General features: G+C 66.6%; 50 protein-coding genes and 2 pseudogenes (2 of these 52 only partly in view). 19 read left to right on the forward strand and 33 right to left on the reverse strand.

The genetic code is table 11. The features are described from left to right. From ACZYRS_RS25300 to accD, 6 genes are all read left to right on the forward strand, one after another. Positions 1-1,117, forward strand: partial view of a FimV/HubP family polar landmark protein gene (locus ACZYRS_RS25300; protein ID WP_463421436.1) — the end only. It extends 1,670 nt beyond the left edge of the window; 1,117 of the gene's 2,787 nt are visible here — the last part of the coding sequence; its start codon lies beyond the left edge, outside the window; it ends in the stop codon at positions 1,115-1,117. Positions 1,118-1,144: 27 nt separating this feature from the next. Beyond that, on the forward strand, positions 1,145-1,966 hold the full coding sequence (truA, locus tag ACZYRS_RS25305; RefSeq protein WP_463421437.1) for a tRNA pseudouridine(38-40) synthase TruA: 822 nt from the start codon (positions 1,145-1,147) through the stop codon (positions 1,964-1,966). Further along, positions 1,963-2,664, forward strand: coding sequence for a phosphoribosylanthranilate isomerase (locus ACZYRS_RS25310; protein WP_463421438.1), 702 nt, complete (start codon positions 1,963-1,965; stop codon positions 2,662-2,664). The genes truA and ACZYRS_RS25310 overlap by 4 nt, the downstream gene beginning before the upstream one ends. A 48-nt stretch (positions 2,665-2,712) precedes the next feature. Further along, positions 2,713-3,999 (forward strand): tryptophan synthase subunit beta, encoded by a 1,287-nt coding sequence (gene trpB, locus ACZYRS_RS25315; RefSeq protein WP_463421439.1) that lies wholly within the window; start codon positions 2,713-2,715, stop codon positions 3,997-3,999. After that, positions 3,999-4,844 carry a tryptophan synthase subunit alpha gene (gene trpA / locus ACZYRS_RS25320; protein ID WP_463421440.1) on the forward strand — a complete coding sequence of 282 codons (846 nt, stop codon included), beginning with the start codon at positions 3,999-4,001 and terminating at the stop codon, positions 4,842-4,844. The genes trpB and trpA overlap by 1 nt, the downstream gene beginning before the upstream one ends. 64 nt (positions 4,845-4,908) lie before the next feature. After that, positions 4,909-5,781, forward strand: coding sequence for an acetyl-CoA carboxylase, carboxyltransferase subunit beta (gene accD, locus ACZYRS_RS25325; protein ID WP_013540010.1), 873 nt, complete (start codon positions 4,909-4,911; stop codon positions 5,779-5,781). A gap of 79 nt (positions 5,782-5,860) precedes the next feature. Here accD and ACZYRS_RS25330 read toward each other — a convergent pair whose 3' ends face one another. After that, positions 5,861-6,421, reverse strand: a complete 561-nt coding sequence (locus ACZYRS_RS25330) for a YggT family protein (RefSeq protein WP_463421441.1) — start codon at positions 6,419-6,421, stop codon at positions 5,861-5,863. 97 nt (positions 6,422-6,518) lie between these two features. Here ACZYRS_RS25330 and ACZYRS_RS25335 point away from each other — a divergent pair, with 97 nt between their 5' ends. The 6 genes from ACZYRS_RS25335 (at position 6,519) to ACZYRS_RS25360 (ending at position 12,358) form a co-directional block, all read left to right on the forward strand. Beyond that, positions 6,519-7,484, forward strand: a complete 966-nt coding sequence (locus ACZYRS_RS25335) for a glycosyltransferase family 2 protein (RefSeq protein ID WP_198785664.1) — start codon at positions 6,519-6,521, stop codon at positions 7,482-7,484. 30 nt (positions 7,485-7,514) lie between these two features. Beyond that, positions 7,515-8,159 carry an LON peptidase substrate-binding domain-containing protein gene (locus tag ACZYRS_RS25340; protein WP_463421442.1) on the forward strand — a complete coding sequence of 215 codons (645 nt, stop codon included), beginning with the start codon at positions 7,515-7,517 and terminating at the stop codon, positions 8,157-8,159. 121 nt (positions 8,160-8,280) lie between these two features. Beyond that, positions 8,281-9,843, forward strand: a complete 1,563-nt coding sequence (gene lysS / locus ACZYRS_RS25345; protein ID WP_463421443.1) for a lysine--tRNA ligase — start codon at positions 8,281-8,283, stop codon at positions 9,841-9,843. Next, a complete protein-coding gene (locus ACZYRS_RS25350) occupies positions 9,840-11,117 on the forward strand; it encodes an Hsp70 family protein (protein ID WP_463421444.1) in 1,278 nt (425 codons plus the stop codon). Before lysS ends, ACZYRS_RS25350 begins: the two co-directional genes overlap by 4 nt. Then, positions 11,114-11,653, forward strand: coding sequence for a M48 family metallopeptidase (locus tag ACZYRS_RS25355; RefSeq protein ID WP_198785668.1), 540 nt, complete (start codon positions 11,114-11,116; stop codon positions 11,651-11,653). Before ACZYRS_RS25350 ends, ACZYRS_RS25355 begins: the two co-directional genes overlap by 4 nt. A 111-nt stretch (positions 11,654-11,764) precedes the next feature. Then, the gene (locus ACZYRS_RS25360) at positions 11,765-12,358 is read left to right on the forward strand and encodes a class I SAM-dependent methyltransferase (RefSeq protein WP_463421445.1); all 594 of its coding nucleotides are present in this window, start codon (positions 11,765-11,767) and stop codon (positions 12,356-12,358) included. 5 nt (positions 12,359-12,363) lie between these two features. On the opposite strand, the gene ACZYRS_RS25365 is transcribed toward ACZYRS_RS25360, so the two are convergent. The 24 genes from ACZYRS_RS25365 to ACZYRS_RS25480 all read right to left on the reverse strand — a co-directional run bounded on the left by ACZYRS_RS25365 (position 12,364) and on the right by ACZYRS_RS25480 (position 34,118). Continuing rightward, positions 12,364-13,233, reverse strand: coding sequence for a DUF7164 domain-containing protein (locus tag ACZYRS_RS25365; protein ID WP_198785670.1), 870 nt, complete (start codon positions 13,231-13,233; stop codon positions 12,364-12,366). A gap of 22 nt (positions 13,234-13,255) precedes the next feature. Further along, the gene (locus ACZYRS_RS25370) at positions 13,256-14,605 is read right to left on the reverse strand and encodes a galactosyl transferase GMA12/MNN10 family protein (RefSeq protein ID WP_463421446.1); all 1,350 of its coding nucleotides are present in this window, start codon (positions 14,603-14,605) and stop codon (positions 13,256-13,258) included. An 11-nt stretch (positions 14,606-14,616) separates the two neighbouring features. Beyond that, the gene (nagZ, locus tag ACZYRS_RS25375; protein WP_463421447.1) at positions 14,617-15,723 is read right to left on the reverse strand and encodes a beta-N-acetylhexosaminidase; all 1,107 of its coding nucleotides are present in this window, start codon (positions 15,721-15,723) and stop codon (positions 14,617-14,619) included. Beyond that, positions 15,720-16,130, reverse strand: a complete 411-nt coding sequence (acpS, locus tag ACZYRS_RS25380; protein ID WP_198785673.1) for a holo-ACP synthase — start codon at positions 16,128-16,130, stop codon at positions 15,720-15,722. The genes nagZ and acpS overlap by 4 nt, the downstream gene beginning before the upstream one ends. Continuing rightward, positions 16,127-16,909: a pyridoxine 5'-phosphate synthase gene (locus tag ACZYRS_RS25385; RefSeq protein ID WP_198785674.1), complete on the reverse strand. Its 783-nt coding sequence runs from the start codon at positions 16,907-16,909 to the stop codon at positions 16,127-16,129. The genes acpS and ACZYRS_RS25385 overlap by 4 nt, the downstream gene beginning before the upstream one ends. Further along, positions 16,906-17,679 carry a DNA repair protein RecO gene (recO, locus tag ACZYRS_RS25390; RefSeq protein WP_463421448.1) on the reverse strand — a complete coding sequence of 258 codons (774 nt, stop codon included), beginning with the start codon at positions 17,677-17,679 and terminating at the stop codon, positions 16,906-16,908. The genes ACZYRS_RS25385 and recO overlap by 4 nt, the downstream gene beginning before the upstream one ends. Before the next feature lies 1 nt (position 17,680). Then, positions 17,681-18,649, reverse strand: coding sequence for a GTPase Era (gene era, locus ACZYRS_RS25395; RefSeq protein ID WP_463421449.1), 969 nt, complete (start codon positions 18,647-18,649; stop codon positions 17,681-17,683). A 7-nt stretch (positions 18,650-18,656) separates the two neighbouring features. Next, on the reverse strand, positions 18,657-19,343 hold the full coding sequence (gene rnc / locus ACZYRS_RS25400; protein ID WP_198785677.1) for a ribonuclease III: 687 nt from the start codon (positions 19,341-19,343) through the stop codon (positions 18,657-18,659). 17 nt (positions 19,344-19,360) lie between these two features. After that, on the reverse strand, positions 19,361-19,729 hold the full coding sequence (locus ACZYRS_RS25405) for a DUF4845 domain-containing protein (RefSeq protein WP_198785678.1): 369 nt from the start codon (positions 19,727-19,729) through the stop codon (positions 19,361-19,363). Between the two features lie 31 nt (positions 19,730-19,760). Next, positions 19,761-20,726 (reverse strand): signal peptidase I, encoded by a 966-nt coding sequence (gene lepB, locus ACZYRS_RS25410; RefSeq protein WP_463421450.1) that lies wholly within the window; start codon positions 20,724-20,726, stop codon positions 19,761-19,763. A gap of 8 nt (positions 20,727-20,734) precedes the next feature. Further along, the gene (gene lepA / locus ACZYRS_RS25415; RefSeq protein ID WP_198785680.1) at positions 20,735-22,546 is read right to left on the reverse strand and encodes a translation elongation factor 4; all 1,812 of its coding nucleotides are present in this window, start codon (positions 22,544-22,546) and stop codon (positions 20,735-20,737) included. A gap of 522 nt (positions 22,547-23,068) precedes the next feature. Beyond that, entirely contained in the window at positions 23,069-24,553 is a 1,485-nt protein-coding gene (locus ACZYRS_RS25420; protein WP_463421451.1) for a DegQ family serine endoprotease, read from the reverse strand. A 99-nt stretch (positions 24,554-24,652) separates the two neighbouring features. Further along, positions 24,653-25,723: a MucB/RseB C-terminal domain-containing protein gene (locus ACZYRS_RS25425; protein WP_463421452.1), complete on the reverse strand. Its 1,071-nt coding sequence runs from the start codon at positions 25,721-25,723 to the stop codon at positions 24,653-24,655. A gap of 23 nt (positions 25,724-25,746) precedes the next feature. Continuing rightward, positions 25,747-26,412 (reverse strand): sigma-E factor negative regulatory protein, encoded by a 666-nt coding sequence (locus ACZYRS_RS25430; RefSeq protein ID WP_463421453.1) that lies wholly within the window; start codon positions 26,410-26,412, stop codon positions 25,747-25,749. Between the two features lie 17 nt (positions 26,413-26,429). After that, on the reverse strand, positions 26,430-27,128 hold the full coding sequence (rpoE, locus tag ACZYRS_RS25435; RefSeq protein ID WP_198785684.1) for an RNA polymerase sigma factor RpoE: 699 nt from the start codon (positions 27,126-27,128) through the stop codon (positions 26,430-26,432). A 10-nt stretch (positions 27,129-27,138) separates the two neighbouring features. Further along, a complete protein-coding gene (locus ACZYRS_RS25440) occupies positions 27,139-27,621 on the reverse strand; it encodes a hypothetical protein (RefSeq protein ID WP_198785685.1) in 483 nt (160 codons plus the stop codon). A gap of 13 nt (positions 27,622-27,634) precedes the next feature. Continuing rightward, positions 27,635-28,879 carry a beta-ketoacyl-ACP synthase II gene (fabF, locus tag ACZYRS_RS25445; RefSeq protein WP_198785686.1) on the reverse strand — a complete coding sequence of 415 codons (1,245 nt, stop codon included), beginning with the start codon at positions 28,877-28,879 and terminating at the stop codon, positions 27,635-27,637. Positions 28,880-28,975: 96 nt separating this feature from the next. Beyond that, complete coding sequence (acpP, locus tag ACZYRS_RS25450) at positions 28,976-29,215, reverse strand: acyl carrier protein (RefSeq protein WP_007830471.1); 240 nt, start codon at positions 29,213-29,215, stop codon at positions 28,976-28,978. Between the two features lie 98 nt (positions 29,216-29,313). Then, the gene (gene fabG, locus ACZYRS_RS25455) at positions 29,314-30,057 is read right to left on the reverse strand and encodes a 3-oxoacyl-ACP reductase FabG (protein WP_042578113.1); all 744 of its coding nucleotides are present in this window, start codon (positions 30,055-30,057) and stop codon (positions 29,314-29,316) included. Positions 30,058-30,084: 27 nt separating this feature from the next. After that, a complete protein-coding gene (fabD, locus tag ACZYRS_RS25460; RefSeq protein WP_463421454.1) occupies positions 30,085-31,038 on the reverse strand; it encodes an ACP S-malonyltransferase in 954 nt (317 codons plus the stop codon). A gap of 48 nt (positions 31,039-31,086) precedes the next feature. After that, entirely contained in the window at positions 31,087-32,064 is a 978-nt protein-coding gene (locus ACZYRS_RS25465) for a beta-ketoacyl-ACP synthase III (protein ID WP_198785689.1), read from the reverse strand. Continuing rightward, the gene (gene plsX, locus ACZYRS_RS25470) at positions 32,064-33,161 is read right to left on the reverse strand and encodes a phosphate acyltransferase PlsX (protein WP_198785690.1); all 1,098 of its coding nucleotides are present in this window, start codon (positions 33,159-33,161) and stop codon (positions 32,064-32,066) included. The genes ACZYRS_RS25465 and plsX overlap by 1 nt, the downstream gene beginning before the upstream one ends. Before the next feature lie 61 nt (positions 33,162-33,222). Beyond that, a complete protein-coding gene (gene rpmF, locus ACZYRS_RS25475; protein WP_007830466.1) occupies positions 33,223-33,405 on the reverse strand; it encodes a 50S ribosomal protein L32 in 183 nt (60 codons plus the stop codon). A 155-nt stretch (positions 33,406-33,560) separates the two neighbouring features. Further along, positions 33,561-34,118 (reverse strand): YceD family protein, encoded by a 558-nt coding sequence (locus ACZYRS_RS25480; RefSeq protein ID WP_463421455.1) that lies wholly within the window; start codon positions 34,116-34,118, stop codon positions 33,561-33,563. Between the two features lie 83 nt (positions 34,119-34,201). Here ACZYRS_RS25480 and ACZYRS_RS25485 point away from each other — a divergent pair, with 83 nt between their 5' ends. From ACZYRS_RS25485 to ACZYRS_RS25495, 3 genes are read left to right on the forward strand one after another with little or no spacing between them, the layout of a single operon-like run. Further along, positions 34,202-34,783 (forward strand): Maf family protein, encoded by a 582-nt coding sequence (locus tag ACZYRS_RS25485; protein ID WP_463421456.1) that lies wholly within the window; start codon positions 34,202-34,204, stop codon positions 34,781-34,783. Then, a complete protein-coding gene (locus ACZYRS_RS25490) occupies positions 34,780-35,541 on the forward strand; it encodes an SAM-dependent methyltransferase (protein ID WP_463421457.1) in 762 nt (253 codons plus the stop codon). Before ACZYRS_RS25485 ends, ACZYRS_RS25490 begins: the two co-directional genes overlap by 4 nt. A gap of 2 nt (positions 35,542-35,543) precedes the next feature. Further along, positions 35,544-36,695, forward strand: coding sequence for an MFS transporter (locus tag ACZYRS_RS25495; RefSeq protein WP_463421458.1), 1,152 nt, complete (start codon positions 35,544-35,546; stop codon positions 36,693-36,695). A gap of 12 nt (positions 36,696-36,707) precedes the next feature. Here the strand turns inward: ACZYRS_RS25495 and ACZYRS_RS25500 are convergent, their stop codons facing one another. From ACZYRS_RS25500 to ACZYRS_RS25515, 4 genes are read right to left on the reverse strand one after another with little or no spacing between them, the layout of a single operon-like run. Continuing rightward, positions 36,708-37,751, reverse strand: coding sequence for a S49 family peptidase (locus ACZYRS_RS25500; protein ID WP_198785695.1), 1,044 nt, complete (start codon positions 37,749-37,751; stop codon positions 36,708-36,710). A 3-nt stretch (positions 37,752-37,754) separates the two neighbouring features. Continuing rightward, complete coding sequence (locus tag ACZYRS_RS25505; RefSeq protein WP_198785696.1) at positions 37,755-38,123, reverse strand: Rieske (2Fe-2S) protein; 369 nt, start codon at positions 38,121-38,123, stop codon at positions 37,755-37,757. Positions 38,124-38,133: 10 nt separating this feature from the next. Next, on the reverse strand, positions 38,134-38,808 hold the full coding sequence (locus ACZYRS_RS25510; RefSeq protein WP_463421459.1) for an HAD family hydrolase: 675 nt from the start codon (positions 38,806-38,808) through the stop codon (positions 38,134-38,136). After that, positions 38,801-39,898 carry an RluA family pseudouridine synthase gene (locus ACZYRS_RS25515; RefSeq protein WP_463421460.1) on the reverse strand — a complete coding sequence of 366 codons (1,098 nt, stop codon included), beginning with the start codon at positions 39,896-39,898 and terminating at the stop codon, positions 38,801-38,803. The genes ACZYRS_RS25510 and ACZYRS_RS25515 overlap by 8 nt, the downstream gene beginning before the upstream one ends. Positions 39,899-40,445: 547 nt before the next feature. On the opposite strand from ACZYRS_RS25515, the gene ACZYRS_RS25520 reads away from it, so the two are divergent. Beyond that, positions 40,446-43,724 carry an Rne/Rng family ribonuclease gene (locus ACZYRS_RS25520; protein WP_463421461.1) on the forward strand — a complete coding sequence of 1,093 codons (3,279 nt, stop codon included), beginning with the start codon at positions 40,446-40,448 and terminating at the stop codon, positions 43,722-43,724. A gap of 289 nt (positions 43,725-44,013) precedes the next feature. On the opposite strand, the gene ACZYRS_RS25525 is transcribed toward ACZYRS_RS25520, so the two are convergent. Genes ACZYRS_RS25525 through hemC form a run of 4 tightly spaced genes read right to left on the reverse strand, consistent with a single transcriptional unit; the run spans position 44,014 to position 48,127 of the window. Continuing rightward, positions 44,014-45,297 (reverse strand): heme biosynthesis protein HemY, encoded by a 1,284-nt coding sequence (locus ACZYRS_RS25525; protein ID WP_198785700.1) that lies wholly within the window; start codon positions 45,295-45,297, stop codon positions 44,014-44,016. 7 nt (positions 45,298-45,304) lie between these two features. Beyond that, positions 45,305-46,405, reverse strand: coding sequence for a uroporphyrinogen-III C-methyltransferase (locus tag ACZYRS_RS25530; RefSeq protein WP_463421462.1), 1,101 nt, complete (start codon positions 46,403-46,405; stop codon positions 45,305-45,307). Next, positions 46,402-47,184 (reverse strand): uroporphyrinogen-III synthase, encoded by a 783-nt coding sequence (locus tag ACZYRS_RS25535; protein ID WP_463421463.1) that lies wholly within the window; start codon positions 47,182-47,184, stop codon positions 46,402-46,404. The genes ACZYRS_RS25530 and ACZYRS_RS25535 overlap by 4 nt, the downstream gene beginning before the upstream one ends. 16 nt (positions 47,185-47,200) lie before the next feature. After that, a complete protein-coding gene (gene hemC, locus ACZYRS_RS25540; RefSeq protein ID WP_463421464.1) occupies positions 47,201-48,127 on the reverse strand; it encodes a hydroxymethylbilane synthase in 927 nt (308 codons plus the stop codon). 83 nt (positions 48,128-48,210) lie between these two features. On the opposite strand from hemC, the gene ppc reads away from it, so the two are divergent. The 3 genes and pseudogenes from ppc to ACZYRS_RS25555 form a co-directional block, all read left to right on the forward strand. Then, on the forward strand, positions 48,211-51,054 hold the full coding sequence (ppc, locus tag ACZYRS_RS25545) for a phosphoenolpyruvate carboxylase (RefSeq protein WP_463421465.1): 2,844 nt from the start codon (positions 48,211-48,213) through the stop codon (positions 51,052-51,054). Positions 51,055-51,847: 793 nt separating this feature from the next. Beyond that, positions 51,848-53,035, forward strand: a pseudogene (locus ACZYRS_RS25550) (ESPR-type extended signal peptide-containing protein); the annotation flags it as partial. A gap of 54 nt (positions 53,036-53,089) precedes the next feature. Continuing rightward, positions 53,090-57,027, forward strand: a pseudogene (locus ACZYRS_RS25555) (beta strand repeat-containing protein) (its annotated part continues 685 nt past the right edge of the window); the annotation flags it as partial.

Raw genomic sequence — 57,027 nt, forward strand, 5'->3', positions numbered from 1 at the left:
GAGCGAAAGCGTGTTCCTCGAGAGCCGCATTCCGAAGGACTCGTTCTTCGGCGCCAGCGGCGGCGAATCGGTCGACACCAAGCACCGCGGCGATTCCACCGTGTCGTCGCTGTCGTACTCGCCAAGCCAACTCGACGCGGGCGATGTGGACCCCGTCGCCGAAGCCGACGTCTACCTGGCCTACGGCCGCGACCTGCAGGCCGAGGAAATCCTGCGCGAAGCGCTCCGCCTGAACCCGGACCGCACCGCCATCCACCTGAAGTTGCTCGAGATCCACGCCAAGCGCCGCGACGTGCGGGCCTACGAAGGCCTGGCCACCGAAGTGCACAAGCTGACCGGCGGCGCGGGTTCCGACTGGAACCGCGTGGTCGACATGGGCAAGGACCTCGACCCAGGCAACCCGCTCTACGAATCGGGCGCCCCCCGCAGCGCGAGCCAGGCTGAAACGGCCGCCTTCGCAGGCGCACTGGCATCCGCCGCCAAGCCGCCGGTCGCCGCAGTGCCGACGCCCGTCGCACCGCCGCCGATCGCCTCGGCCCCGCCGCCGGCCTTCGTGCCCTCGGTGGCACCGCTGGACTTCGACCTGGACCTGAGCCAACCGATGCCACTGGCACCGGCACCGAGCCACGCACCGGTCGGCGCCAGCCTGCCCAAGTCGGCGTATGCCCCCGCTCCGACGACGGCCCGCCCCGCGGCGCCGCTGTCCAACGGCAATGGCCACGCGGCAACGCCCGTCGACCTCGAGAACGATTTCGACACGGCCCCCGGCGCCCTGACCCCCAACACCGTGCCGTCGAGCTTGAGCGATGCGGAGCACAACACGCGTCCGGCCATGCTGCGCAATGCGCTGCCGGCCGACTCGGGCTTCATCGAGTTCGACATGAGCGCGCTGGCAGGCCTGCCCGCCCGCGGCGGCGCGTCCGAACCGGCGCGCGCTGCGAGCTCGCTGGACGACGAAGGCGAAGACAGCCCCCACGCCGTCAAGCTCTCGCTCGCCCGCGAACTGCAGGCTATCGGCGACGTCGAAGGCGCCCGTTCGCTGGTCGAGGAAGTCGAAGCCGAAAGCGCCGGCGACCTCAAGACGCAAGCCAAGCAACTGCTCGCGGAACTGCGCTGAGCCCTTGCTTTTCCGGTTCCTGAATTCGTGAGGCTGGCGCTCGGCATCCGCTACAACGGCCAGGCGTACGAGGGCTGGCAGAGCCAGCGCTCGGGCCGCACGGTGCAGGACAAGCTCGAGGCGGCCCTCGCGAAGTTCGCCGCTGACCCGTCCGGACGCATCGGCACGCTGTGCGCCGGCCGCACCGATGCCGGCGTGCATGCGCTGATGCAGGTGGTGCACTTCGACACCGAGGTCGAGCGCGAGCCCTTCTCCTGGATGCGCGGCACCAACCGGTTCCTGCCCGACGACATCGCGGTGCAGTGGGCCCAGCCGGTGCCCGACGAATTCCATTGCCGCGCCAGTGCCCTCGCGCGCCGCTACCTCTACGTGCTCTCGCAATCACCGGTACGGCCGAGCCTGGATTCGGGCCGGGTCGGCTGGTCGATGCATCCGCTCGATGGCGACGCGATGCGCAAAGCCGCCGCCCTGCTGGTCGGCACGCACGATTTCAGCTCATTCCGCGCCTCGGCCTGCCAGGCCAAGTCGCCCGTGAAGAACCTGCGCCGCATAGAGATCGCGCGCGTCGGCGACGGCGAGCGCTGCCGCTGGCATTTCGAGTTCGAGGCCGATGCCTTCCTGCACCACATGATCCGCAACCTGATGGGCTGCCTCGTGCGCATCGGCCGCGGCGACGAGCGGCCCGAATGGATCGACGAGGTGCTCCAGGCGCGCAGCCGCAAGGTCGCGGCGCCCACCTTCTCCGCGGATGGTCTCTACTTTCTCGGCCCGTTGTACGACGCCAAGTGGGGTCTGCCGGACGAAGCCACGCTGCAGGCCGGCGGCGCTCCTTATGATGGCCCGCCATGACGCCATCGCCGCCCCGCACCCGCATCAAGATCTGTGGCCTCACGCGCGAGGCCGACGTGGATGCCGCGGTCGAAGCCGGTGCGGACGCGGTCGGTTTCGTGCTCTACGCCAAAAGCCCTCGTGCCATCACGGCCGAACGCGCCGCTGAACTTGCCTCGCGGCTGCCTCCGTTCATCACGCCGGTGCTGTTGTTCGTGAACGAGGATGCTCCCAAAGTCATAGCGTCCCTTGCCCGTGTGAAGGGCGCCATCGCGCAGTTCCACGGTGAAGAGACGCCCGAACAGTGCGAGGAAGCCACCGGTCCTGGCCGTTTTCGCTACATGCGCGCCGCCCGGATTCCGCTGGGGGCTGCCGGCGCCGGCTTCCACCTCGTAAAATACGCGTCCGATTACTCCCACGCCCAGGCCATCCTGCTCGACGCGCATGTCGAAGGTTATGGCGGTGGCGGCAAGGCTTTCGATTGGTCACTTCTTCCACCCGCCGTCGACGCTCACCTCGTCTTGAGTGGTGGGCTCACACCTGCAAACGTGAGCGATGGCATTCGCATCCTGCGGACACGCTGCAAGACGCTGTCCGTTGATGTGAGCTCGGGCGTCGAAATCGACGGTCCCGGGAACAAGGGCCTGAAGGACGCCGGAAAGATCCGGCAATTCGTCGCCGCCGTCAGGGCGGCAGACGCCTCGTCCTTCTCCAGTTAGCCGCCGCACCCGATCGTCATTCGGGCTGCGGCCCAACGATCGAGAACCATGCAAAGCCATTTCCAGGATTACCAGCAACCCGACGCCACCGGCCACTTCGGCAACTACGGCGGCACCTTCGCGAGCGAAACGCTCACCCACGCGATCAACGAGCTGCGCGACGCGTATGCGAAGTTCAAGGACGATCCGGCCTTCCTCGCCGAATTCCACTACGAGCTCAAGCACTTCGTGGGCCGGCCCTCGCCGATCTACCACGCCGCGCGCACCAGCCGCGAGATGGGCGGCGCGCAGATCTACCTGAAGCGCGAGGACTTGAACCACACCGGCGCCCACAAGATCAACAACGTGATCGGCCAGGCGATGCTCGCCCGCCGCATGGGCAAGCCCCGCGTGATCGCCGAAACCGGCGCCGGCCAGCACGGCGTGGCCACCGCCACCATCTGCGCGCGCTACGGCCTCGAATGCGTGGTCTACATGGGCAGCCAGGACGTCAAGCGCCAGAGCCCCAACGTCTACCGCATGAACCTGCTGGGCGCGACCGTGGTGCCGGTCGAATCTGGCAGCAAGACGCTGAAGGACGCGCTCAACGAGGCGATGCGCGACTGGGTCACCAACGTGGAAAACACCTTCTACATCATCGGCACCGTGGCCGGCCCGCACCCCTATCCGACGATGGTGCGCGACTTCCAGAGCGTGATCGGCACCGAGTGCATCGATCAGATGCCCGCCATGCTCGCGGCCGACGGCATCACCGGCGAAGCCGAGGGCAGGCAGCCCGACGTGGTGGTCGCCTGCGTGGGCGGCGGCAGCAATGCGATCGGCATCTTCCACCCCTACATTCCGTTCGCCAACACCCGGCTCATCGGCGTGGAAGCGGCGGGCGAAGGGCTGGACAGCGGCAAGCACGCGGCCTCGATCCTGCGCGGCAGCCCGGGCGTCCTGCACGGCAACCGCACCTACCTGCTGCAGAACGAAGACGGCCAGATCACCGAGACGCACAGCATCAGCGCCGGCCTCGACTACCCGGGCGTGGGCCCCGAGCACGCGTACCTGGCCGACATCGGCCGCGCCGAGTACGTCGGCATCACCGACATGGAAGCGCTCGAAGCCTTCCACTATTTGTGCCGAACGGAGGGCATCATTCCCGCGCTCGAATCCAGCCACGCCGTGGCCTACGCGCTGAAGCTCGCCAAGACCATGCGCCCCGACCAGTCGATCCTGGTGAACCTCTCGGGCCGCGGCGACAAGGACATCGGCACTGTCGCCGACCTGTCGGGCGTCGATTTCTACGACCGCCCCTCGATGCGCGGCCTGAGCGTGAAGGGAGGCAAGTGATGAGCCGCATTGCCGCAACCTTCAAGGCGCTTCAATCGCAGGGCCGCAAGGCGCTGATCCCCTACGTCACCGCCGGCTTCCCCTTCGCCGACATCACGCCTGAGCTGATGCACGGCATGGTCGAGGCGGGCGCCGACGTGATCGAGTTGGGCGTGCCCTTCTCCGACCCGATGGCCGACGGCCCCGTGATCCAGAAGGCCGGCGAAGCCGCGCTGGCACTGGGCGTCGGCATGAAGCAGGTGCTTGCCATCGTGGCCGCGTTCCGCCAGAAGGACGCGACCACGCCGGTGGTGCTAATGGGCTATGCGAACCCGGTGGAGCGCTACGACCTCGTGCATGGCAAGCAGGCCTTCATCCGCGATGCGTCGGCCGCCGGCGTCGACGGCCTGCTGGTGGTCGACTACCCGCCCGAGGAATGCGAGGCCTTCGCCGCCGACCTGAAGGCGGCGAACATCGACCTGATCTTCCTCCTCGCACCCACGAGCACCGACGAGCGCATGGCGCAGGTCGCGCGCATCGCGAGCGGCTACGTGTACTACGTGTCGCTCAAGGGCGTGACGGGCGCGGGCCACCTGGACACCGAGGCGGTCGGCCAGATGATTCCGCGCATCCGCCAGCACGTGAGCATCCCGGTTGGCGTGGGCTTCGGCATCCGCGACGCCCGCACCGCGCAGGCGGTCGGCTCGGCGGCGGACGCCGTCGTGATCGGCACCAAGATCATCCAGCTGATCGACGGGCAACCGCGCGAGAAGGTGGTGCCCGCGGTGCGCGAATTCCTCGCTGGCATCCGCGAAGCGCTGGACGCCCTGCCGGCGGCTACCCCCAAGAATGCGGCTGGCCGATAATCTCGGTTGCCCTCACCCCAGCCCCTCTCCCCCCAACGGAGAGGGGAGCTAATTCCGGAGTCCTATGAGCTGGCTTGAAAAACTGCTACCCGCCAAGATCGCACAAACCGACCCTGCCGAGCGCCGCCAGGTGCCCGAGGGCCTGTGGATCAAATGCCCGGCCTGCGAAACGGTGCTCTACAAGACCGACCTGGAGCACAACCAGAACGTCTGCCCGAGTTGCAGCCACCACCACCGCATCGGCGCCCGCGCACGGCTCGATGCCTTCCTCGACGCCGAAGGCCGCTACGAAGTCGGCCAGGAAGTGCTCCCGGTCGACGCCCTGAAGTTCAAGGACAGCCGCAAGTACCCCGAACGGCTCAAGGAAGCGCTGGAGAACACCGGCGAGACCGACGCCCTGGTCGTCATCGGCGGTTCGGTCCACAGCATCAACGTGGTCGTGGCCTGCTTCGAATTCGAATTCATGGGCGGCAGCATGGGCAGCGTGGTCGGCGAGCGCTTCGTGCGCGGCGTCGAAACCGCCATCGAACAGAAGGTGCCGTTCATCTGCTTCACCGCCACCGGCGGTGCGCGCATGCAGGAGGGCCTGCTCTCGCTCATGCAAATGGCCAAGACCAACGCCGCGCTCACGCGCCTGGCGAAGAAGGGCCTGCCCTACATCAGCGTGCTGACCGACCCGACCATGGGCGGCGTGAGCGCCGGCTTCGCCTTCGTGGGCGACGTGGTCATCGCCGAACCCAAGGCGCTGATCGGCTTTGCCGGCCCGCGCGTGATCGAGTCGACCGTGCGCGTGACGCTGCCTGAAGGCTTCCAACGCGCGGAATTCCTGCAGACCAAGGGCGCGATCGACTTCATCAGCGACCGGCGCGAGCTGCGCAAGACGATCGCGAGCACGCTTGCGATGCTGCTGCGCCAGCCGGCTGATGCGGTGAGCTGAACGCGCACGAAACGCGACCGACCAAAGCAAAAGGGCCCGGGTGCAATGCGCGCGGGCCTTTTTTGTTTGTTTGCGCGATTCAGAAAGTCAGTTGGTAGGCAAACACCAGCAGATTGCTCAGCACGATCGCTATCACCTGCAGCACCACGATCGCGGCGAGGGGCGACAGGTCCACGCCGCCGACCAGCGGAATGAAGCGGCGAAATGGCCGCACCAGCGGTTCGGCAAGCCGGGAGATGAGGTCCAGCAGCATCGGCGACGCGCCCGGCACCCAAGACAGCACGGCGTAGACCACCAGCAACGCGGTCAGTCCCGAGATCGCGAGCTGCAGCAATCCCACCAGCGACACCAGCGGCAAGGTGGCGATGCGCCCCAGGTTGCCGATCAAGAGCCACAGCAGCAGGAACTTCAGCATCACCAGCAGCCAGGCGGCGATCAGGCTCGCCAGGTCCCAGCGCTTGACCGAGGGGATGATGCGCCGCAGCGGCAACACGATCCAGTCGGTGATCGCGAACACGAAGCGCCCGAGCGGATTGCCGAACGGCACGCGGTGGTACTGCATGTAGAGGCGCAGCAGGCACGCGCCGCCGAGCAGGCCGACGATCACGTCGAGGAGGAACGAAGGTATCTGGTACAACATGTCGGTTGGAAGAAGGGTGCGAGGGTGCGGTTGCACGACTGCACCGATTCTGGCCCACAAGCGCCCCGACGACATCCACACCGCCCTACGGAACACCATGCCTTTGCTGAGCGTCGTCCTGCCCACCTACAACAGCGGCGAACTCGTCGTCGAAACCGTCGAGTCGCTGCTGGCGCAGACCTTCACGGACTTCGAACTGCTCGTCATGGACGATGCGAGTTCGGACGGCACCTGGGAGCGCCTGGCCGGCTTCGACGATCCGCGCATCCGCCGGCATCGCAATGCGTTCAATGTCGGCCTGCCGACCAACATGAACATCGCCATGGCGATGGCGCAAGGCAAGTACCTCGCGCGCGTCGACCACGACGACTGCGCCATGCCCGAGCGCTTCGCGTTGCAGGTCGGGTTCCTGGAGGATCACCCCGACATCACCATCGTCGGCAGCCAGCTCGAACACTTCCACGACGAGTCCGGCATCACCGGCCTGCCGCTGGACGACGCGACCATCAAGGCACGCATGGTCCTGGGTGCCGACTACCTCGCGAACCAGAGCACGCTGGGCCGCCTGGACTTCTATCGCACGCACGCCCTGCGCTTCGACCCGAACCTCTACGTGGTCGACGACCTGGGATTCTGGATGGACTGCATGCTCCACGGCGCACGCTTCGCCAACCTGCCCGAGCCGCTGACGCGCTACCGCATCCACCAGAACATGACCTCGCGCACCTTGCGCCTGGACCGGCTCTATGCCTCCAAGGACCGCATCTACCGCCGCTTCCTGCCGCTGATGTTTCCTCGCCTGAGCGGTCGTGAATGCGAGCATTTGCTGACCCTGTACCGCTTTTCCGAGCACATTCCACAGACGCTGGCGCACATGGTGAACCTCCACCGCGCGGCCCACAGCGCGTTGTCCGAGATCGACACCCGCTGGGGCCAGAGCGCAGCGGTCTGCCGCGAATCGATCGTGAGCTTGCTGAACCGCACGCGCCAGGGCTTCGAGGCACGCGGGATACTGCGCGCCGAACACGCAGCCGTGCTCGACCTGATCTTTCAATCCAACTGACTCCAGCCTTCCGGCGCAGTCGTTTTCAACGTGCAAATTCCTCTCTTTCCTTTGGGCACGGTCCTGTTCCCCGGGGGCCTTCTTCCACTGCGCATCTTCGAAGTACGTTATCTCGACATGATCGGCAAATGCCGCAAGGCCGATGCGCCGTTCGGCGTGGTCAGCCTCACGAGCGGCAGCGAGGTGCGCAAGGCCGGCGCCGATGCGGAAAGCTTCGCCGCCATCGGCACCCTGGCCGTCATCCGCGAATTCGAATCGCCGCAGAGCGGCCTGCTCCAGATCGAGTGCGTCGGCACGCAGCGATTTCGCGTTCGCACCACCGAACTGCAGAAGCACGGCCTGTGGGTCGCCGAGGTGGAAGCGGTGATCGAAGACGTCGCGCTCGAGATCCCCGACGACCTCCAGCACACGGCCACTGCGCTGCGGCGCCTGGTCGACACGCTCGAAGAACGCCGCCGCGCGCAGAGTGCACAAGGTGCGCAAGGCGCACCGACCGCACGGCTGCCCATCGGCGAGCCCTACCGCTTCAACGATTGCGGCTGGGTGGCCAACCGCTGGTGCGAGCTGGTGCCGATGCAGCTCGAACTGCGGCAGCGGCTGATGGAACTCGATAGCCCGCTGATGCGGCTCGAGCTGGTGAGCGATCTGCTTGCACGCACGGGCATCACTGAATAGTTCGCTATATTTTCCGTAGCGCATCGCGCAGGATTGGCGGGCGCTGTGAGCCAGTTTCGCTCGAACCTGATCGGCTAAAATTCCGGCTCGCGCACGCTCCTGTTGCGCTCACCCGCTCCCCATGTCCGATCACCTGACCCCTCCCATTCCTACGCCCGCTGCCGCTCCTGTCGCAGCCCCTGCAGTCGACGACAACAAGCTCATCGCCGAACGCCGCGAAAAGCTCAAGCTGCTGCGCACCGCGCAGGCCGAGGGCAAGGGCGTCGCATTCCCCAACGACTTCAAGCCGGGCCACCGCGCCGCGGCGCTCGTTGCGGCGCATGACGCGGTCGAGGCCGAAGCGCTCGAGGCGCAGGCCGTTCCCGTGAGCGTGGCGGGCCGGATGATGCTCAAGCGCGTGATGGGCAAGGCCAGCTTCGCAACGCTGCAGGACGCCACGGGCCGCATCCAGCTCTACGTGACGCGCGACGCCGTCGGCGAAGACGCCTATGCGGAATTCAAGCGCTGGGACCTGGGCGACATCCTGGGTGCCGAAGGCACGCTGATGAAGACCAAGACCGGCGAGCTCTCGGTCAAGGTGACCAAGCTGCGCCTGCTCACCAAGAGCCTGCGCCCGCTCCCCGGCGACTTCTACGGCATGGCCGACCAGGAGCAGAAGTACCGCCAGCGCTATGTCGACCTGATCACCGACGAAAGCGCACGCACCCGCTTCACCGCGCGCAGCAAGGCCGTGAGCGCCCTGCGCGAATTCATGGTGGCCAACGACTTCCTCGAAGTCGAGACGCCCATGCTGCACCCCATTCCGGGCGGCGCGAACGCCAAGCCCTTCAAGACGCACCACAACGCGCTCGACCAGGAGATGTTCCTGCGCATCGCGCCCGAGCTGTACCTGAAGCGCCTGATCGTCGGCGGCTTCGAGCGCGTGTTCGAGATCAACCGGAGCTACCGCAACGAGGGCATCTCGGTGCGGCACAACCCCGAGTTCACGATGATGGAGTTCTACGCGGCCTACTGGAACTACCGCGACCTGATGGACTTCACCGAGACGCTGATCCGCACCATCGCCGACAAGGCCGTGGGCTCGCAACAGCTTTCGTACGGCGGCAAGCCCGTCGACCTGGCCCAGCCGTTCGAGCGCCTGACGATCCGCGAAGCGATCCTGAAGCACACCGATGCCGGCGATGGCGTGGACGACACCGCCTGGCTCATCAACGCCCTGCGCAAGCTCGGCCTGAACGAAGAGAAGGACAAGCTCTCGCAGCGCAGCCTGGCGAGCCTGCAGGTGATGTACTTCGAGGAGACCGTCGAAGAAAAGCTCTGGCAGCCGACCTTCATCATGGAGCACCCGACGGAAATTTCGCCGCTCGCGCGCGCCAACGACGACCGTCCCGAAGTCACCGAGCGCTTCGAGCTCTACATCACGGGCCGCGAATTCGGCAACGGCTTCAGCGAGCTGAACGACGCCGAAGACCAGGCCGCGCGCTTCAACGCACAGGTGGCCGCCAAGGACAGCGGCGACGACGAAGCGATGTACTACGACCACGACTTCGTGCGCGCGCTCGAGTACGGCATGCCGCCCACCGGCGGCTGCGGCATCGGCATCGACCGGCTGATGATGCTGCTGACCGATTCGCCGAGCATCCGCGACGTGATCCTGTTCCCGGCGCTGCGCAGGGAGTCTTGAGCGTGCCCTCACCGTCGTCGCTGCCGACGATCGGCATCGACTTCGGCACCTCCAATTCCGCCGTGGCCTGCCGGGTCGACGGCGTAGCCCGCCTGCTGCCCATCGAAGGCACGGCCACCACGCTGCCCACCGCGATCTTCTTCAACGCCGAAGACCGCACCACGCATTTCGGCCGCGAGGCCGTTGCCCTCTACCTCTCGGGCGTCGAGGGCCGCCTCATGCGATCGCTCAAGAGCCTGCTCGGCAGCGAACTGATGCAGGAGAAGACGGCGGTCTACGACGGCCTCGTGAGCTTCGAGGACATCATCGCGCGCTTCCTGCGCGAGCTGGCGGTGCGCGCGGGGCGCGAGCTCGGCCGGATTCCCGAGCAGGTCGTGATCGGGCGGCCCGTGCACTTCGTGGACGACGATTCGAAGCGCGACGAACGCGCCGAAGAGAGCCTGCGCCATGCGGCCCGGGCGGCGGGCTTTCGCGACGTGGCCTTTCAACTCGAACCGATCGCGGCCGCCTTCGACTACGAGCAGCGCATCACCAAGGAATCGGTGGTGCTGATCGTCGACATCGGCGGCGGCACCTCGGACTTCACCGTCGTGCGCGTGGGCCCGGACCGTGCCGCGCGCACCGACCGCAGCGACGACGTGCTGGCCACCAGCGGCGTGCACATCGGCGGCACCGACTTCGACCAGCGCCTGAACCTCGACCGCGTGATGCCGCAGTTCGGCTTTCGCCACCACGGGCCGCAGGGCCGCGAAGTGCCGAGCAAGGTGTTCTTCGAGTTGTCGTCGTGGCACCTGATCAACTGGCTCTATGCCGCCAAGGCGGTGCGCCAGGCGAAGGAGCTGCGCACCAGCTATGCCGACACGCAGCTGCACGACCGGCTGATGACGGTGCTGGAAGAGCGCCACGGCCACCGCATTGCCGCCACCGTCGAGCAGGCCAAGATCGATGCCTCGGTGACCGATGCGCCCACCTCGATCGACCTCTCGTGCGCCGAGCCTGGGCTGGTGGCCACGCTCTCGCCTGCCGACATGGCGCAACAGCTTTCCGGTCATCTCGAAAAGGTGATCGCGAGCGCGCATGCCTGCGTCAAGCGCGCGGGCCTGCGCAGCGGCGACCTCGATGCGATCTACCTCACGGGCGGCTCGTCGGCCCTGCGCCCGTTCCAGCACGCCTTGCGAAAAAGCTTTGCGGGCGTGAACCTGGTCGAGGGCGACCTGTTCGGCGGCGTGGCCACCGGCCTCGCCTGCGCAACGCCCCAACGGCGCCGGGCATGAAATACCTGGCAGGCTATCCGGCGAGTCTGCAGGAACAGGTCAGCCAGCTGATCGCGCAGGACAAGCTGGCGGCGCTGCTGAGCCAGCGCCATCCCGGCGGAACGCACGACATCCAGTCGGACCGGGCGCTTTACGACTACGTGAGCGGGCTCAAGAACGACTTCATGCGCAAGGCCGAGCCGCTGGCCAAGGTGATGTTCGACAACAAGCTGCACGTGATCCGCAACGCGCTGGGCACGCACACCACGGTCTCGCGCGTCCAGGGCGGCAAGCTCAAGGCCAAGCGGGAGATCCGGGTGGCCAGCCTGTTCAAGGAGGTGCCGCTCGATCTGCTGCGCATGATCGTCGTGCATGAGTTGGCCCACATGAAGGAACGTGACCACGACAAGGCCTTCTACGCGTTGTGCACGCACATGGAGCCGAGCTACCATCGATTGGAGTTCGATCTCCGGCTGTACCTGACCCACCTGGACGCACGCGGCGAGCCCCTGTGGGCCAACCTGGCGTCGAATGCGCCGCCGCGCGAATCCCCGTAGCAACAGACAAGGGCCTTCATGTCCTCCCAACCGACCGAGACCGTTTTCTCCAACATTTTTACCGCCAACACCTGGGGCTCCGCGGAAAGCGTTTCAGGAGCGGGCTCCGAATTGAGCAACACCGCGCAGGTGATTCGGGAATTGCCCGCGCTGCTGCGTGATCTGCAGGTGGAGTCGCTGCTGGACGCGCCCTGCGGAGACTTCAACTGGATGCAGCACGTCGATCTCGCCGGCATCGACTACCACGGCGCGGACATCGTCGACACGCTGGTGCAACGCAACACCGAGCGCTTTGCGCGCCCCGGCCGCCGGTTCAGCAAGCTGGACCTGTTGACCGACAGCCTGCCCAAGGTCGACCTGGTGCTCTGCCGCGACTGCCTGTTCCACTTTTCCCATGCGGATGTGTTCCGGGCACTGCATGCCCTCGTGGCGAGCCGCTCGAAGTGGCTGTTGACCACCACCTTCACCTACCGCACGCTTCCGCGCAACGGCAATATCGCGACCGGCGAGTGGACGCCGATCAATCTCGAATTGCCGCCGTACAACCTGCCGCCGCCCAGGCGGCTGATCATCGAGGGCAACGTGACCGAGGCGATCATCTATCCCTCGGCGCAAGGCCAGTACCAGATGCCGCAGAACGACCGGTGCCTTGGCCTGTGGCTGCTCGACGATATCGGTGAAACCCTGGCGCGCCTGGGCCGTTGAAGCCCTCAGGCCGCGGCCTTCGCCTTGAGCTCTTCCACATCGGCCACGACGAGGCCGTGGCAGTAACCGCCCAACGTGCGCATGTCGATATCGCCGGGAGCGATGTCGGCGTACTTGCCGGCACGGAATTGATGCTTGGACCAATACTGGTCCGTGTGCCACGCATGGATGTGCAGAACATCGCTTCCAAGCGCGCGGCTCGCATAAGGCAGATGGTCCAGCAGTCCCAGTGAGCACTGCTGGGGGTACGTGCGGCGAACCGCGAGCTCGCCCGCGTACATCGTCAAAACGTTCTTGCACCAGCCGGGCCACGCGCCCTGGAAATCACGGAACTCCTCGTCCAGCAGCTTGTTGCAGAAGTCCATCTGGGCATCGAGGAAGTTGCAGACAAATTCAGAGGGCCCCAGAACCGACGCGCCGACGTTGTGCATGCCCGCGTGCGGAAACCCCCAGCGCAGGCTGCACTCGGACAGTTTTCTTCGCACTTCTTCTTCATACGCGTAGGCCCCGAAGCCGAAGCACAGGCCCGTGGGCGTGAAGTCCACAAGCGCAGGTGTGACGAAGGTGTCGCAATCGGTCTTCAGGATGACCTCGTATTTTCGGCACTCCTCGACAACCGCCGCGTCGCGCAGGTTCGCCACCGAGTTGATGTAGCCGTAGCCTGCCCATTCGGCATGGGTGTCGACGTAGGGCGGACTCGAAATGACCACGATTCTTTCGTCCGCCGGCAGCCGATGAACGACATTCGGGTGACACACCGCAATGATCTTTGCTCGGGCGAACAGACCGGAAAAAATCATGCTCTTGTAGAGCCATGAGAACTCGTCGACGATTTCTTTCTTGTCGTCGATGTACACCAGCACACCCATCGTCATGGTTTTTCCTTGATTCCGAGCGCTATCGGATCCGTTGCGAGCGCGTGTCGAATGCAGCCATATACGCGGAGCGATAGGGCTCGCCGAGGTTGATGAAATGCACGAGCAGCGTTTCGTCGGTCGCCAGGTGCGGCGGCGTATTGATGCTCAGGTTGTCGAGAATGCTCTCAGGGCCGACCAGCCCCTCCGCGGTCAGCACCTCGTTGGTGTAGTACTGGTCGCCCTGGCTCGCGTAGACGGTCGACTTGTCGTCCACGCTGCCGATCCGCGCCCAGATGCTTGCCAGCAGTTCAGCATTGCGGGTCGTGTTCCGGAACCCCATCACACCCGAGTTGAATGACCAGGCTCCGACGTCCTTGCCCAGCAGCAGGTCGCGGCCCTGCAGCAGTTCATCGATGCGCCGGGTCTGGTTGAAGAACAGGGTGTCCGCATCGATCCAGATGATCCAGTCGTGCTGCGCGAGGTGCTGCTGCAGCAGCCACGTCCGCACCCACGAGCCGTTGATGCCAGGCCCGATCTCCTCTGGCACGGCCCTGTATACGTGGTAGGTGTACCCATGCCGCTCGCAATAGCGCTTCGCGTTGTGTTCGGAAACGCGGGCGTAGCTGTTGATGTGGTGGGTGTACAGCGTCAGGAACGCGATGCGCCCGCCCGGGTTGTAGGTGGTGAGCGGCTCGCTGGAGAGCGCCGGATAGGCGGCCGGCTGCAAGACCGGACGCCCGTGCATCAGCGCGTCGTTGACCTGGTCGACCAGCAGGCGCTGCAGGTTGAGGTCGTGCAGCATGTCTTCGCGCAATCCGCCGGCCGGCGACACGATAGGCAACGGACCCATGTTCACCACGAAGATGCGGGCGTGGAACCATTGGCCGATGCGCCAGGAGACGTTCACGTAGATGTCGCCGATCGTGGCGTTGCACGCCAGCATGCCCGCCGGGCGAAGGCGCGCCGCCTCGTCGAGCCGATCGGTCACAAGCGCGATCACCCGGCCGCAGTCCTCGATCAGTTGATGCAGCAGGGCCCTGTTGGCGGGCGTGTTGCGCAACACCATCATGTTGGTCATCGCCAGGCCGGAATGGTCCCCGACGGCCGGGCTTTCCAGCACCAGCAGGTCGCGGCCTTCCATCAGGGTCTCGATGGCGACGGGATGAAAAACCACCGAATCGCCATCGAGAAAAAGCAGCCAGTCGCCCTCGGCCAGCTTGCGCAGCCAGCGAAGGATCTCGCTGTACTTGGCACTGGCGCGCAATGCGGGATGGAGGATGTGGTCAGTGTCCGTCCACTGGTGGTCGTACCCGAACGAGCGGCAGTAGTGCGCATGGTTGCGCAATACCGCGTCGTCCTTGCGCTGGAAGAAGCTGAGGCACAAGGGCATGGTCTATCTCCTCAGGACAGGGCACCTTCTTTGAGGTCGGCGGAGGGGAGCAGCCGCTTGGCGCCGCGGTATCCCGCCGCCTCGGTCAGCGCAGCCCAGCTCAACGCAGGCGCCTGGGGCCGCAGAGACTGCCGGCGCGCCTCGCCGGCCGCCCGGCCTTGCCACCGCCCTGCGTTCGCAGCGGCGCTGAAACCTTCGAGCAATTCGTCAAGCAATGCGCCATCGCCCACGCTCTGGTTGCAGACCATGGCCAGGTCGCATCCTGCATCGAGCGCCGCCAGCGCCGCATCGGCATAGCTCAGCAGCTCGCCATCGATGTACCGCCCCGCCTCCATGCTCAGGTCGTCGCTGAAGATCGCGCCGTCGAACGCGAGCCGGGTGCGCAGCACATCTTTGAGCCACTTTTGCGAGAAACCAGCGGGCCGCTTGTCGACCTTGGGATAGATGACGTGCGCGGGCATCACGGCGGCGAGCGTGCCCGCCAGCCAGTCGTAGGGCCTCGCATCGTCAGCCAGGATCGCCTTGAGACTGCGCCGATCCACCGGAATCTCGACATGCGAATCCGCATTCACGAACCCATGCCCCGGAAAGTGCTTGCCGCAGTTGCGCATCCCCATCTGCAGCATGCCGTGCATCACGCTCTTGGCCAGCAGCGCCACCACCCGTGGGTCGCGGTGGAAGCTGCGGTTGCCGATCACGCTGCTGCCGCCGTAGTCCAGGTCGAGCACCGGCGCGAAGCTGAAGTCGACGCCGCAGGCGCGCAACTCGCCGGCCAGCACAAGCCCCGCAGCCGTCGCAACCTGCGTGGCGCGCATGGCATCGCGCATCCACAGCTCGCCCAGCGAGCGCATCGACGGCAGGCGCGTGAAGCCGTCCGTGCGAAAGCGCTGCACGCGCCCGCCTTCGTGGTCGACGCAGATCAGCAGGTCGGGCCGGATCGCCTTGATCTCGGCGTTGAGCGCGGTCATCTGCGCGCGGTCCTGCCAGTTGCGGGTGAAATGGATCACGCCGCCGACCAGAGGGTTGGCCAAGCGCCGGCGGTCGGCGTCGTTGAGTTCGGTGCCCGCCACATCGATGATGAGCGGTGCGTGGATGGGGCTGCCTGTCGTCGCGGTCATGCGTCGTTCTTGCTGTCTTTGTGTTCCACCACGACGAAGCTCGCGGCGTATTCGGTTTCGTCGGTCACCGTGACGTGGGCGGTGAGGCCCTTGGCCTCGAACCAGTCCTTAAGCGCGCCGTGCAGCACGATGACGGGCTTGCCGCTGCGCAGGTTGGCGATCTCGCACGAGCGCCAGGTCATCGGCATCCGCATGCCCAGGCCGATGGCCTTGCTGAAGGCCTCCTTGGCGGAAAAACGGGTGGCCAGATAGCTCAGGCCTCGCTTGGGCCAGCGCGCGCTGCGGGCTTGCCAGACTGCAAATTCAGCATCGCTCAGCACCTTGCGCGCGAACCGCTCGCCCTGGCGCTCGAAGGTCGCGGCAATGCGGCGCAGGTCGCAGATGTCGGTGCCGATGCCGTAGATCATGCAGCCCGGGCCTGTTGCGCCTCGGTGATGCAGCGCAGGTATTCGCGCGTCGTGGCGGTGTAGCCGAGTTCGAGCGCGTCGGCGACGAAGGCGTGGCCGATCGAGACCTCGTGCACGCCGCGCACGGCGCTCAGGAACGCGGTCAGGTTGTCGCGGCTCAGGTCGTGGCCGGCGTTGACGCCGAGGCCGGCAGCCTGGGCTGCAACTGCAGATTCGACATAGCGCGCGAGCACGGCCTCTTCGTCGGCGGTGCCGCGCGAGGCGGCATAGCCTTCGGTGTAGAGCTCGACGCGGTCCGCGCCCACGGCCTTGACCGCGGCCATCATCTCGGGGATCGGGTCCATGAACAGGCTGACGCGCACGCCCAGCGCCTTGGCTTCGGCGATCAACGGGCGCAGGCGCTCGGCGTCGCCCGGAAAGCTCCAGCCGTGGTCGCTGGTCGACTGGGATTCGCTGTCGGGCACGAAGGTGGCCTGGTGCGGCCGCAGCTCGCGCACGAAGTCCATCAGGTTGTGGAAGGGGTTGCCTTCGATGTTGAATTCGATGCCCGGCCAGTCCTTGGCGAGCAGCGCCGACAGGTCGCTCACGTCGTGCGCGCGGATGTGGCGCGCGTCGGGCCGGGGGTGCACCGTGATGCCCTGGGCGCCGGCCGCCAGGCAGGCATTGGCGGCGGTCAGCACGCTCGGAATGCCCAAATGGCGCGTGTTGCGGACCAAGGCGACCTTGTTGAGGTTGACTGACAGGGAGGTGGAGGTGCCGGCGTGGCCTGAAGTGCTCATAGTGCTTGCAGATCTCTCATCATTTGCCGCGTGCGCAGCGTGGACACGCCGCAATGGTAGTTGAGCAAGGCGCGCAGCTGGTTTCTGAGGGCGCTGTTGCTGCCGGCGTTCATGGTGGCGATCTCGCGCAGGGTCGCGGTGAAGGGGGCGCGGTCGTCGAGCACGGCCTGCAGGGCCTGCCAGTCGGCGCCGGCCAGCGCGGCCTCCCCGTCCGCCGCGGAACGCAGGCCCGCTTCGGGCACGAGGCTGTAGCGCAGGTCGGGGTCGAGCAGCTCCAGGGTCAGGGTCTGCGCGTCGAGGGAAGGCAACAGGCCGACCTCGCGCAGCAGGATCAGTTCGAAGGCGCGCAGCGCGGCAGCCTGGGTCGCAGCCTGGGCGCCGACGTGGTCGCCGGCGAGCACCTGCACCACGCCGGCATAGGCGTCGAAGAGCGCCTCGTGCGCGTCGTCCCGCGCCAGCAGGCGCAGCAGCAGTTCGTTGACGTAGTAGCCCGAGAGCAGCGCTTCGCCGGTCGGCATCACGTGGCCGCCCATCCATTCGGCGCCCTTGAGCGTGCGGATCTCGGCGTCGCCGCCGTAGTTCAGCTGCAGCGGCTGCAGCGGCAGCAGCACCGGCCGGAAATTGGAACTTGGCCGCTTCGCCCCCTTGGCCACCAGCGCGATGCGCCCGTGGTGCCGGGTGAAGACCTCCAGGATCAGGCTCGACTCGCTCCAGTCGTAGCGATGGAGCACGTACGCCGGTTCGTGCGAAACGCGGTGGGCAGCGGCCACTTCATTCGTAGCCGAAGGAGCGCACGCGGGCCTCGTCGTCCGCCCAACCCGAGCGCACCTTCACCCACAGTTCGAGAAACACCTTGGCATTGGCCAGCTTCTCGAGCTCGACGCGCGTTTCCATCCCGATGCGCTTGATGCGCTCGCCCTTGTCGCCGATCACCATGGCCTTGTGGCCGTCGCGCTCGACCACGATGGTGGCGGCGATGCGCAGGAGGCGCTTCTGGCCCTTCTTCTGCGGCGGTTCTTCCTCGAACTTGTCGATGATGACGGTCGAGGTGTAGGGCAGTTCGTCGCCCGTGAGGCGGAAGAGCTTTTCTCGCACCAGTTCGCCGGCCAGGAATTTCTCGCTGCGGTCGGTGAGCTCGTCCTCGGCATAGAACCAGGGCTGCTCGGGCAGGTATTTCTCGCAGATGCCGAAGAGGCGCTCGACATCCTTGGCGTTCTTGGCCGACATCGGCACGAATTCGGCAAAGGCGTGCTTTGCCTGCATGGTCTGCAGCCAGGGCGCGATGTCGCCGCGGCGGTGCACGTTGTCCAGCTTGTTGGCCAGCAGCACGGTCGGAATGCCCTTGCCCAGCAGCTTGAGCACGCGCTCGTCGGCGGGCGTGAAGCTGCCGGCCTCGACCACGAAGAGGATCAGGTCCACATCGCCGACCGCGCCCTGCACGGTCTTGTTGAGCGACTTGTTCAGCGCGTTGGCGTGCAGGGTCTGGAAACCCGGCGTGTCGACGAACACGAACTGCGTCGCCCCCAGCGTGCGCATGCCGGTGATGCGGTGGCGCGTGGTCTGCGCCTTGCGCGAGGTGATGCTGATCTTCTGGCCGACCAGCGCGTTGAGGAGCGTCGACTTGCCCACGTTGGGCTTGCCGACGATGGCGATGAGGCCGCAGTGTTGCGGACCGCCGGCGCCCGGAGCGTCGCCTGTGGCGTCTTCGGGTTCGGCTTCTGGATGGATAGCGTCGTTCATTGTGATTTCACGCAGCACCGCGTGCCTTGAGCCGGATCAGCATGGCGGCCGCGGCGGCCTGCTCGCCGGCGCGGCGCGAGCCGCCGATGCCGCGTTCGCGAAGGCCCAACTCGGGCACCTCGCACTCGACATCGAAAGTCTGTTTGTGCGCTGCACCCAGCGTCGCCGCCACGCGGTACAACGGCAGCTTCATTTTGTGGCCCTGCAGCCATTCCTGCAATTCGGTTTTCGGGTCCTTGGCGGCCGCTTCCATGCGCGGATTGATCTCGACCGATTCGTAAAGCCGGCGCACCAGCGCCTCGGCGGCCGAAAAGCCCGCATCGAGATACACCGCGCCGATCAGCGCCTCGAGCGCGTCGGCCAGGATCGAAGGCCGGCTCGGCCCGCCCGAACGGGCCTCGCCCTCGCCCAGTCGCAGCAGCGGGGACAGCTGGAGTTCGAGCGCCAGGCGATGCAGGGTGTCCTGCTTGACCAGGTTGGCCCGCACGCGCGACAGGTCGCCCTCGGGCAGGGCCGACAGACGCGTGTACAGCAGGTGCGAGACCGCCAGGTTGAGCACCGAGTCGCCGAGGAACTCGAGGCGCTCGTTGTGGTCGGCCGAGAAGCTGCGGTGCGTGAGCGCGAGCTGCAGCAGCCGCGCGTCGGAGAACGAGTGCTTGAGGCGCGCCTGCAGCGCGACGAGGCTGCCGTCCACCTTTTTAAGCGCCGCGTTCAGCGGGTCTCGCCTTTGTACTTGAGCGTCAGGTAGGCGGGGCCGAACAGGGGGATCTCGCGCTCATAGGCGTACGAGACCACGACCTTGTCGCCGACCTTCTTGATGTCCAGGTCACGGCCGCTGACCGACTTGAAGTCGTCGATAGCCTGGGCGCGATCGAAGATGGCGCGCACTTCGGGCACGGTGGCGCCCTCCTTGGCCTTGTTGGCCGCCTTGTCGATGGCCTGCCATTCGATCAGTGTCGGAACGACCTGCGCGAAGACCACGCCAAGGCCCCCGACCACGACCGCGACGAACAGCAGGCCGATGAACGAGATGCCGCGCTGATGCGCAGCCCTGCTGCGGATGGACCGGTTTGCTCTCATGCCCTCTTACCCCTCGTACAGTGTTGACTGCTTATTGAAATGGACCGATACGACCGAAATCGCCGAAGTTCATCCAGACGAAGAAGGCCCTGCCCACGATGTTCTTGTCCGGCACGAACCCCCAGAAGCGCGAATCCGCCGAATTATCGCGGTTGTCGCCCATCATGAAATACTGGCCGGCGGGCACTTTGCAAACCACGCCTTCGACGGAGTAGCGGCAGTTCTCGCGGAACGGAAAGTCGCTGGCGCCCGGCACGAAGGACGGCGCACCTTCGTCGTTGAGGATCTTGTGCTGCTTGCCGACGAGGTCCTCGTCGAACTGCTTGAGCAAGCGCATCGATTCGCCGTCGAGATAGTCGGGGGCCGAGGCCTTGGACACCGGCTGGCCGTTGATCGTGAGCTTCTTGTTCAGGTAGGCCACCTCGTCGCCCGGGATGCCGACCACGCGCTTGATGTAGTCCATGCTGGGCTTGGGCGGGTAGCGGAACACCACCACGTCGCCGCGCGCGAGCGGCGTGCCGTCGGTGATCTTGGTGTTGATGACCGGCAGGCGCAGGCCGTAGGTGAATTTGTTGACCAGGATCAGGTCGCCGGTCAGCAGCGTCGGCATCATCGAACCCGAGGGAATCTTGAAGGGCTCGTAGAGGAACGAGCGCAGCAGGAACACCACCAGGATCACGGGGAAGAGGCCCGCGGTCCAGTCGAGCCACCAGGGCTGCATCAAGAGGCGCTCGCTGGCCTTGGTGTCGGCCGTGTCGACCTGTGTGATGCCCTGGCCGGCGAGGCGCGCATTGCGTTCGGTCATCGAGGCTTCGAGCCTGGCGGCGGCCTGCTCGCGCCGGGGCAGGAAATAGAAACGCTCGGCCAGCCAGTAGAGGCCAGTGACCACCGTGGCCACGAACAGCAGCAATGCGAAGTTGCCTTCGATCGCGCCGAAATACCAGGCGCCGACATAGCTGGCGAATGCCGCAAGGACCAGGGAGGTGATGAGTGCCATTTTTTTGATCAGTCTTCGACTTGCAGAATCGCGAGGAAGGCCTCTTGCGGGACCTCGACGGAACCGATCTGCTTCATTCTTTTCTTGCCCGCTTTCTGCTTCTCGAGCAGCTTCTTCTTGCGGGTGATGTCGCCGCCGTAGCACTTGGCCAGCACGTTCTTTCGGAGGGCCTTGATTGTCTCACGCGCAATGATGTTGACCCCGATGGCCGCCTGGATGGCCACGTCGAACATCTGGCGCGAAATGATCTCGCGCATCTTGGAGACCACCGCCCGGCCGCGGTACTGCGACTGGGTGCGGTGCACGATGATGGACAGCGCATCGACCTTCTCGCCGTTCAGGAGGATGTCGACCTTGACCACGTCGGACGCGCGGTACTCCTTGAACTCGTAGTCCATGGAGGCGTAGCCGCGGCTCACCGACTTCAGCTTGTCGAAGAAGTCCAGCACGATTTCGCCGAGCGGCATCTCGTAGGTCAGCATGACCTGGCGGCCGTGGTAGGCCATGTTCATCTGCACGCCGCGCTTCTGGTTGGCCAGCGTCATGACGGCGCCGACGTATTCCTGCGGCATGTAGAGATGCACGGTGACGATCGGCTCGCGGATCTCGCTCATCTTGCCGACGTCGGGCATCTTGGACGGGTTCTCCACCATGATGACTTCGCCGTCGTTGCGCACCACCTGGTAGACCACGCTCGGCGCGGTCGTGATCAGGTCCTGGTCGAACTCGCGCTCCAGGCGTTCCTGCACGATCTCCATGTGCAGGAGGCCGAGGAAACCGCAGCGGAAGCCGAAGCCCAGCGCCTGGCTCACCTCGGGCTCGTAGCGCAGCGATGAATCGTTGAGCTTGAGTTTTTCGAGCGCGTCGCGCAGCGAGTCGTACTCGCTGGCTTCGGTCGGGTAGAGACCGGCGAACACCTGCGGCTGGATTTCCTTGAAGCCCGGCAGCGCCTCGGTGGCCGTTGCGGCCGCGCCGCCCGTGCCCGCCTTGATCAGCGTGACGGTGTCGCCGACCTTGGCGGCCTGCAGCTCCTTGATGCCCGCGATGATGAAGCCCACCTCGCCCGCCTCGAGCGAAGCGCGCGCCTCGGTCGCCGGCGTGAAGACGCCGATGTTGTCGGCGTTGTACATGGCGCCGGACGCCATCATCTTGATGCGCTCGCCCTTCACCAGCCGGCCATCGACCACACGCACCAGCATGACGACGCCGACGTATGCGTCGAACCAGCTGTCGACGATCATCGCGCGCAGCGGGCCGTCGGGATTGCCGCGCGGCGCCGGCATCTTGTGCACGATGGCTTCGAGGATCTCGTCGATGCCGAGGCCCGTCTTGGCGGAACACGGAATCGCATCGGTCGCGTCGATGCCGATCACGTCTTCGATTTCGGTGCGCGCGTTGTCGGGATCGGCGTTCGGCAAATCCATCTTGTTGAGCACCGGCACCACTTCGACGCCGAGGTCGAGCGCCGTGTAGCAGTTGGCCACCGTCTGCGCTTCGACGCCTTGCGATGCGTCGACGACGAGCAGCGCACCTTCGCATGCCGACAGCGAGCGACTCACTTCATACGAGAAGTCGACGTGGCCCGGCGTGTCGATCAGATTGAGGTTGTAGACCTGTCCATCGAGTGCCTTGTAGTGCAGCGCGGCGGTCTGCGCCTTGATGGTTATCCCACGCTCTTTTTCGATGTCCATCGAGTCGAGCACCTGCGCTTCCATCTCGCGTTCTGCGAGTCCGCCGCAACGCTGGATCAAACGGTCTGCGAGCGTCGACTTGCCGTGATCGATGTGCGCAATGATCGAAAAATTTCTGATGTGATTCATCAACGGGAACGCTTAAGTACTTGAATTGGCTCGTGCCCAGCTGTGAGCGGGCAAGAAAAAAGGGCGCGTCTTCTGGAGACGCGCCCTGAACCAACAAGCAATGGCAACTGCAGTAGTTGGAACTTCATTGTAGGCAAAAAGGGAGGCACGTACATCCGGGAACAGGGTCCAAAGGGCTCGTTGCGGGTCCACAACATCAAAGATATAAACAGGTTATCAACAGGATCGGTGGAGCAGTCTATGAACAACTTGTGGGCGATCTGTGGAGCACCGGTGGACTGCTGTCTGACATCTCGCATCGTGAAGGACATTGCACTCCTTATGCGCTGACCGGCCGCCGCGAGTGCCCTATTCTACCAAAAACCGTCCTTAGCCTTCAAATAAGTTAGTGTTCGCCAACAAATCCAGGCGATTTTGCGGCCCCAGATTTTTTTAGAGCCCGGCGCCCGAACGTCGTAAACACCTCAAAAAAACGGCCCCAAACCCGACTGCCGGGTGGGGCCACTTGACGGCGGCGCCAGTTCAGCGTGCGGGACGGATCAAGGCGTACTGGGCCCATTCCCCACGGCGGAACAGCACGCTGAGCGCCTTGCCCTTGTCGGCCTTGGCGATCGCGGCCTCGAATTCCCTGACGCTCGCGACTTCGATGTTGCCGATCGACAGGATCACGTCCCCTTCGCGCAGGCCCGCCTTCGCAGCGGCATCGCTCGCTGCATCGATGCGCACGCCGCGCACCTTCAGTTCCTTCTTCTGGGCATCGGTCAGGTCGCTGACCGCCAGGCCGAGCGATTTGCCTGCAGCCGAAGGCTTGGGTTGCGGCTCTTCGCGCTCAGGCTGGCGTTTGGACGGCTTGGCTTCCGGATCGCCCTCGGCAACGGTGATCGAGAGTTCGCGCGAACTGCCGTTGCGGAACACGGTCAGCGTGCTCTTGACTCCGGGCTTGGTGCTGGCCACCGAGCGCGAAAGATCGCTCGGCGTATCGATGACCTTGTCGCCGTACTTGGTGACGATGTCGCCCTCGCGCACGCCGGCCTTGTCGGCGGCCGAACCCGGCACCACGCTGCTCACAAGAGCGCCTCGCGCCTTGCCCAGGCCGATGGACTCGGCCACGTCCTTGGAGACCGAGCCGATGGCAACGCCGATCAGCCCGCGCGAGACGCGGCCGGTCGCGCGCAGCTGGTCGCTGACGCGAATCGCTTCGTCGATCGGGATCGAGAACGAAATGCCCATGTAGCCGCCCGAGCGCGAATAGATCTGGCTGTTGATGCCGACCACTTCGCCGCGCAGGTTGATGAGCGGACCGCCCGAGTTGCCCGGATTGATCGCAACGTCGGTCTGGATCAGGGGCACCAGCTCGCCGGTGTCGCGCTGCTTTGCGCTCACGATGCCGGCGGTCACGGTGTTCTCCAGGCCGAAGGGCGAGCCGATGGCCATCACCCATTCGCCGACGCGCAGCTTCGAGATGTCGCCGATCTTCACCACCGGCAGGCTCGTTGCCTCGATCTTGACGACGGCGACGTCGCTGCGCTTGTCCGCGCCGATCAGCTTGGCCTTGAATTCGCGCTTGTCGGTCAGCGTGACGATGATTTCAGACGCATCCTCGATCACGTGGGCATTGGTCATGACGTAGCCGTCGGCCGTCAGGATGAAGCCCGAGCCCACGCCGCGCGGACGCTCTTCTTCCTGGGGCTGCTGCGGTCGGTTCGGGCGCGGACCCGGGCGCGGATTGCCCGGTGCGGGTTGCCCGAAGAAGCGGCGGAAGAATTCCTGCATCTCTTCGTCCATTTCCCCGCCGCCACTGCCGCCTCCGCGCGCGGAGACTTTCTCGATGGTGCGGATCCCGACGACCGCGGGGCCTACCTGCTCCACGAGATCGGCGAAATCGGGCAATCCGCGCGTCTGTGCAATGACCGGGGTGGCCGGCAGGAAACCCACGGCCGCCGTGCAGGCCAGGCCGAATGCGAAGAGATAGGAACGGAGCTTGTGTCCCTCGACTTTGAACATCATCGGTTTTCTTTCAGAAGAAGGGAGAGAGAGCGGCGAAAACAACAAGGGCTATGAGTCGGCGTCAACGGCTTGGTTCAGCGCAATCCGCGCCAAGGGCAATCAGCGTGTGCGGGCGAGGCTCTGGGCAAAGGCGTTGAGCGTCTGCTGCGGCACCTCGCCCACCGCAGTCAGCCACCAGTCGCTCGCGGGCTCGGGCAGTCGCCGGCGGATCGCGTTGGTGGCGCCGATGGTCAGCACGCCGTCGCGCGGCGCACGCGCGGCGTCGTAGCGTTCGATGAAAAGCGACACCGAGGCCAGGCCGTCGGAGAAAGTCCATTGGACCGTCGTCGCATCCGGCTTGGCCTTGTCGCCACCGGTTGTCGGGCGGCGGAAGAAGCTTCGGGGCTTGAAGCCGGCCACGGGCGCGTTGAGCGTCCAGCCTTCGTCCTGCGCTGTGGTGCGCTCGAGCTCCAGCTTTTCGATGCGATAGCCCGTGGTGTTGGTCATCATCTGCGCAAGCGCCTGCGCCTTCACCGGCGCGTCGAGCTGCAGCTCGGAGAAAGCCGACTGCTCCACCACCCGCGCTTCGCTGTCGATGGTCTGCAGCTTTACCACCAGGCCCGAGCGGCGCTCGCTCCAGATGCGGTAGCCGAAGCGCAAGCCGTCGTGCGGCACGAGCTGCACCACGTCGGCGTCGAAGCCGGCCACGCGGTCCTTGCCGATCGCGCGCACGTCGTAGAAATCGCCGATCGACGAATCGGTCTTGTCCGGCAGGTTGGGAAAGAGATCGAGGTTCTCGCGCTTCTCGACCTTCACGACCTTTGCCTCGGGCAGGAAGGTCATGACATTGCGATTGCGCCGGAAGGTCGAGCGCGGCGGCCCCGAGAGGGCCTCGATGCGTTCGATCTGGTGATCGCCGTCGCGCACATGCCAGATGCGCGCGCTCGACAGGTCGCCGCCCGGCGCCGACACCACGAAGGTGCCCACGTAGTTGCGTTGCCGCGCGCCGGTGTGCATGCGCTGCAGCCAGTCGGCCACGCTCATCGCCGGCGGCTCGTCCGTCTGCGCCGGAGCCGCACCCTTGACGATCGCCGGGCCGGCGCGGTTTTGTGCGGTGGCAACCTGCATGAAGCAGAAGGCTGCAAACACAAGCACGAACGCGCGTGCGGAGATCGGCATCTGAACGGTCATTGCGGGCAGTTACGGACGCGCGGTCAGCGCGTAGGTCCCTCGAAGGTGGCGTTGCGCAGGAAACCGGAAGGCATTTGCGAAGCGCCGCCAGCCTGCTGGTGCGCTTCGAGCAATTGATCCAGGCGCGGATCGCGCAGCATGACTTGCGGATTGCCGTTGCCCACCATCACGCGCGTGGGCGTCAGGGTGGTGCTGGCCGGTTGCTGGCTGTTGACGGCCGCTGCCGCCAGGACCGAATTCACCGCGGGCTGTTGCTGGGCTGCGATCTGCGCGCCGGCCTGCGAGCTGGCCGTGCCGTTGCCGATCAGCGTCCAGCTGATGGCGGCGACGGCGACCATCGACGCGGCGCCTGCCACCAGCTTCCAGCGGAAGACCGGCTCGTTGGCCGCATCGGCCCTGCGCTGGACCTGGACCGCGGCCGGTGCGGCCACCGGCTGCAGCGCGGGCATCGCGATCACCGGCTCCGCGGCGAGCCGCTGCTGGAAACGCGCGAGGAACGCCGAGCTGTCGCTGCACGCCGAATGGGAGCCCGAACGCAACACGTCGCCCACCACATGGTAGGTGTGCCAGGCTGCGCGCGAATCGCCCTCGGTGCAGACGGCTTCGATCGCCGCTGCGAACGCCTCGCCCTGCAAATGACCATCCGCAAGTGCGGACACCTGTTCCCGAACCGTCATCGTCTGATTCATTTCATTCACCTGCTTACTTACCAACGCTTGCCGGACTGGTTGTCCAGAAGCGGTTTGACCCTGGCCGAAATGGCTTCGCGCGCCCGGAAAATACGTGAGCGCACCGTGCCGATAGGGCAATCCATGACCTCGGCAATCTCTTCGTAACTCATCCCCTCGATCTCGCGCAGCGTGACCGCCTGGCGCAGCTCGGCTGGGAGCGCTTCCATGGCTGCCTCGACGGCGCTGGCGATTTCATTCGCCGCCATGACCGATTCGGGGGTTTCGTCGCTGATTGGTTCGTTTCCGGGACGGTAAGTTTCATCGTCGTCATCAGAAGACGGCCGCAGCGCGCTTTCGGAGATGGTCGGATCGCGCTTCATGTCCACCAGGGCCTTCTTGGCGGTGTTGACCGCGATCCGGTAAAGCCAGGTGTAGAACTGCGCCTCGCCGCGGAACTGATGCAGCGCGCGGTAGGCGCGAATGAAGGTTTCCTGGGCGATGTCCTCGACCAGGTCGACGTCGCGCACCATGCGGCCGATCAGGCGTTCGATGCGGCGCTGGTACTTGATGACCAGGAGCTCGAAGGCCTTCTGGTCGCCCGCGACCGTGCGCTGGACCAGCTGGAAATCGACCTCGCCCGGGCGCGGCGCTTCGGCCGACGCGTCGGGCGACGCACCGCTCGACACATCGGTCAGGCCGGAGTCCGGCGGCACAGGCGGGGGAGAAGTTGTCATCGACGGGGTTTCAGGGCGCGTCGGCGGGTGCCGTCGCGCGCCACGGATCGCCTGCGGGCTCGGCGGCCGGCGCACGCGCATAGGCCGCCCGGCGAACATCGCGCCAGCGCTCGGGCATGGTCCGCTGCTCGAGCCAGATCCAGCGCGCGGCGCGGCCCGACTCCGAGAGCCTGACCAGCATCAGCGACTGGAAATCGAGCGCGACCGTGGCCCGCGCCGCATGAACGCCACGGGTCGGATCGGCCCCCGTCAGGGACCAGTGAAGCCCGTCGAAATGCAGCGTGGCAGCGCCATCGCGCCGCAAGCCGAAGCCCGCAGCCACGCCGGAGAAGACGACGCTGAGAACCAGCAGCAGCTGGCGCCATCCAGCGCTATCGAAGAGATAGCAGGATGCGCCGGCGCAGCAGGCGCCCAGGGTCCAGAGAACGACAAGAATCCGGGTCGCGCCGCGTGAGCGCCCCACCGGATAGGTCACCGACGGCGCGCTGTGCATGGGAGAGCAATGCTCAAGCGCGCTTGAACACCAGCGTGCCGTTGGTGCCGCCGAAGCCGAAGTTGTTCTTGACCGCGACATCGATCTTCAGATCGCGCGCCTCGTTGGCGCAGTAGTCGAGATCGCACTCCGGATCCTGGTTGAAGATGTTGATGGTCGGCGGGCTCTTCTGCTCGTGCAGTGCCAGCACCGTGAACACCGATTCGATGCCGCCCGCGCCGCCCAGCAAGTGGCCGGTCATGGACTTGGTCGAATTCACGACAAGCTTCTTGGCGTGATCGCCGAAGGCAAGCTTGACCGCGTTGGTCTCGTTCAGGTCGCCGATCTGCGTCGAGGTGCCGTGCGCGTTCAGGTACTGCACCTGGTCGGCGTTGACGCCCGCATTGGCCAACGCCAGCGACATCGAGCGGCGGGGGCCGTCCACGTCGGGCGCGGTCATGTGGTACGCGTCGCCGGTCAGGCCGAAGCCCGCGACTTCCGCGTAGATCTTGGCGCCGCGGGCCTTGGCGTGTTCGTACTCCTCGAGCACCAGCACGCCGGCGCCCTCGCCCAGCACGAAGCCGTCGCGGTCCTTGTCCCACGGGCGCGAGGCCGTGGCGGGATCGTCGTTGCGTGTGCTCAGCGCGCGAGGCGCGGTGAAGCCGCCGATGCCGAGCGGGGAAATGGTCGACTCGGCACCGCCCGCGATCATGACGTCGGCATCGCCGTACTCGATCATGCGTGCCGACGTGCCGATGGCATGCAGGCCCGTGGTGCAGGCGGTCACGACGGCGATGTTCGGGCCCTTGAAGCCGTACTTGATCGACACGTGACCCGAGATCATGTTGATGATCGACGCCGGCACGAAGAACGGCGAAATGCGGCGTGGGCCGCGGCTCGCGTATTCGCCATGCGTCTGTTCGATCATCGGCAGACCGCCGATGCCCGAGCCGATGTTGCAGCCGATGCGCACGGCCTCTTCATAGGACAGCGCTTCGCCGGTCGGCAGTCCGCTGTCCTGCACCGCCTGGATGGCGGCGGCAAGCCCCAGATGAATGAAGCGGTCCATGTGACGCGCTTCCTTCTCCGAGATGTATTGGGTGATGTCGAAACCCTTCACCTCACCGGCGAACTTGCAGGCGAAGGCGCTTGCATCGAACGCGGTGATGTTCGCAATGCCCGACTTCCCGGCCAACAGGTTGGCCCAGGATTCGGTTGCGGTGTTTCCGACAGGAGCGATGCAACCGAGTCCGGTCACGACGACGCGGCGTTTGGTCATGCCGGCAAACCTTTCTGGAAGCGCTGAACAGTTGTTGGTCGGCGCGTGCGGTTCAGTAAAAAGCCGCCGGCCGCAATCGCAGTGTCAGCTGGCCAATCAGGCCTTTTGATTCTTGGTGGCGTAGTCGACGGCGTTTTGCACCGTGGTGATCTTCTCGGCATCTTCATCGGGGATCTCAATGCCGAACTCGTCTTCGAGTGCCATCACGAGTTCGACCGTGTCGAGCGAGTCAGCGCCGAGGTCGGCCACGAAAGCCTTTTCGTTCGTCACTTGAGACTCTTCCACGCCGAGTTGCTCGGCGATGATTTTCTTGACACGTGCTTCGATATCGCTCATTTGGTTCCCTCTGAGGGTTGTAGGTAATCGGTGGATTTTAGCCGGGCGGATTGTGGCATTTGCCTCACCCCCGGTACGGGAAAGATTGCGCCTTGCGGCTACATGTGCATGCCGCCATTCACATGCAACTCCTGCCCGGTCACGTAGGACGCCTGGGGCGATGCCAGGTACGCCACCGCATGCGCGATGTCGGCCGGCTTGCCCAGGTGACCCAGCGGGATCTGTTGCAGGAGTGCTTGTTGCTGCGCCTCGGGCAGGCTCGCTGTCATGTCGGTTTCGATGAAGCCCGGCGCGACGCAGTTGACGGTGATGTTGCGGCTGCCCAGTTCGCGGGCCAGCGCGCGGGTCATGCCCGCGACGCCGGCCTTGGCGGCCGCGTAGTTGGCCTGGCCGGCGTTGCCGGAGGCGCCCACCACGCTGGTGATGCTGATGATGCGGCCGTAGCGCTGCTTCATCATCGGGCGGATCACCGCGCGCGAGAGGCGGAACACGGCCTTGAGGTTGGTGTCGAGCACCGCGTCCCAGTCGTCGTCCTTCATGCGCATGGCGAGCGTGTCGCGCGTGATGCCGGCGTTGTTGACCAGCACGTGGATCGCGCCGTAGGCCTGGACGATCTCGTCGATCAGCGCCTCGACGGCGCCAGCGTCATTCACATTGAGCGCACGGCCACGGCCATCGAACGCACTCAGGGCCGAAGTGATCTTGGCCGCGCTGTCTTCGGTGGTGCCGGTGCCCACGACCTTCAGGCCGCGCTGCGCCAGCTCGAGCGCAATCGCTGCGCCGATGCCGCGCGAAGCGCCGGTGACCAGGGCGACTTGCCCTTCGAATTTGGGAATGCTCATATAAAAAGTATCGGGGCCCTGCGCCGTTCAGCCGGCGAGCGATTGTCGGGTGTCCGCAAGCGTCGCCGGGTCGTACACCGACGCGGCTTCGAGATCGGGGGCGATGCGCTTGACCATGCCGGCCAGCACCTTGCCGGGCCCGCACTCGATGATGGCGGCTACACCGCGCAGTTTCAAGGCCTGCACGCTCTCGACCCAGCGCACCGGGCCGGCCGCCTGGCGCACCAGGGCGTCGCGGATGCGGTCCGGGTCGGTCTCGACGGCCACGTCGATGTTGTTCAGCACCGGAATCTGCGGCGCGGCGAGCGTGAGGGTGGCGAGCTTTTCGCGCAGCGCCTCGGCGGCGGGCTTCATAAGGCTCGAATGGAAAGGCGCCGAAACGGGCAGCAGCAGCGCGCGCTTGGCGCCATTTGCTTTCAGCAGTTCGCAGGCCTTGTCGACCGCAGCCTTGCTCCCTGCGATCACGGTCTGCGCGGGATCGTTGAAATTCACGGCTTCGACGATTTCTGCGCTGCCTGCGCCGAAGGAGGCCGTCGCTTCCGCGCAGCCTGCCACGACCTTGCCGGACTCCATGCCCAGCACGGCAGCCATGGCGCCGACACCGACAGGCACGGCCTGCTGCATGGCCTGCGCACGGAAACGCACCAGCGGCGCGGCTTGCGCCAGCGTCAGCACGCCGGAAGCCACCAGCGCCGAATACTCGCCCAGCGAATGACCGGCCACGACGGAAGGCGTTGCGCCGCCTTCGGACAGCCAGGCGCGCCAGGCCGCGACACCGGCGACCAGCATCACGGGCTGCGTGTTGGTGGTGAGCGCCAGATCTTCCTTCGGGCCGTTCTTGATCAGCGCGCCGACGTCTTCGCCCAGCGCATCAGAGGCTTCGCGCAGCGTCTCGGCCACGGCCGGATGGTCACCCCAGGCGTCGAGCATGCCGACCGCCTGCGAGCCCTGACCCGGAAAAACAAAAGCAAAGGATTTCATTGTTCTATGCGTCATATCGCATCGCAGCCCGAAAAGGACCGCAACACGCTACAGATTCAATAGCACGGCGCCCCAGGTGAAACCACCGCCCACGCCTTCGAGCATGAGGGTTTCGCCCTTTTTCACCTTGCCGGAGCGCACCGCTTCGTCGAGCGCCAGCGGAATCGACGCAGCCGAGGTGTTGCCGTGCTCGTTGACCGTGACGATCAGCTTCTCGCGCGGCAGTTTCAGCTTCCTGGCCGTGCCTTCCATGATGCGGATGTTGGCCTGGTGCGGAATCAGCCAGTCGATGTCCGCCTCGGTCTTTCCGGCCTTGGCCAGCGCCGTGCGCGCCGCCTCTTCGAGCACCCGGACCGCCAGCTTGAACACGGCCTGGCCATCCATGTGCAGCAGCGGCGTGCCCAGCACGTTGCCGCCGGACACGTGGCCCGGCACGCACAGGATGCCGACGTGCTTGCCGTCCGCATGCAGGTCGCTCGACAGGATGCCGGGCTCGTCGCTGGCCTCGAGCACCACGGCGCCCGCGCCGTCGCCGAACAGCACGCAGGTGGTGCGATCGTTGAAATCGAGGATGCGGGAGAACACTTCGGCGCCGATCACCAGTGCGCAGCGCGCGCTGCCGGTGCGGATCATCGCGTCGGCCACGGTCAGCGCGTAGACGAAGCCGCTGCAGACCGCCTGGACGTCGAACGCCGGGCAGCCGGCGATGCCCAGCTTGTTCTGAAGAATGGCGGCCGACGACGGGAACACCATGTCGGGTGTCGAGGTCGCGACGATGATCAGGTCGACGTCGCTGGCCTTGCGGCCCGCCGCTTCGAGTGCGTGCTTCGCTGCCTCGAGACCGAGATCGCTGCTGCCGACATCCGGCGCGGCAAAGTGACGCGCGTGGATGCCGGTGCGCTCGACGATCCATTGATCGGAGGTTTCGATGCCGCGCGACGCCAGTTCCTTGGCGAGATCGTCATTGGTCACGCGGCGTGGGGGCAGATAGCTGCCGGTGCCGGTGATGCGTGAAAAAGGGGTCATCAAACGTGAAGGGCCGTCGCGTCGACCGGCACCGCCGGTTCCTGCCGCGCGAGCAAAGGCGCGGCGTGGGCGATGCGGGCCCGCACGCGATCGAGCAGGTTGTTGCGAGCGGCATCATAAGCGCGATCCAGCGCATGTCCGAAAGCCACTTCGTCGGCCGAGCCATGGCTCTTGAAAACCAGGCCGCGAAGACCCAATAAGGCGGCCCCGTTGTACCGACGGTGATCCAGACGGCTTTTGAACGCTTTTAGAACCGGGTAAGCAACAATTGCCGCGATCTTCGTAAAAATGCTTCGCGAAAATTCGACGCGAATGAACTCGCCAATCATCGAGGCCACGCCTTCGCTGGCCTTCAACGCGACATTTCCGACGAAACCGTCACAGACGACGATGTCGGTCGTGCCCTTGAAAATGTCATTGCCTTCGACGTTGCCGTAGAAGTTCAGATCTTTGGAGTTGGCGGCCGTACGCAGCAGTTGGCTTGCTTTTTTGATTGTTTCGCTGCCCTTAATGGCTTCTTCACCGATATTGAGCAAGCCGACCGACGGCGCCTCATTGCCGGTCAACGCAGAAACCAGCGCTGAGCCCAGCACGGCAAACTGAAGCAGGTCCTCCGCATCGCAATCGACATTCGCACCCAGATCAAGCACGGTGGTCGCGCCACCTTTCGCGTTCGGGAGCTGCGGGGCGATCGCGGGACGATCGATGCCGTCGAGTGTCTTGAGCAGGTAGCGCGCGATCGCCATCAAGGCGCCGGTGTTGCCAGCGGAGATGGCCGCCTGGGCAGCACCATCCTTGACCTGCTGGATCGCGACGCGCATCGAAGAATCCTTCTTCTTGCGCAGCGCGATTTCAATGGGATCGTCCATGCCCACCACTTCGCTGGCAGCAACGATGCGGGCGCGTGGATGTGCGGCGAACCCCGCCAGTGCGGCCGGCGCACCGACCAGCAGCAACGAGGCCTCGCTGTGCCGCTCGAGAAACGCGCGGCAGGCCGCAAGCGTGACGCGCGGCCCATGGTCGCCTCCCATGCAATCCACGGCGAGCGTGATTGCGGAAGGCGCAGCGGTAGATTCGGGAGAAAAAGACGTAGCCATCAAAACAAAGGCCCGACGCTACAGGGAAAGTAGCTTCGGGCCTTGGCCTTGGGATGCGAGATCAGGCTTCAGACTTGTTCTTGAGCACCTGACGGCCACGGTAGAAACCGTTCGGGCTGATGTGGTGGCGCAGGTGCGTTTCGCCAGTGGTCGGCTCCACGGCGATGCCGGGCACGACCAGTGCGTTGTGTGAACGGTGCATGCCGCGCTTGGAAGGCGACTTCTTGTTTTGCTGGACGGCCATGATGGCTCCTGGACTGTTAGGTGAGTGACTGGATGCGCTCTCAAGCGGTGGCGATACAAAAAAGTGAATGGCATGTATGGAATGCCCTTGTCTGTATCGCTGCTCACGGCGGTGCGCGCGAAGCCCATGATTATAGCCTAGGCGCCGGGAAAGGGCTACTTGCCCTCTTTCGGCTTGCGCGAACGCAACGCTCCGAGCACCGCGAACGGGTTCGGCTTGGCTTCCTCGGCCGCCTGGAAATCATCGTCGCTGGACGACAGGCGAACCGGCTCGGGGCAAACATCGTGGACGGGCATGACGGGAATTTCCATCAACAGCTCGTCCTCGATCAGGGTGTGCAGGTCGAAATCCCGGCTGATGACCAGGAGATCCTCGTCGGATTCCTCGTCTTCGGACTCCGCCGTGGCCTCGTCGGCGACGAAACGGAACCAGCGGTCCACCACAAGCTCCGTGTCGACGGGCGCCAGGCAGCGCTGGCAGGTCAGCGGAACGATCGCCTCGGCTTCCAGGTGCAGCCAGGGCTCGGCCTTGCCGTCGGCGCCCGGGCGCTCCTCGCCGGTGGCTTCCCAGTTGACGACCGCATCGGCGGCCGGATCCGCCAGTTCGGCGACAAGGCGCGCGTAGTTCGGGACGGGGTCGGCGGCATTCAGGGTGGCGGCTGCGGCGGCAAAGCCGGCCACGTCGAGCCGTTCGGGGGCAAATTCTCTCTTCATCCGCGCCAGTCTAGCGCGCCGGCCGCCTCGCCGGCATGGAGCGCGCCAGAAGGTTCTTGCGCGGCTCACGCACAATCGTCCCCATGCAACGCCCCGTGATCCTCGCCTCGACCTCGCGCTACCGCCGCGAACTGATGAACCGCCTGCGCCTGCCCTTCGATGTGCACGCCCCGGAAGTCGATGAGACCGCACTGGACGGCGAAACGCCCCGCACGCTGGCCGAACGCCTCGCGCTGGAAAAGGCCAACGCCGTCGCCGCCCGCTTTCCCGATGCGGTGGTCATCGGCTCCGACCAGGTGGCCGACCTCGCGGGCGAAGCGCTCGGCAAGCCCGGCGACCACGCCCGCGCCACCGCCCAATTGCGCCGGATGCGTGGCCAGACGCTGATCTTCCAGACCGCCGTCGCCGTCGTCTGCCATGCGACGGGCTTCGTCCAGCGCGACCTGGCGCCCGTGCGCGTCGTGTTCCGCGAACTCAGCGACGCCGCCATCGAGCGCTACCTGCAGGCCGAGCAGCCCTACGACTGCGCCGGCAGCGCCAAGAGCGAAGGCCTCGGCATCGCCCTCCTGAACGCCATCGACAGCGACGATCCGACCGCGCTGGTCGGCCTTCCGCTGATCCGCACCTGCCAGATGCTGCGTGCCGCGGGGGTCGAACTCCTGTGACCCACGGCAAGCTCTACCTCGTTCCCGCGCCGCTCGATTTCGGCTGCGACGTCCAGGCTCCGCTGCAGGACGCGCTGCCGCTCGGCACCCTGCAGGTGGCGGCCGGCATCACGCACTGGATCTGCGAGAACGCGAAATCCGCCCGCGCCTACCTCAAGCGCATCGACGCGGTCACGCCGCTGGCCGCCCCGCTGCAAGCGCAGGTCATCCAGGAATTGCCGCGCGAAGTGCACAAGAAAGGCGATCACGCCGGCCAGTTCGACGCCAGGCCGCTGCTGGCCGCCGCGCTGGAGGGCCACGACATCGGCCTGCTGAGCGAAGCCGGCATGCCGGCGGTGGCCGACCCCGGCTCCTCGGTGGCGCGCGCCGCGCACGACCTGGGGATCACCGTGGTGCCGCTGACCGGGCCCGTATCTTTATTGCTGGCCCTGGCCGCCAGCGGCCTGAACGGCCAGAACTTCGCCTTCGTCGGCTATCTGCCGCAGGACGCGAGCGAGCGCCAGACCCGCATCCGCGAACTCGAGGCGATCGCCCTCAAGACCGGCCAGACGCAGCTGTTCATCGAAACGCCCTACCGCAACCCCGCCCTGTTGCAGGCCCTGGTTCAAACGATGCACCAGAACACCCGCCTTGCCGTCGCGCGCGGCCTGACCCTCGCGACATCCCACGTGCGCAGCGAGACCGTGAAATCCTGGCGCGCCAAGCCGCAGACCGCAACCGACGAACGCCTGCCCGCCGTGTTCGCGATCGGGCGCTGACGATGGTGGTGGTGACCGCCGGCACGCGCTGGGCTTCGCGCGCGCAGTTCTTTGCTTCCGGCTTCATCTTCGCGACCTGGGGCGTGCACGTGCCCACGGTCAAGGCGCACTACGGCCTGGACGAAGCCCAGCTCGGACTGGCCCTGCTCGCCGCGGGCGCCGGCGCGATGTTCGGCCTCACCAGCGCGGGCCGCTGGATCGGCCGCCACGGCCCGCGCCGGATCGCCGGCCTTTGCGGCTGCATCTATGCGCTGCTGCTGGCCGGCCTGATCGCCATGCCGGGCTATTTCGCGCTGATGGGCCTTCTGGCGGCGTTCGGCCTCGTCACCAGCGTGTTCGACGTGGCCATCAACACCGAGGCGGCGCAGCTCGAATTGCACAGCGGCACGCCGCTGATGAGCGGCATGCACGGGATGTTCAGCCTTGGCGGCATGGCCGGTGCCGCGAGCGGCAGCGCAGTGCTTGCGGCGGGCATGGGCGCGCAGGCGCACTTGCTGCTGGTCGCGGCGGCGATGGTGCTGCTGGTTGCCGTGTCCTCGACACGCATGCTGCCCAAGGCCGCCACGGGCACCACGGCCGGCGCCGACCACAGCTTTCGCCTGCCCCGCGGCCCGCTCGCGGTGCTCGGCGTGCTGGCCGCGCTGGGCCTGATCGCCGAAGGCGCGATCTACGACTGGAGCGTTCTCTATATGCAGCAGGAGCTGGGCAGTCCGCAGAAGCAGGCGGCGTTGGCCTATGCGGCCTTCTCCGCGGCCATGGCGGCCGCGCGCTTCGGTGGGGATGCGATGCGGGCTCGCTTCACGCCGGTCGCCTTGCTGCGCGGAAGCGGTGTGCTGGCGGCGGCCGCCATGACACTGGTGCTGCTGACCGACCTCCCCTGGCTCGCGCTGGTCGGCTTCGCCGGCGTCGGTATCGGTTTTGCGAACGTGGTGCCGATCCTGTTCGGCGCCTCGGCCCGTGTGCCGGGCGTCGAGCCCGCGAGCGGCATCGCGTCGGTGTCGGCCGTGGCCTATCTGGGATTCATGGCCGGCCCCGCGGTGATCGGCCTGCTCGCGCGGGCCAGCTCGCTGACCGCCGCGCTCTATGTGGTGGTGATCTTCGCCGCCGCGCTGGCCGCCTCGGCCCGCTTCACGCGCAGCGAAGAAACGGCCTGAGGCCGGTCTGCCTCAGCGCAGCGCAGGCGTCGCCACCTGCAGCGAGCGCACCGAGGCTTCGCCCATCGCCGCGCCGAACTTCTTGGCCAGCTTCTCGGCCACGTTGTCGCGGCGGGTGTAGTCGATGACTTCTTCGGCCTTGATCACCTCGCGCGCCACGAAGTCGACGTTGCCCAGCTGGTCGGCCAGGCCGTATTCGACCGCCTGCTCGCCGCTCCAGAAGAGGCCGCTGAACAGGCCCGGGGTGTCGAGCTTCAGGCGATCGCCGCGGCCAGTCTTCACCACGTTGATGAACTGCGCGTGGATCTGGTTGAGCATCGTCTGGGCGTGCGCGCGCTGCGCGTCGCTCATCGGGCTGAACGGATCGAGGAAGCCCTTGTTCTCGCCGGCCGTGAGGAGGCGCCGCTCCACGCCGACCTTGTCCATGACGCCCGTGAAGCCGAAGCCGTCCATCAAGACGCCGATGCTGCCGACGATGCTGGCCTTGTCCACGAAGATCTTGTCGGCGCCGGCGGCGATGTAGTAGGCCGCCGAAGCGCAGGTTTCCTCGACCACTGCGTAGACCGGCTTCTTGTGCTTGGCCTTCAGGCGCTTGATCTCGTCGTTGATGATGCCGGCCTGCACGGGGCTGCCGCCCGGCGAGTTGATCAGCAGCACCACGCCCTTGGCGCCGTCATCCTCGAACGCCGTCTTCATGGCGGCCACGACGAACTCGGCGCTGGCGTCGCCGCCCGCTGCGATCTCGCCCTTGATCTCGACGACCGCCGTGTGGGCCGTGGTCTTGGCGGTGCTCGGCGTGCTGCGCGAGAGCGCGAACCATGCCAGGAAGATGAAGAAGGCGAGCCACGAAAGACGCACGAAGGTCTTCCAGCGGCGGGTGGACTTCTGCTCGCTCAGCGCGGCGAAGGCCAGCTTTTCAAGCGTTGCGCGCTCCCAGCCGGGGCGCTGTGTGGGGTCTTGAGCCATGTTCTTGGGGGTGTCTTGCGGGGGCGTGAGAGGAGCTACCGGCTCGAACGGATCGAAACCTTCAGGGTCCCTGCGAGTCGGGTCGGTCATGTGTCAGAAGGTGAGAGGTTGGAGGTTCCAGTCAGTATGCCAGTGCACCACGCCGTCGCGTTCGCTCAGGGCGATCTTCACGAGGCCGCCGCGGCAGGGGCCGCCCATGCATTCGCCGGTATCGGGTGAGTAGACCGCACCGTGGGTGGCGCACAGCAGCCACTGGCCCGTGTCATCGAAGAAGCGGTCGGGCTGGAAGTCCATTTCCATCGCCACGTGGCTGCACCGGTTGAGGTACGCGTGCGGCTGCCCCTCGAAGCGCACCGCGAACGCGCGGCAGGTTTCGCCGCCGTGGACCACGTCGAACGGCACCGCCCTGCCGCCTTCGACGAGGTCCGAGGCATTGCACAGCGGGATCTGCGCTTCGCTCATGACGAAATTCTCAGGCGTTGTCCAGGAGCCACGCCTCGAGCGCGGGCACCGTGTGGGCGACGAACAGCGGCTTGAATTCGTCGAAGCTCGCCGGCTCATGCGCGCCGTAGCTCACGCCCACGCTGGCGCAGCCGGCGTTCGTCGCCAGCTGCAGGTCGTGCGTGGTGTCGCCGATCATCAGCGTGCGCTCGGCGGGCACGTCGAGCTCCTCCATCAGCTCCAGCAGCATGCGCGGATGCGGCTTGCCGAAGGTTTCGTCGGCGGTGCGCGAAGCGTCGAAACGGTCGCGCAGCGCAACGGACTTCAGCGCCTCGTTCAACCCGCGGCGCGACTTGCCGGTGGCCACGGCCAGCTTGTGGCCGCGCGCGCGCAGGGCGTCGAGCATCTGCAGCACGCCGTCGAAGAGCACCAGATCGTCCTGGTGCTGCAGGTAGTGATAGCGGTAGCGCGCGCCGAGCTCGGCGTATTTTTCCTTGGGCACATCGGGCGCCGCGCGCGCGAGCGCTTCGGCCAGCCCGAGGCCGATCACCCAGGCGGCGTCGTTCTCGGTGGGCTTGGCGCCGCCCACATCGATGACCGCGGCCTGGATGCAGCGCACGATCAGGCGCGTGGAGTCGTAGAGCGTGCCGTCCCAGTCGAAGGCGATCAGGTCGAAGCGGGGAGGTCGTGCGGAGGAATCAGTCATGGGCCGTGGGAGTGGGGTGTTGGGCCAGCGCCTGGAGCGCGGAGGGCGGCATCAGCGCGTGCAACTCGGGCGGCAGGTCGGCCTGCAGCGCGATGCGCTCGCCGCCCGCCGGGTGGTTGAACTGCAATCGCCACGCGTGAAGAAACATGCGCTTCAAGCCGAGTTTCTGCAACGCGCGCTGGCGCTCGAAGTCGCCGTATTTGTCGTCGCCCGCGATCGCATGGCCGGCCGACGCCAGGTGCACGCGGATCTGGTGGGTGCGCCCGGTCTTGATCGTCACCGCCAGCAGTGACAGCGGCGTGGCGTCGCCGGGCAGCGTGAGGCGCGCGAGCACGCGAACGAGCGTGATGGCGCGCATCGCGTCCGGATGGTCCTTGGCGACCACGCGCACGCGGCGTTCGCCGGCACCGGCGCCGGAGCCATCGGGCAGCAAATACTTGGCGAGCGGCGCATCGAGCACCTTCTTGTTGGCGGGCCAGTCGCCTTCGACCAGCGCGAGATAGGTCTTGCCGGTTTCGCGCTCGCGGAACTGGTCCTGCAACGCCACGAGCGCGCTGCGCTTCTTGGCGACCAGCAGGATGCCGGAGGTTTCGCGGTCCAGGCGGTGGACCAATTCCAGGAATTTCGCGCCCGGCCGCGCCGTGCGCAGCTGCTCGATCACGCCGAAGCTCACGCCGCTGCCGCCATGCACCGCCACGCCGGCGGGTTTGTCGATGGCCAGCACGGCATCGTCTTCGAGCAGCACCGGGAATTCGCGGGCCGGCGCAGGAGGCGTGGCGCCCTCCTCCGCACGGGGCGAAATCCGCACCGGCGGGAGCCTGAGGACGTCGCCCACCTCGATGCGGGTCTCGGCCTGCACGCGCCCTTTATTGATGCGCACCTCGCCCGACCGGATGATCCGGTAGACGTGCGTCTTGGGCACGCCTTTCAGATGGCGGAAAAGAAAGTTGTCCAGGCGCTGCCCGGCCGACTCCGCGTCGACGGTGATGAATTTGATGGCGCCGTGCGCGGCCGCCTCGGCCCCGGCATTTCGATCTGCGGGATTTGGAGCGGTCTCGGGGCTTTGCTTCGCACCTATAATGTTTTTCACCAGCGCGGTCGTGTAAGTGCTTGATTAGACAGAAGTTTAGAGCACTGACGACCATGCTGTGAGGTCGATGCCGCTTTGGCGCCGAGCTGCAAACCCCGCGCAATTGCGCAAAGTGGCAGGCCCGGCACCCAAGTCAAGCCGACACCCACGAAACACCGATACGGAATACCCAGCCTGCAGCTTCCAAGCTGCCGGCGGATCGAAGCGAGTCCCTTGTTGTGTTGATGCTGCTGATTCAAATATGCCTTCGCTGGCCGACCTGGCTTCTGCCAGCGGCCTCCGGCATTGGATCTTCCGCAGCGCGCGCCCCCCTTGCGCAACCGGCTATCGAAAAGATCGCCACTCAACACCGAATCTGGCTCGCGCCCATCCACGCGCCCCCACCCCGGCTGTCTTCTTGAGCTGACGCTCGAGAGGCCTGTTCGCGCCTGGCGCGGCAGTCACAGCATCCGGGGCCAAGCGGCAATTCCCTGGTTTCGCGGGCGTCGTCCGTGCATCGTTGGCTCGTCATGAGCCGGTAGAACGATACATATAAGGACAACGCATCATGAAGCGGATGCTGATCAATGCCACGCAAGCCGAAGAACGGCGCCTGGCCATCGTCGACGGGCAAAAGCTCCTCGACTACGAAATCGAGATCGAAGGGCGCGAACAGCGCAAGGGCAACATCTACAAGGCGGTCGTGACCCGCGTCGAGCCCTCGCTCGAAGCCTGTTTCGTCGACTACGGCGAAGACCGCCACGGCTTCCTGCCGTTCAAGGAAATCTCCAAGCAGTATTTCGCCGAAGGCGTGTCGGCCAGCCAGGCCCGCATCCAGGACGCGATCCGCGAAGGCCAGGAACTCACCGTCCAGGTCGAAAAAGAAGAACGCGGCAACAAGGGCGCGGCCCTCACCACCTTCATCTCGCTGGCCGGCCGCTACGTCGTGCTGATGCCCAACAACCCCCGCGGCGGTGGCGTTTCGCGCCGCATCGAGGGCGACGACCGCGCCGAGCTCAAGGAGGCGATGGACCAGCTCGAGTACCCCAAGGGCATGAGCATCATCGCGCGCACCGCCGGCATCGGCCGCTCGGCGCCCGAGCTCCAGTGGGACCTGAACTACCTGCTCAAGCTGTGGAGCGCCATCGACGGCGCGGGCAAGGGCGGCAAGGGCGCCTTCCTGATCTACCAGGAATCGTCGCTCGTGATCCGCGCCATCCGTGATTACTTCAATCACGACATCGGCGACATCCTGATCGACACCGACGACATCTACGACCAGGCGCAGCAGTTCATGGCGCACGTCATGCCCGAGCATGCCGCCCGCGTGAAGCGCTACCGCGACGACGCGGCGCTGTTCAGCCGCTTCCAGATCGAGCATCAGATCGAATCGGCCTACGCCCGCACCGTGCAGTTGCCCTCGGGCGGCGCCATCGTGATCGACCACACCGAGGCGCTGGTCTCGGTCGACGTGAACTCGGCCCGCGCCATCAAGGGCGGCGACATCGAAGAGACCGCCACCCGCACCAACCTGGAAGCCGCCGACGAAGTGGCCCGCCAGATGCGCCTGCGCGACCTGGGCGGCCTGATCGTCATCGACTTCATCGACATGGACGAGTCCAAGAACCGCCGCGAAGTCGAAAGCCGCCTGCGCGATGCGCTGCGCCAGGACCGCGCCCGCGTGCAGTTCGGCTCGATCAGCAAGTTCGGCCTGATGGAAATGAGCCGCCAGCGCCTGAAGCCGGCCCTCTCCGAAGGTTCGTCGATCCCCTGCCCCCGTTGCGGCGGCTCGGGCCACATCCGCGACACCGAATCGAGCGCGCTGCAGATCCTGCGGATCATCCAGGAGGAGTGCCTCAAGGACAACACGGCCGCCGTGCACGTGCAGGTGCCGGTCGAGGTGGCATCGTTCCTCCTGAACGAAAAGCGCCCCGAAATCGCCAAGATCGAGCTCAAGCAGCGCGTGACCGTGCTGATGGTGCCCAACAAGACGCTCGAGACGCCGAACTACAAGCTCGAGCGCCTCAAGCACGACGATCCGCGCCTCGATCACATCGAAGCCAGCTACAAGATGGCCGACGAGATCGAGGACCCGACGGCCGTCACCCGCCGCTCGCAGGAGCCGACCAACAAGCAGACGCCGGTCATCAAGGGCGTGCTGCCCGACGCACCCGCGCCGGTCGTTCCGCCCAAGCCCGAAGCGGTGCGCGCGCCTGTCGCCGCACCCGCACCGGTCGCGCCACCCGTGGTGAGCGCGCCGGTTCCGGCACAGAGCGGTTTCTTCGGCTGGATCAAGAGCCTGTTCGGCGGCGCGCCGGCAGAAGCGAAGGCGCCCGCGCCGGCCGCGATTCCGGTCGAGCCACCGAAGCCCCGCCGCGATGGCCGTCCGGGCCGCGATGGCGAAGCCCGCGGCGGCGCACGTGACGGCGAACAGCGCCGTGGCGGACGCGGCGGCGAAGGCCGCAGCGAAGGCGGCGAACGCCGCGGTGGCCGTGACGGCGAACGCCGTGGCGGCCGCGGTGGCGAGCGCCGTGAAGGTGGCGGTGAACGTCGCGAAGGCGGCGGCGAACGCCGCGACGGCCGCAGCAGCGAACTGCGCAACGACGCAGCCGCAGGCCAGCCGCGCGAACAACGCGAGCCGCGCGAACAGCGTGAGCCCCGCGAGGCACGCGCCCCGCGCGACGGCGAACAACGCCGTGGCGGCCGCGGCGAGCGCCGCGAAGGCGAAGGCCGCAATGCACCGGCCGAGGCACTGGTCGACGGCAACGTCAACCTCGAAGCCCAGCAACAGGCGCCCGGCGCCGACGAAGGCAACACGGAACGCGCACCGCGCGCCCGCGGCGAGCGTCGTGAACGCGGCGAGCGCAGTGACCGTGGCGAACGCGGCGAACGCAGCAACGACCGCGGCGGCGAACGCAACGGCGACGCCCAACCGCGCGGCGAAGCCGTCGCCGGTGAAGGTGCCCCGCAAGGCGAACGCCAGCCCCGCAACGGCCGTGACGAACAACGCGCCCCGCGCGGTGATCGTGGCGGCGAACGCGGCGAGCGCACCGACGGCCGCCGCGAGCGCCGCAGCGACGCACCGGCCGCCGAAGGCGAAGCGCGCGTGGCCGAAGTGGCATCCGCCGATGGCGAACAAGGCAGCGACAACGCCGGCAACGACCAAGCCCCGCGCCGTGAAGGCCGCGAAGGCGAAGAGCGCCGCGGCCGTTCGCGTGACCGCTACGGCCGCGACCGCCGCGAACGCGGCCCGCGCGACGAGAACGAAGCCAACGCAGCCGATGCACCGGCCGCCGAAGGCGCCGTCGCAGCCGCCATGGAAGCCACCGGCGAGTCGTACGAAGCGCCGGTCGCCCGCCAGCAGCCGCTGCCGCTGGCGACGGAAGCCGTCGCTGACCGCCAGGTGAGCGAAGTCGCCGCAGCCCCCGAAGCGCGCGAACCCGCACCGCAGCAGCAACCGCGCTTCGAGCGCCCTGCGCCCGCACCAGTCGCAGCGCCCATCGTGGTCGAGAGCCCCAAGGCAGCACCCGCAGCACCCGCAGCGCCCGCCGGCAACGGCCGCGCACTGCCCAAGGTGCAGGCCTTCGAACTGCCGCTGAACGAACTCGCGCAGATCGCCGAGAGCTCGGGCCTGCAATGGGTCAACTCGGACGCCGACCGCATCGCGCAAGCACGCGCCGCCATCGCCGCCGAGCCGAAGCCGGTGCACGTGCCGCGCGAACGCCCGCCGGCGATCGTGCTGGACGAAGGTCCGCTGGTGCTGGTCGAAACCCGCCGCGACCTGGGCTCGATGTCGCTGCCGTTCGAGAAGACGGCCACCGACGCGCAAGCGCCCGGCACGCACTGAGCACGACGCTCGCACATGAAAACGGCGCCTCTGGCGCCGTTTTTATGCCGCGACGTCCACTGGCAACCCCGGCAATTTCGCGTCCCTCGCGAAGGGCTTTCCGGCGCTGGCGCAGCTCGATCCGTCCGGCGCGATCGTCCATGCGGCGCTGGTGCGCGGCTTCGGGCGGGTGATGCTCTATGGCGGCAGCATCGGCATCTGGGTGCTGGCGGCGATCAGCTTCGTGATCTTCGGCAGCCGTCGGCCGTGGGTGCGTCAGACTTCGGGCGCTTGCCCCTGAAAGGCTGGATCAGGTGCTGGGTGCCTGCGCCGCGCGCTTCCAGGCGGCGGCGGCCTGCTCGGCATCCTCGCGCGCTTCGGCCAGTTCGGCCAATGCGAGCCAGGCGCGGCGATAGAGCTCGCCGTCCTGCAATGCGAGCCCGGCCTGCGTGAGCAGTTGCTGGGCCTTGCCCCAGAGCTGGCGCTTCATGCAGGCCATGCCGGCGAGGTACTGCAGGTTGGGGTCTCGCGGGTTGTTGCGCTGCGCGCTTTCGATGCGGGCGAGCCAGTCGGCGTCCACCGAATCGAGCCCTGCCTCGAGCGCGCGCGCCAGCTTCACGCGCAATGCATCGCCGAGGCCCCGCGGGTTCGCCACCATGCGCTCCCATGCGGGGAGCAGCCAGCCGCGCGCGAGCGCCAGGTCGCCGTGCAGCACCACCATGCGTTGAGCGCCGTGGATCGCCACCTCGGGCATCTCGCGCTCGTTCGCATCGAGTTCGGACCAGGCGCGCAGCAGCTGCGCCGGATCGTGCGCGCCCGACAGCAGTTCGGTCGCCAGGCCGCGCACGATGCTTTGCGCTGCCGCGTCCGAGAACGCGCGGTGCTTGGCCAGCAGGCGGGCGGTTTCCAGGGCTTCGAGCGTGCGCCGGTCCTGGCGCGCCGCCTTCAGGCGAAGGCGCAGGGCCAGCGTGCGCCGCTGCGCGCCCTGCGGAAGTTCTTCGAGGCGGGCGAGCGCGGCGGCCGCATCGCGGTCTTCGAGTGCCCAGCGCGCGGCGCGCAATTGCACGCCTTCGCGCGTCTCGGGGCTCGCGAGCAGCGTGCGGTCGGCGCTCTCGTTCAAGGCCTGCTGCAGATGGGCATCGCGGGCCGGCTTGTCCTGCAGCGCCTGCGCGCTCTCGGCCGCCAGCAGGTGCGAGAGCACGCGCACCTGCTGTGCCTGCGGCAGGTTCGCATCGAGCGCGGCCAATGTCTTTTCCTGCACCAGCGCAGCCTGCGCGGCCTTGCGAGCGCGCGAGAAGCGGCCGGCGATCAGCTGCACCATCGCATCGAGCAGCGCGGCATGCAGCGTGCGCTCCTTCTGCTGGAGGCGCCAGTGGCGCGCCTGCGTCGGCAGCGAGAACAATGCGGCCAGCGCGCGCAGCGCGACGTGCAGCAGCACGAAGGTCGCCAGCAGGATCACGAGCACGAGGTTCAGCGACAGGTCGACGCGCCACGGCGGCCAGAACACGGTGATCGTGCCCTGGTTGTTGCCCGCGAAAAGAGCGACTGCCGCAGCCACGGCGAACAGCGCGAGAAGCCAGATTGCAGCGCGCATGACCGGGTTATCGCCCTGCGGCCGCGGTGGCCAGGGCCGCGAGCGTGTCGTCCACGCGTGCCGGCTCGGTGGTCTTCACCTGCGCCTGGAGTTGTTGCAACAGCGTGGCGGCAGCCTGCGTGCGGCGCGATGCGGGGTCGAAATAACGGTTGAGCGATGCGGTCACCTGGGCCAGTTCGGCGCGCGTGGCATCGACCTGGCGCGACAGCAGCGACAGGCGCGCGTTGAGCAGCTTGAGCTTCAGGTTCTCGCGCAGGAAATACGTCTGCTCGGGCGCCAGCAGGATCGCTTCGGGGCTCTGGATGCGACCGACGCGCACCAGCGATCGTGCTTCGCCGCGCACCGTGAGCAGCGCACGGCGCCACCACGGCGCATCGGCCGGAATCGGTTCGGGCTGCCAGGCGTTGACGCCGGTGCCGCGCACCGCCACCGCATTGAGCGTGGGCAGGTCGTCGACGTTGCGCATCAGCTCGTCGAGCTTCTGCAGCGCCTCGGCGCTGTCGACGCTGGAGTTGCTGCGCAGGCGGTCGGCATCGCGCTGCATGGCGCGTTGCAGCGGCGCGAGGCGCGGCTGCGCGGCGCGCGAGATGCGCAGGTCGCCGGCCTTCAGCGCGGCGAGCAGCGGCTCGACGTTGCCGGTCACCTGCGCCTGCTGCAGCGCCAGGCGCACGGCCGACTCGATGTCGACCACGAGGTTCTCGTCGCGCGAACGCGAGAGGCTCTGCATCAGCTCTTCGAGCTGCGAGCGCTGCAGCGCGACTTCGGCCACGCGGGTTTCGATGAGGGCCACGCGGGCCGCGGCATCGCGCACCGTGTCGCTCGCCTGGCGCGCCAGCGTGCGCGCTTCCATCGACTGCGTGGTGGCCTCGGCGCTCTGGCGTGCGAGTTGCTCCTTCATGCCGCCGACCTTCTGCCACAGCGCGATGGTCGTCACCAGCGCGGCCAGCGCCACGAGGGCGACGAGGCCGAAGCCGATGCGGGACAGCAGGGTGGCCGCGGCGGCCATGGCGGCGGGCGTCTGGTGCGGCGCCAGCGTGGCGGGCACCGGCGCCGTCGCGGCAGCGGGAGAAGAAGGAGAAATGTCGTCTGACGGGGACGCGGCGCTCATGCCAACGATTCTATCGACGCGATCAACGCATCCCGCAGGGGTGTGCAGACACGCAACGCACCAAAACCCGCGGCCCGCGCGGCTTCGCCGATGCGCGCGTGCGTGGCGACCGCGCTCGCGGCGCGCCAGTGGGTGCCCGGCATCGCGCGCTGCAGATTCGCGATCGCCTCGGAGCTGCTGAAGAGCCAGATCGCGCGGCCCTGCGCGCCATCGATGGCGAGTCGATGTTGTCTGACGTCGAACAACGGTGGCAGTCGCCGATACGCCACCACGGTGTCGCGATGCCCGCTCGCCGCATCGATCTCCTTGGCGAGCCAGTCGCGCCCGGCGGGCTGCCCCGCCTCATCGCCGCCGCGCACGATGAGCACGCGCACGCCAGTCGAGACTTGGGATTGCACGCGCTCCCACAGCGCTTCGGAATCGAAACGCGTGGCCTCGGGCGGCGGGGCGTCGATGGCGTCGGGCGGCACGCCAGCGCGCAGCAAGGCGCGCGTGGTGCCGGGGCCCGTGGCCCAGAAGCGGCGACCGGCCAGGGCTTGGTCGGTCGAGTCCGCGTCGCGGTGCTGGAAGAAATGCTCGACCGCCGTCGCGCTCACGAACATCAGCGCCGCGTAATCCTCGATCCGCCGCCAGGCCGCGCGCAGCGGCTCGGCATCGTGGACCGGCTCGATGACGATCAGCGGCAGCGCCACCGCATCGAGGCCGGCGGCACGCAGGTCATCGACCCACTGCACAGCCTCGCGCGCGGGCCGCGTGACGATGACGGGCCGCGCAGTCATCCGACGACCACGGGTTTCAGTGAGCGCCGGCGTCGCGCAGCAACGCAGCGGCATGTTCGCCAAGGGCTTCGGCGCGCGCGAAGTCGCCGGCGTCGGCCTGCACATGAACGCGAACGAGCGGCGCGTTGCCTTCGGGATCGCCCCAGGCGGCGTCGATGCGCAAGCTGCCATCGGCTTGCCAGCGCGCGTGCGCGGCGAGCGGCATCGAGCAGCTGCCACCCATCGCGCGGCTCACTGCGCGCTCGGCGGCGGTCGAAAGCCAGTCGCCCCGGTGCGCGAGCGGCGCGAGCAGTTCGATGAGGTCCGCGCGATCGGCGCGCACCTCGATGCCCAGTGCGCCCTGCCCCGCGGCCGGCAGCATGTCGTCGGGTTCGAAGGCAACGCGGATGCGGTCTCCGAGGCCCAGGCGCTTCAGGCCCGCGGCCGCCAGGATGATCGCGTCGTACTGCCCTTCGTCGAGTTTGCGCAGGCGCGTATCCAGGTTGCCGCGCAGCGGCTCGATGCGCACGTCGGGCCGCTTCGCCTTGAGCAGCACCACGCGGCGCAGGCTCGAGGTGCCGACCACCGCGCCGTGCGGCAGTTCGTCGAGCGAGGCGTAGTTCGGAGAGACCAGTGCATCGCGCGGATCTTCGCGCTCCAGCACGCAGGCCAGGACGAAGCCTTCGGGCAGGTCCATCGGCACATCTTTCAGCGAATGCACCGCGATGTCGGCGCGCCCGTCTTCGATCGCCGTTTCGAGTTCTTTCACGAAGAGGCCCTTGCCGCCGACCTTGCTCAGGCTCTTGTCCAGGATCTGGTCGCCCCGGGTCGTCATGCCCAGAAGGCTCACCGTGTGGCCCCGTTCTTGCAAAAGCGCTTGCACGTGTTCGGCCTGCCAAAGGGCCAACCGGCTTTCGCGCGTTGCGATCACGATATTGCTCAAGACCGCTCCCAAAAAGTACATGTTTCCAGACGCCGGAATGCTAGCATGTTGCGCCGCAGCAACGCAGGCGGCGCGTCCATTCAAGTCCCCAGGAACAACATCGAATGAAAGCCAGCAAGACCCCTGCCCTCCCCAAGCGCCGCCAGGCCGAAGACCAGCCATTGATCGACGACATCCGGCTGTTGGGCCGGATCCTGGGCGATGTGATCCGGGAGCAGGAAGGAGACGAGACCTATGCGTTGGTGGAGAAGATCCGCACCCTGTCGGTGGCCTTTCGCCGCGATGCCGACCAGGCCGCGGACCGCGCGCTCAAGAACCTGCTCAAGGGCCTGAGCGCCGCCGAGACAGTGCGCGTGATCCGCGCCTTCACCTACTTCAGCCACCTGGCCAACCTCGCGGAAGACCGCCACCAGATCCGCCGCCGCACCGAGGGCGATCGCGAAGGCGTGCTGGCCGACGGCGACCTGCAGACCGCGCTCGCGCGCATCCGCAAGGCCGGCGTGAAGCCCGACGAAATCGTCGCCTCGCTGGCCCACAGCTACGTCTCGCCCGTGCTCACCGCGCACCCGACGGAAGTGCAGCGCAAGAGCATCCTGGACGCCGAGCGCGCCATCGCCCTCTTGCTCACCACGCGCGACGAAATCAAGCTGCGCCAGAGCGCCTACGCGGGCGGCAAGGATGCGCTCTCGCCCATCGAGCTGGCGGACAACGAAACGCAGATGCGCACGCGCGTCACGCAGATCTGGCAGACGCGGCTCCTGCGCTTCTCCAAGCTCACCGTGGCCGACGAGATCGAGAACGCGCTGAGCTACTACGAAGCCACGTTCCTGCGCGAGATTCCGCGCGTCTACGCCGACCTCGAGAAGGCGCTCGCGCAGGGCGGCCACACGCCCTCGGTCGCGCCCTTCTTGCGCATGGGCCAGTGGATCGGCGGCGACCGCGACGGCAACCCCAACGTCACCGCCGAGACGCTCGAATACGCGCTCGGCCGGCAGGCCGAGCTGGCGCTGCGCTACTACCTCACCGAGGTGCATTACCTGGGCGGCGAGCTCTCGCTCTCGGCCACGCTGGTCGATGTGTCGGTGGAGATGCAGGCGCTCGCCGAGCGCTCGCCCGACACCAGCGAGCACCGCAAGGACGAGCCCTACCGCCGCGCGCTCACCGGCGTGTACGCGCGCCTGGCGGCCACGCTGCGCGAGCTCACCGGCGGCGAGGCCGCGCGCCATGCGGTCGCGCCGCAGAACCCGTACCACAGCGCCGAAGAGTTCCTCGCGGACTTGCGCACGGTGGAAGAGTCGCTCGGCGAAAAGCACGGCAGCGTGCTCGCCGCGCCGCGCCTGCGGCCGCTGATCCGCGCGGTGGAGGTGTTCGGCTTTCACCTGGCCACGGTCGACCTGCGCCAGAGCTCGGACAAGCACGAGGCGGTGATCGCCGAGCTGCTCGCGACCGCGCGCATCGAGCCGTCTTACGCGTCGCTGGCTGAAGAAGCCAAGCAGACGCTGCTGCTCAAGCTCCTGGACGACGCGCGTCCGCTGCGCGTGCCCGACGCCGACTACTCGCCGCTCACCAAAAGCGAGCTGGCCATCTTCGCCGCCGCCCGCACCGCGCGGGCGCGCTACGGCGCCGCGGCCATTCGCCACTACATCATCAGCCACACCGAAACGGTGAGCGACCTGCTCGAAGCGCTGCTGCTGCAAAAGGAAGTGGGCCTGCTGCGCGGCGCGATGGCCACCAACGCGGTGTGCGACCTGATCGTGGTGCCGCTGTTCGAAACCATCGAGGACCTGCGCAACGCCGCGCCGATCGTGCGCGCGTTTTATGCGCTGCCGAATATCCAGTCCCTCATCGAGCGCTCGGGCGGCGAGCAGGACGTGATGCTCGGCTACAGCGACAGCAACAAGGACGGCGGCATCTTCACCAGCAACTGGGAGCTGTACCGCGCGGGCATCGCGCTGGTGTCGCTCTTCGACGAACTCAACAAGAAAAAGGCCAACCCGATTCGCCTTCGCATGTTCCACGGCCGCGGCGGCACGGTGGGGCGCGGCGGCGGCCCGAGCTACCAGGCGATCCTCGCGCAGCCGCCGGGCACGGTGCGCGGGCAGATCCGCCTCACCGAGCAGGGCGAAGTGATCGGCTCGAAGTACGCCAACCGCGAGATCGGCCGGCGCAACCTGGAGACGCTGGTGGCCGCCACGCTGGAGGCCACGCTGCTGCCGCAGGGCAAGTCGGCGCCCGCCACCTTTCTCTCGGCCGCGGGCGAACTCTCCAGCGCCAGCATGGCCGCGTACCGCAAGCTGGTGTACGAGACGCCGGGCTTCGGCGACTACTTCTTCGGCTCCACGCCGATCCGCGAGATCGCCGAGCTCAACATCGGCTCGCGCCCCGCCTCGCGCAACCCGAGCCACAAGATCGACGACCTGCGCGCGGTGCCCTGGAGCTTCAGCTGGGGCCAGTGCCGGCTCACGATTCCGGGCTGGTTCGGCTTCGGCGCGGGCGTGGAGCAGTTCCTCGCCTCGGCCGGCAACGCCGCGGGCAAGAAGGAGCGCGTGGCGCTGCTGCAGCGCATGTACGCGCAGTGGCCGTTCTTTCGCACGCTGCTCTCGAACATGGACATGGTGCTCGCCAAGAGCGACCTCGCGCTGGCCTCGCGCTACGCCGAGCTGGTAACCGACCGCAAGCTGCGCCAGAAGGTGTTCTCGATGATCGATGCCGAATGGCACCGCACCTCGGACGCGCTCACGCTCATCACGGGCGCCAAGCAGCGGCTGGAGGGCAATGCGGAAATGCAGCGCTCGGTGCGGCATCGCTTTCCGTACATCGATCCGCTGCACCACCTGCAGGTGGAACTGATGCGGCGCTACCGCGCGGGCGACGGCGGCGAGCGGCTGCAGCGGGGGATTCACATCTCGATCAACGGGGTGGCTGCGGGCCTGCGCAACACGGGTTGAGGGGCGGGGCCGCGGCGAAGCGTCGCGGCCTCTGCGTCAACCCAATTTCCTTTCTCTTTTTTCGCGCCCCGCGTAATTCGCGGGGCGTGCGCTTTTGTGCGCCGGCCTTTCTGATCGGGGCACGCACGACTGGTGCAGATTTATCAATCCGAGATTTCCCGCCAAATGGCAAAAAAGTAAATTCGGATGATTTGAATAGCTCGTCTGGCGATTCAATGTGAATTGAATATTTAATCGAACGTTGGCAATCATTTCCAACAAGATAAAAACTGCCCGGCCCAATACTTCATCGCATGAAGAATTATTGAAAGTCAGATTTTCTTCTGGTGCTGGGGCAGAAATTTTCGGTTGATTTTTTAAATCTTTCGCGTACCTTTGCGCCGCCCAGAGGCATGCGGCGCGCCGCCCCGGGACCCGCTTCACGGGGCGCACTCGACGATTTCACGTCGCCCCGCGCGTAAATGCAAGCGCGCATTTATTGGCACGATGTAAATCTCAGTTGCCGAAATTGTTGGCGGCATCTTTTTTCGATGGAATTAATTCCATCGAGGGCTTTCGAACCGCCGAACGTGCAATTGTTTGCGGTTGCGGCCGCTGTCTGCCCCAGACCGTCTCATACCTGACTTTTCAGGCCATTTAGCGCTCGCTCGCTGCCTGAAGCCCCCCTAAAGTCCGCCCCGGTCTGCAATGGCAATTCGCCTGCAGCCTATCCGGCGCCAGGGGAACGAATTCCGAATTGGCGCAATTCTTTTGCCCCTTCGGGGCAATTCGTTCGCATCCACGGGGCAAGCAAGTGAACAAGTCGCACAAGAGCATCTGGAGTGAAGCGCTGGGCGCATGGGTGGCGGTGTCCGAAACCACCTCGGCGCGAGGCAAGCGGAGCAAGAGCGCAAGGGTGGCCGCGCTTGCCGTGCTGGGCATATTGACCGCCGCCGCCAACCGGGACGAGGCGCATGCCCAGGCATACGGAACCGATGCCAGCGCGACCGGGAACAGCGCGGTGGCCATTGGCTTCAAGAGCAATGCGAGTGGAGACCGTTCGCTTGCCGCAGGTTCGGGAGCTGAGGCCAACAGCCAATTTGCCACGGCAGTTGGCCGGACGTCGAATGCGTCGGCAGAAAATGCCGTGGCACTCGGCCAGAGCGCGAATAGCCTGGCGGCCAACGCTACCGCCATCGGCACGCTATCGAGCGCCAGCGGTAAAAGAAGCATCGCTGTTGGCACAGAGAGCAGCGCCCGCGGAGAAGATGCAACCGCTTTGGGCAGCCAAGCCGACGCGTCCGCGGACAACGCCGTCGCCGTTGGCTACCAGAGCAAGGGCCTCGCCAAGAACGTATTGGCGATAGGTACCCGCGCGATGGGCAATGCGGCCAACGCCATTGCCTTCGGCACGGATTCGATTGCCACTGGAATAACCAGCATCGCTGTTGGCAACCTCAGCAGAGCAAGCGCTCTCAGCGCGATGGCCATCGGTTCCCTTGCGAACGCCGGCGCCGACACGGCAATCGCCCTCGGTCCCAACGCCAATGCCAAGGGAACAAGTTCACTGGCCATTGGAACCGCGGCCAATGCCGAAACCGACGGCGCGACGGCCATCGGTTCGGGTGCAAAGGCCAACGCCATCGGTGCCATGGCGGTCGGCGGCGATGCCAGGGCCACCGGCGACGCTGCACTGGCGATGGGTTTGGGCGCCATTGCCAGTGAAAAAAGTTCAACGGCCATCGGGCCGAAGGCCATGGCCAACGCAGCGAACGCCGTGGCAATCGGCGCGGCGTCGACCGCGACGGGGACCAGTGCCGTGGCAATCGGGGGAGGAGGAGACCCTGGGGCAGGCGCCGCAGCTGCCGCAGCCGATTCCATCGCCATCGGGCGCTTGTCGAAGGTCGCGGCGAGCGCTGGCGGAAGCATCGCCATAGGCAACAACGCCAACGTGACCGGCGGTGTGAACGCGGCAGCGATCGGCACCGGGGCCAAGGCGAACGGTAACGGCGCGCTGGCGTTCGGCAACGGCGCCAGTGCCCTCTTCGAAGGGGACATGGCCTTCGGTCGCAACGCTCTGGCCCAAAGCAGATTGGATGAAGGCCAGTTGCGGCCAGCGACAGCGTTTGGTTTCGCGGCCACTGCCAACAGCGTCGGCTCTGCCGCGTTCGGAGCCATGGCGGAAGCCAGTGGCTACCGTGCCACCGCATTGGGTTTCGCGGCGCAGGCAACCGGCAGGCAGGGTGTTGCTGTGGGCACAAATTCGACAGCGAACGGAGGCGACAGCACCGCAGTGGGCGGCTTCGCAAATGCCTCTGCCGACTGGACGACGGCGCTGGGTAACTCAGCGCATGCGCGCGGGTCCGGCGCGACGGCCGTTGGCGGCAATGTCCACGACGGTGCGAGCGCAGGCGCAGCCGATTCGATCGCCATCGGCGGGCAATCCGAAGTCACCGCCGCAGCCACTGCCGGCATTGCCATCGGTCTTGACGCCTTCTCGAGCAATGCGCGCAGCGTGGCGTTGGGCGATGGTGCTTCGACGGCTTCGGCTAAACCGGTAGCCGCCGCCACCGTTGGCGGCGTGACCTATGGCAACTTCGCCGGCACCTCACCCGTCGGCGTCGTCAGCATCGGCGATACGGACGCCGAGCGCCAGCTCACCAACGTGGCCGCCGGCCGCATCACGGCCACATCGACCGATGCGATCAACGGCAGCCAGCTCTACGCGGGCCTGAGCACCACCAGCAGCAGCGTGAGGAGCCTTTCGAGCTCCACCTCCTCGGGGCTGAGCACGGCGAGCAGCGGCCTGTCGAGCCTGTCGACGGGCTTGAGTTCGACGAACAGCAGTGTCGTCAGCCTCTCGGCCTCCACGTCGTCCGGCCTGAGCACGGCGACCGGCGGCATCTCCAGCTTGTCCACGGGCCTGAGCACGACGAGCAGCAGCGTCGTCAGCTTGTCGACCTCGGCATCGACGGGCCTGAGCACCGCAGCCAGCGGCATCTCCAGTCTTTCCACCGGCTTGAGCACGTCGACCAGTGGCATCTCCAGCCTGTCCTCGGGCCTGAGTGCCACGAACAGCAACCTGAGCAGCCTGTCGAACTCGACCTCCACCGGCCTCAGCACCGCGACGAGCGGCGTCCGGAGTCTTTCGACCGGCCTGAGCACGACCGGCAGCGCGGTGGCCAGCCTCTCGGGCTCCACCTCGACGGGCCTGAGCACGGCAACCAGCAGCATCGGCAGCCTGTCCACCGGGCTCTCGAACTCGGTGCAGTACGACGATGCGAGCCACACCAAAATCACCCTGGGCGGCGTGGGCGCGACGTCACCGGTGATCCTCACGAACGTGGCCGCGGGCGTGAACCCGACGGATGCGGTGAACTTCGGGCAGTTGACCTCGCTGTCGACCTCCGTCTCGAGCGATGTTTCCAGCCTGTCCACAGGCTTGAGTTCGACCGGCAGCAGCCTTGGCAGCTTGTCGGCCTCGACGTCCTCGGGACTGAGCACGGCGACGAGCAGCATCGGCAGCCTGTCGACTTCCACGTCCTTCGGCCTGAGCATCGCGACGAGTGCCATCTCGAGCCTGTCCACGGGCTTGAGCACGACCGACAGCAGCGTGAGCAGCCTGTCGACTTCCACGTCCTCGGGTCTGAGCACCGCGACCAGCGCCATCTCGAGCCTTTCGACGGGTCTGAGCACCACGGACAGCAGCGTGAGCAGTTTGTCGACTTCGACCTCGACTGGCCTGAGCACGGCAACGAGCAGCATCGATAGCCTGTCGACGACCACGTCCTCGGGCCTGAGCACCGCGACCAGCAGCATCTCCAGCCTGTCCACAGGCCTGAGTTCCGCCAACAGCAGCATCGGCAGCCTGTCGACCTCGACATCGTCTGGCCTGAGCACCGCGACGAGCAGCATCGGCAGCTTGTCCACGGGCCTGAGCACCGCGGCCAGCGGCATCTCAAGCCTGTCCACGGGCCTGAGTACCACTGACAGCACCGTGAGCAGCCTATCGACCTCGACCTCGAGTGGCCTGAGCACGGCCACGAGCAGCATCGACAGCTTGTCGACTTCCACGTCCTCGGGACTGAGCACGGCGACCAGCGGCATCTCCAGCCTGTCCACGGGCTTGAGCACAACGAACAGCACCGTGAGCAGCCTGTCGACCTCGACCTCGACTGGCCTGAGCACCGCCACGAGCAGCATCGACAGCTTGTCGACTTCCACGTCCTCGGGTCTTAGCGCCGCGACCAGTGGCATCTCCAGCCTGTCCACGGGTCTGAGCACAACGAACAGCAGCGTCAGCAGTCTCTCGACTTCCACATCGAGCGGCCTGAGCACTGCAGCGAGCAGCATCGACAGCCTGTCGACGTCCACCTCCTCGGGTCTGAGCACCGCGACCAGTGGCATCTCCAGCCTGTCCACGGGCTTGAGCACAACGAACAGCAGCGTGGGCAGCTTGTCGACCTCGACGTCAAGTGGGCTGAGCACAGCGAACAGCAGCATCAGCAGCCTGTCGACTTCGGCCTCGTCGGGTCTGAGTACCGCCGCGAGCAGCATCGACAGCCTGTCGACCTCCACGTCCTCGGGTCTGAGCACCGCGACCAGCGGCATCTCCAGCTTGTCCACCGGCTTGAGCACGACCAACAGCAACGTCAGCAGTCTGTCGACTTCGACGTCCAGTGGACTGAGCACCGCCACGAGCAGCGTCAATAGCCTGTCGACCTCCACGTCGTCGGGCCTGAGCACCGCGACCAGCGGTATCTCCAGCCTGTCCACCGGCTTGAGCACAACGAACAGCAGCGTGGGCAGCTTGTCGACCTCGACGTCAAGTGGGCTGAGCACAGCGAACAGCAGCATCAGCAGCCTGTCGACTTCGGCCTCGTCGGGTCTGAGTACCGCCGCGAGCAGCATCGACAGCCTGTCGACCTCCACGTCCTCGGGTCTGAGCACCGCGACCAGTGGCATCTCCAGCCTGTCCACCGGCTTGAGCACGACCAACAGCAACGTCAGCAGTCTGTCAACTTCGACCTCCAGTGGACTGAGCACGGCCACGAGCAGCATCGACAGCCTGTCGACCTCCACGTCCTCGGGCCTGAGCACCGCGACCAGCGGCATCTCAAGCCTGTCCACAGGCTTGAGCACAACGAACAGCAGCGTGAGCAGCCTGTCGACCTCGACCTCGAGTGGCCTGAGCACGGCCACGAGCAGCATCGACAGCTTGTCGACCTCCACGTCCGCGGGTCTGAGCACGGCGACCAGTGGCATCTCCAGCCTGTCGACGGGCTTGAGCACAACGAACAGCAGCGTGAGCAGCTTGTCGACTTCGACCTCGTCGGGTCTGAGCACTGCGACCAGCGGCATCTCGAGCCTGTCAACCGGTCTGAGTTCGGCGAACAGCAGCGTGAGCAGCTTGTCGACTTCGACCTCGTCGGGTCTGAACACTGCGACCAGCGGCATCTCGAGCCTGTCAACCGGTCTGAGTTCGGCGAACAGCAGCGTGAGCAGCTTGTCGACCTCCACGTCCTCGGGTCTGAGCACTGCCACCAGCAGCATCGGCAGCCTGTCCACCGGCCTGAGCACCGCGAGCAGCGGCATCTCCAGCCTGTCCACAGGCTTGAGCACAACGAACAGCACCGTGAGCAGCCTGTCGACCTCGACCTCGAGTGGCCTGAGCACGGCCACGAGCAGCATCGACAGCTTGTCGACCTCCACGTCCGCAGGTCTGAGCACGGCGACCAGTGGCATCTCCAGCCTGTCCACGGGCTTGAGCACAACGAACAGCAGCGTGGGCAGCTTGTCGACGTCGACGTCAAGTGGGCTGAGCACAGCGAACAGCAGCATCGGCAGCCTGTCGACCTCCACGTCCTCGGCTCTGAGCACCGCGACCAGCGGCATCTCCAGCCTGTCCACTGGCCTGAGTTCCACCAACAGCAGCATTGGCAGCCTGTCTGCATCGACATCGTCGGGCCTGAGCACCGCGACCCTTGCCATATC

The sequence above is a fragment of the Variovorax sp. AC194 genome, assembly GCF_979257995.1.

Bases quoted from the DNA above. Each gene is read 5' to 3' on its own strand.
- ACZYRS_RS25310 (WP_463421438.1), top strand. From the start codon at position 1,963: ATGACGCCATCGCCGCCCCGCACCCGCATCAAGATCTGTGGCCTCACG.
- trpB (WP_463421439.1), top strand. From the start codon at position 2,713: ATGCAAAGCCATTTCCAGGATTACCAGCAACCCGACGCCACCGGCCAC.
- trpA (WP_463421440.1), top strand. From the start codon at position 3,999: ATGAGCCGCATTGCCGCAACCTTCAAGGCGCTTCAATCGCAGGGCCGC.
- accD (WP_013540010.1), top strand. From the start codon at position 4,909: ATGAGCTGGCTTGAAAAACTGCTACCCGCCAAGATCGCACAAACCGAC.
- ACZYRS_RS25330 (WP_463421441.1), bottom strand. From the start codon at position 6,421: ATGTTGTACCAGATACCTTCGTTCCTCCTCGACGTGATCGTCGGCCTG.
- ACZYRS_RS25335 (WP_198785664.1), top strand. From the start codon at position 6,519: ATGCCTTTGCTGAGCGTCGTCCTGCCCACCTACAACAGCGGCGAACTC.
- lysS (WP_463421443.1), top strand. From the start codon at position 8,281: ATGTCCGATCACCTGACCCCTCCCATTCCTACGCCCGCTGCCGCTCCT.
- ACZYRS_RS25355 (WP_198785668.1), top strand. From the start codon at position 11,114: ATGAAATACCTGGCAGGCTATCCGGCGAGTCTGCAGGAACAGGTCAGC.
- ACZYRS_RS25365 (WP_198785670.1), bottom strand. From the start codon at position 13,233: ATGACGATGGGTGTGCTGGTGTACATCGACGACAAGAAAGAAATCGTC.
- ACZYRS_RS25370 (WP_463421446.1), bottom strand. From the start codon at position 14,605: ATGCCCTTGTGCCTCAGCTTCTTCCAGCGCAAGGACGACGCGGTATTG.
- nagZ (WP_463421447.1), bottom strand. From the start codon at position 15,723: ATGACCGCGACGACAGGCAGCCCCATCCACGCACCGCTCATCATCGAT.
- acpS (WP_198785673.1), bottom strand. From the start codon at position 16,130: ATGATCTACGGCATCGGCACCGACATCTGCGACCTGCGCCGCATTGCC.
- ACZYRS_RS25385 (WP_198785674.1), bottom strand. From the start codon at position 16,909: ATGAGCACTTCAGGCCACGCCGGCACCTCCACCTCCCTGTCAGTCAAC.
- era (WP_463421449.1), bottom strand. From the start codon at position 18,649: ATGAACGACGCTATCCATCCAGAAGCCGAACCCGAAGACGCCACAGGC.
- ACZYRS_RS25405 (WP_198785678.1), bottom strand. From the start codon at position 19,729: ATGAGAGCAAACCGGTCCATCCGCAGCAGGGCTGCGCATCAGCGCGGC.
- lepB (WP_463421450.1), bottom strand. From the start codon at position 20,726: ATGGCACTCATCACCTCCCTGGTCCTTGCGGCATTCGCCAGCTATGTC.
- lepA (WP_198785680.1), bottom strand. From the start codon at position 22,546: ATGAATCACATCAGAAATTTTTCGATCATTGCGCACATCGATCACGGC.
- ACZYRS_RS25420 (WP_463421451.1), bottom strand. From the start codon at position 24,553: ATGATGTTCAAAGTCGAGGGACACAAGCTCCGTTCCTATCTCTTCGCA.
- ACZYRS_RS25425 (WP_463421452.1), bottom strand. From the start codon at position 25,723: ATGACCGTTCAGATGCCGATCTCCGCACGCGCGTTCGTGCTTGTGTTT.
- ACZYRS_RS25430 (WP_463421453.1), bottom strand. From the start codon at position 26,412: ATGAATCAGACGATGACGGTTCGGGAACAGGTGTCCGCACTTGCGGAT.
- rpoE (WP_198785684.1), bottom strand. From the start codon at position 27,128: ATGACAACTTCTCCCCCGCCTGTGCCGCCGGACTCCGGCCTGACCGAT.
- ACZYRS_RS25440 (WP_198785685.1), bottom strand. From the start codon at position 27,621: ATGCACAGCGCGCCGTCGGTGACCTATCCGGTGGGGCGCTCACGCGGC.
- fabF (WP_198785686.1), bottom strand. From the start codon at position 28,879: ATGACCAAACGCCGCGTCGTCGTGACCGGACTCGGTTGCATCGCTCCT.
- acpP (WP_007830471.1), bottom strand. From the start codon at position 29,215: ATGAGCGATATCGAAGCACGTGTCAAGAAAATCATCGCCGAGCAACTC.
- fabG (WP_042578113.1), bottom strand. From the start codon at position 30,057: ATGAGCATTCCCAAATTCGAAGGGCAAGTCGCCCTGGTCACCGGCGCT.
- fabD (WP_463421454.1), bottom strand. From the start codon at position 31,038: ATGAAATCCTTTGCTTTTGTTTTTCCGGGTCAGGGCTCGCAGGCGGTC.
- ACZYRS_RS25465 (WP_198785689.1), bottom strand. From the start codon at position 32,064: ATGACCCCTTTTTCACGCATCACCGGCACCGGCAGCTATCTGCCCCCA.
- plsX (WP_198785690.1), bottom strand. From the start codon at position 33,161: ATGGCTACGTCTTTTTCTCCCGAATCTACCGCTGCGCCTTCCGCAATC.
- rpmF (WP_007830466.1), bottom strand. From the start codon at position 33,405: ATGGCCGTCCAGCAAAACAAGAAGTCGCCTTCCAAGCGCGGCATGCAC.
- ACZYRS_RS25480 (WP_463421455.1), bottom strand. From the start codon at position 34,118: ATGAAGAGAGAATTTGCCCCCGAACGGCTCGACGTGGCCGGCTTTGCC.
- ACZYRS_RS25485 (WP_463421456.1), top strand. From the start codon at position 34,202: ATGCAACGCCCCGTGATCCTCGCCTCGACCTCGCGCTACCGCCGCGAA.
- ACZYRS_RS25495 (WP_463421458.1), top strand. From the start codon at position 35,544: ATGGTGGTGGTGACCGCCGGCACGCGCTGGGCTTCGCGCGCGCAGTTC.
- ACZYRS_RS25500 (WP_198785695.1), bottom strand. From the start codon at position 37,751: ATGACCGACCCGACTCGCAGGGACCCTGAAGGTTTCGATCCGTTCGAG.
- ACZYRS_RS25505 (WP_198785696.1), bottom strand. From the start codon at position 38,123: ATGAGCGAAGCGCAGATCCCGCTGTGCAATGCCTCGGACCTCGTCGAA.
- ACZYRS_RS25510 (WP_463421459.1), bottom strand. From the start codon at position 38,808: ATGACTGATTCCTCCGCACGACCTCCCCGCTTCGACCTGATCGCCTTC.
- ACZYRS_RS25520 (WP_463421461.1), top strand. From the start codon at position 40,446: ATGAAGCGGATGCTGATCAATGCCACGCAAGCCGAAGAACGGCGCCTG.
- ACZYRS_RS25525 (WP_198785700.1), bottom strand. From the start codon at position 45,297: ATGCGCGCTGCAATCTGGCTTCTCGCGCTGTTCGCCGTGGCTGCGGCA.
- ACZYRS_RS25530 (WP_463421462.1), bottom strand. From the start codon at position 46,405: ATGAGCGCCGCGTCCCCGTCAGACGACATTTCTCCTTCTTCTCCCGCT.
- ACZYRS_RS25535 (WP_463421463.1), bottom strand. From the start codon at position 47,184: ATGACTGCGCGGCCCGTCATCGTCACGCGGCCCGCGCGCGAGGCTGTG.
- hemC (WP_463421464.1), bottom strand. From the start codon at position 48,127: ATGTACTTTTTGGGAGCGGTCTTGAGCAATATCGTGATCGCAACGCGC.
- ppc (WP_463421465.1), top strand. From the start codon at position 48,211: ATGAAAGCCAGCAAGACCCCTGCCCTCCCCAAGCGCCGCCAGGCCGAA.